Here is a 57671-nt window from a genome sequence, read left to right on the forward strand (position 1 = left end):
GCCTGCGCATGCGCTCCGCTCGCGGACTCGCTGCGCGGATTCTCCGGCGCCACCGTGCACGCCCACGCTAAACCTTCCCCCCGCGCCGCAGCATCCGCCGATCGAGTATTCGAGCGAAAGCCCAAGCGGAGGCGAGGCGGCCCCCCGCCCCCCAGCACCCCCCCCCCTTCCCCCCCCCCCACCACCCCCTGCGCCGCCGGGCCCCCCCCGCCCCCGGGCCCCCGCCCGCAAGCCAGCCACGCCCGCGCCTCACGACCACTTCAATTGGTCCAGCCGCAGCGCAGCCGCCGCGTCTTCGGGGCGGCTCCGCGCAGGCGTCGAACATCGGCGCACGGCCGAGACCAACGCGCCCGACCCACCGTGCCCCCCCACCGCGCAACGCCCCCGCCGGCGAGGCGTCAAGGAAACTCCCCGCCGGCGAGGCGACAAGATAAAACTTCAACACCCCGCGTCGAACGCGTTGCTGAACGCCAGGAAGTCGAACAGGGTCAGGCTGCCGTCGCCGTCGAAGTCGGCGCGGGCGTCGCCCGCATCGAAGGCGTTGGAGAAGGCCAGGAAGTCGAAGAGGGTCAGGCTGCCGTCGCCATCGAAGTCCGCCGGGCACGCCCCGCCGAGGATGGCGTCTATCGCGTCCAGGTCGTCCTGGTTGACCACCAGGTCGCCCGTGACGTCGGCCGAGAGGTCGAACAGCACCGCCTCGTTGATGTCGTCCCAGTTGGCCTCGCCGTCGTTGGCCGCGGCGATCTGCGCGACGATGTAGTCGCGGTCGAACGCGTCCACCAGGCCGTCGGCGCCGGCCGTGGGCGTCCAGCCCGGGGTGGTCAGGCCATCGGCGTTGGAGATGTCAAAGCGGCTCCAGCCGGACTGGTAGGCGATGCTGCCGTCGCCGATGATGGTGCCGAAGAAGTTGCCGCTGGTGCTGGCGTCGTCGACGGCCTCGAAGCCGGCCACGCGGTCGAGGTTGCCCGTGGCGGTGCTAAGGGCCAGGCCGTCGGCGAAGTAGCGGGCGTCCTCGACGTCGAAGTTGCCGTCGCCGTTGAAGTCGCCGATGATCTCGAGCACGACGCCCGAGCCGGGCTCGAAGCTGGCGCGGTCCTCGAGCGCGGCGATCATGGCGGGGATGTCGTTGACGTTGCGCAGGCCGTCGTTGTTGAAGTCGCCGGCCAGGCCGTTGCGGGCGCTCAGCGGGCTGCCGTAGAAGACCGGGTTGCCGGCCTGATCGACGTAGTTGCCCCCGCCGGCGACGCCGTCGGTGTAGGTGACGCCCGCGGTGCGGGTGGGCGCCAGGCCGGTGGTGCTGACGCTGCCGAAGGTGGCCAGGCGGGCGTCGCCCAGCACGATGCTGGTGGCGCGGATCTCGTCCTGCAGGCTCTGGTTGAAGTCGGGGTTGGGGATCAGGCCGATGGGGTCCTCGTTCTCCTGCACGAAGTCGGTGGCGGCCGAGAGCACGAAGTTCAGGGCCAGGAACTCGGCGGGGGTGAAGTCGGTCTCGGGCGTGCCCATGCCGGCCTGCTCGAACGCCGCGATGCTGGCGGTGATGTTGTTGAGGTAGGCCGCGGCCTGCTCGTTCTGCATGGGCGGCAGGCCGGTGCCGATGCGGCCGCCCAGCGAGGGCGCCACCGCACGGGGGCTGCCCAGGGTGGTGAAGGTCTCCGGCCCGCCGATGGTGTAGCCGTTCTGGTCGTTGTCGAGCACCTCGTCGATGGTCGGGCGGCTGAACTCGGTGCCGCCGATCAGGTCGTTCTGCACGGCCAGCACGTCGGCCCGGCCGGTGAACAGCCAGCGGCTGGCGCGCTCGGCGCCGGTGTGGCCGATGGCCAGGCGCGTGTTGATGACGGTGGCCTCCATCGAGCCCGAGCCGCCCTTGTTGCTGGGCAGGTAATCGGGGCCGATGAGGTTGAACTGGGCATCATTGTTCTTGGCGCCGATGTTCTCGCCGCGGCCCCACGAGGGATCCAGCCCGATGGAGTTCTGGAAGCCGTTGCGCGTGCCCGAGCCCGAGTCGCGCGTCACGAACACCAGGTTCTCGCCGGTGCTCAGGCGACCGGTGGCGTTGCCGTAGCGCAGGTCGCTCTGGCGGATCTCCTGCTTGCCCACGCCGTAGTTGACGATGGCCGCGATGGGCACGAAGGCGATCTGCGTGTCGAACACCACGTCGGTGTCGGTCGCCGCCGGCGGGTTGGCCGGGTCGAACGGGCGCAGGCCGCCCAGGCTCTTGAGGTTGTTGCTCTGACTTATGGGCGCGCCGGTCTTGTCGGTGGCGAAGATCTGGGCGTTGCCGTAGCCGGCCGAGCCGGGCTTGGCGTCCAGGGTGCCGTCGCCGGCCTGCGTGGCGAACCACGAGCTGGGCACGTCGAGCACGGCCAGGTCGATGCGGAAGCCGCCCATCGAGCTCGTGCTCGGGAAGGTAAACGGCGAGACCAGGTAGCTGCCGTCCATCATCGAGCGGAAGGGCGAGCCGCCGGGGTTGCCGGCGTTGTACACGCCCGGCACGGTGCCGGTGGCCAGGTCGACCCACTTCTCGCGGTTGGCGTAGGCGTTCTCGGCGTCGCCCGAGAACAGGCCCACGCGCGGATCATCGTCGTCGCGGGTGGTATCGAACAGCGTGGGGGCCAGCGGGCCGTCGAGGTCGTTGGTCAGCACGAACTCTGCCAGGCCGTTGCCCGAGCCGGTCGAGCGGTAGGTGACGATCCAGTGGGCGTCGTCGTCGTAGCCGCCCGAGCCGCGCTGGCCGCCGGGGGCGAGTTGGTCGATGCCCGGGCCGATGCGACGGGCAAAGCCGTCCAGGTCCGGGTCGAGGAAGTCGTTGGTCGACGAGGGCGCCTGGAAGAAGCTCTCGAACAGCGTCGCGCCCGAGATGTTCACGAGGTAGGGACCGCGCACGGCCAGATCGGCCGGGGTCGTGCCGGGGCTGCCCACGCTGCTGACCAGGGTGGTGCCGGCGGGCGCGCTGACGTAGCCACCATCGACGCCATCGGTGCTCAGCGCCCAGTTGGCGCCCACGTTGGCGTCGTAGAAGGGGTTGACCAGGTAGAACGAGGCGGCGCCGTCGTCCACGGGCCAGCCGTCGTTGCCGCTGCCGTCGTAGGTCACCTGGGCGACGGCGGCGCCGAAGTCGCGACCGGCGTGGCTGGTGATGCTGTCCCACAGGCCGAACTGCTCGGTGCCGCTGTTGTTCAGCGCCTGCCAGTTGTCGACGGCGATGAAGTTAATGCCCGCGCCCCACGCAGCCTCGACCTCGGCCACGCTCAGCGCGCTGTTGTACAGGACGGCGGTGCCGCCCGCGGGAACGCTGCCGCCGGCGATGTTGGCCGCCGTCACGGGCGAACCGCCGATGTCATCCAGCACCCAACCGGTCAGGTCGACGGAGGTGTCGCCGGTATTGACGATCTCGACGTACTCCCACGAGTTGTCGGGATCAAACGCCGGGTTGAACATGATCTCGGTGATGGCGATGCTCTGGGCGCCGGCGGTTGCCGCGGCGCCGGCCAGGCCGCACGCGGCCAGCAGCGTCGAAATGGTCTTGGTCGTCTTCATGGAACTTCTCTCCGCAAGGTGAACAGGAAGCCTCGTGCTCATGGTCCTTCCGAGGCGGCATCGACCGCCCGGCTCCTCCCTCGTCGAGGGCCGGACCGCGCCCCCGATGCCCGCGTTGCAGCGGGCCATGCCTTGATGTGGGTCAGCAACGCAAACGGCCGCGGTTTCCCGCGGCCGTAGCGACGAATCAGTCTTCCAGGCGAACGCGGATATTGCGGCCCGTCAGGCTGTAGAACTGCTCGCCCCACAACCGCTGGCGGATCGTGTCTCGAACGTCGTACAAGGCCACGTGTCCGTCGGCGAACACGAAGTTGGCCTTGCCGCCGTGCTTGCGGCTGACGGCGTTCAGGTTCGTCCGCGGATCCTCGATCAGGCCCGTCGCCTTCTCGGCCTCGCCGGCATCAAGGATGTCGCGATCGGGATCGGGATAGGTAAAGCGTGCCTCGGCGCCCGAGCTGCCCGGGGCCTCGCGATACACGTCCTGGCCCGCGCTCAGGCCAAGGAAGGGCGTGATCGGCCGATGGCTCTTGATGACGCGGCCACCCGACGAGGGATAGAGCGTCTGCCAGTCCGGGCCTTCCTGGAATTCGGTCGCCAGGATGGTCGTGCTGTGGCTGTTGATCCAATCGGGATTCACCAGCCGGTTGCGACGGGGCGTGCTCGTCGCGAACTTGTTGCGCGGGAAGATCGCCGCGTTCCCGGCGAAGGCCATCCGCTTGAGCTGACGATCCTCGGGCTCGGGCGAACCGATGGAGCCGCCAAGGTCGTTGACCTGGCCGTTCTCCCAATCATCGAACTTCGGCCCGGGGTTGGTTGCCGGAGCGCCACCGTTGAGCGCCGCGGGCGATGCAAAAGCATCCTGCGGCAAGTTGCCACCCTCGAACAGCGCCCACGACCAGTGGATGTAGCCATTGGCGGGAACGGGATTGCTGTCGAGCTGGTCCTTGACCTCCCAGTCTTCACCATCCCGGTCCTTGCCGTAGACGTACGCGGGTGGGAAGGTCTTGTTATCAACGGTGTAGGTCGTCACGCCTTGGCCGACCGCCCGAAGCTGAGCGGCTGCCTTGATCTGCTGGGCGGCGGCCCGAGCCTTGCCCAGGCTGGGCAGCAGGATGCCGATGAGCAGCGCAATGATCGCGATGACCACCAGCAACTCGATGAGTGTGAAGGCACGGCTCTTTGCCGTAGCCGAAAGGGCGCCTGGGGCCATTCGTGTCGTCCGATCCATGGGCGTCGTCCCCCGAGCTCGTTCGTGGCTTGAAGTCGTGATCCGTCCGACCCGCGCCGGACCAGAAGAGATCTGCGCCGAATTGGTGTCCGGCATGGCCTGGATAGCAAGGGGGCGCGATATGCGCAGAAAGTGCCGGCCTCATGCACGCATGTTGCTTCTTGCGCGCACCTAACCGAATACCGGCCTCAAAGAGGCTGGTATCAACGATTGTTTAGAACTTCTTAATGAATCGGGTCGAGCCCGGCTTGCGCACACTTAGCGCAATCACCACACATTCGAGGGAACCAAAGACGCGGAACCAACGATGCAAAGCCGACCGTGGCCGCCCTACTCGCAGCCGGCGTCGAACTCGTTCTGGAACACGAGGAAGTCGAAGATCGTCAACTCGCCGTCGCCGTCGAAGTCGGCCGCGAGATCACCCGCGTCAAAGAGGTTTTGGAAGCCCAGGAAGTCGAAGATGGTCAGGGAGCCGTCGCCGTCGATGTCGACGCGGCAGCCGCCGCCGCACGTCCAAAGGGCAATGTTGCGTGCATCTTCGAAGCCGGCGAACGAGAACCCGCCGGTGACGACCAGCGACGTGCCCATACCGAATTCGTCGTATGCCGCCATCGCCGCGATTCCTGGCACCGCGCCGCCCGAGACCCCGTCGCCCACGGTCCGCCACCCGGCACCGTCCCAAGAGGCAAAGCCGAAGACCGCCTCGCTGCCCGAGAGTACGAAGCTGCCGCCGGCGTAGAGCTTCTGGCCATTGCCAACGTCTTCGACGAGTAGCGCCGTCACGGTATTGTCGAATCCGTCGCCCACGGGTGCGAACGCAGAACCATCCCATCGGGCGATTGATGCAGCACCGACGCCGCCGGCTTGCGCAAAGTTGCCTCCGACGACGAGTTCATCGCCATCGCCGAAGTCATGCACCGCCATGGCATTGCCGCGCGGATTGTCACCGCCGCTCAGCCCGCCGCCGACCGCTTCGAACGCCGAGCCGTTCCATCGAGCCAGGTTCGCTCCACCGCCAGTCGGCAGGGTGAAGCGGCCGGCGATGTAGAGCGAAGGGCCGGAGCCATCGTCGTAGATCATGAAATCGTTGACCGAGCCGAGGACCCCGTCGCCGAAGCCTCGCCACTCGTTACCGTCCCACGCCGCCACGCCCGGGCTGAACACCGCACCTCCGCCGGCGGCCGAGAACGTACCGCCCACGAACAACAGTTCCTCGCCCTCGAACTCGAGCGTGCGCAAGCCCAGCACCTGACCGTTCACGCCGCCATTGAGTGAATCCCAGAAGCCGCCCTCTGGCGAGACCTCGAAGCGGGCGATGCCGCTCACCGGCTCGCCATCGGCAAATGCGAATCCGCCGCCGGCGACGAAGTCGCCTCGGAAGTTGGTCGCTACGTTGGCGCCCAGGACGCTGCCGCTGGCGCTCGTCAGCCCGCTGGTTCCAAAGGTGCGCCATCCGTCGCCGGGGTTCCATCGCGCATTGCCGTTCGCCGAGATGCCGCCCACCGAGGCGAATCGACCGCTGATCACGATCTCGGGCCCATCGCCCAGGTCGGCGATCGCCAGACCCTTACGCAGGCTCGCGACGTCGACGCCCGGCTGGCCGATGGATCGGTCCCAGTCTGGCGTGCATTGACCACGCACCGGACCTGAGAGCACGGCAACACCGACCGCAGTCCACGCCGAAATCAGCTTCACCATCGCACGAGCCTCCATGAGCATCCGGCCAGGACGTGCCCATCGGGGGATACAGTCGGGATAGCACGCCTGTTTCGGGGCTTGCCCGGGAGGCCCGCGATGGATCAGCCCAAGCCCACGCCCCAGCACGCATGGCTCTCGAAACTCGTCGGCACGTGGACATACACCGGCCGCGGCGACATGGGCCCCGACCAGCCACCGCACGAGTTCTCGGGCACGGAAGTTGTTCGCTCGATGGGCGGCCTGTGGATCGTGTGCGAGGGCGCCATCTCTATGCCGGACGGCAGCGAGGGCCAGACGCTCATGACCCTGGGCTATGACCCGCTGGCCAGCCGCTTCGTCGGTTCGTGGCTTGGCTCGATGATGACCTTCATGTTTCGATATGACGGAGCCCTGGACGAAGGTGGCACCGTGTTGACTCTCGACACGATGGGACCGTCGATGGACCCCGATGCCGCCCTGGGCACCATGGCCCGCTTCCAGGACATCATCGAGCAGGTGAGCGATACGCACCGCATCCTGCGATCACGCACGGTGCACGACGATGGGTCCCGCACCCAGTTCATGGAAGCGCACTACCACCGCGGGTAGGCCGTCACGTGCGCGCGGCGACGGGCGTGTGCGATGGCTTTGCCTCAATCTGAGAAGATGTGTCGGCCTGTTCCTCGCCCGAGGGCGTGGCGCTCTGCGGAGACCGCGCCGGCTTACGACCGATTGCGATGACGCTCAGCCCGGGCAAGCTGTCGATATTCTCGACGAGCTTGGCCACCGGCAGCATTCGATGGAAGAGCTTCACTTGACCCGGCGAAAGCTGCTTGCGGCCCATCTTGGCGCTTGCCCACCAGCCCAGCACGCCCAGGCGATTGAACTGCTGCGTCTGCACGACTTCGAAGCCAGCCTCCTTCAGCCGCTCGCTCAGGGAGGCCCGCGTGTAGCGGCGCAGGTGGCCCAGCCGACGGTCGTACTCGGAGAACAGCCAGTCGTGCGCTGGCGCGAGCACGATCGCGTGCCCGCCGGGCGACAGCACGTCGTAGTAACGCTTCAGCATCGCCAGGTCATCGCCCACGTGCTCTACCACGTTGATCGCAAGCACCGTATCGGGCTGCTCCTGCGCAATGACGTCCCGTGCCTCGGGCTCGGCCAGATCGATGCGTGATGCGCGGACGTTCTCGAGGTGCGCGTAGCGGCGGCCGGCGATCTCGGCGTAGTACGGATCCAGATCCGTGCAGATCAGGCGCTGCCGATCGAGCAACTGCTCGGTGAAGTTTCCGATTCCGCAACCGGCCTCCAGCACACGGGAGCCGACATATGACTCGAACCGGGACATGAGCCAGCGGTTGTAGCTGCGGGCCCGGCGGACGCTCTCGAGCATGTAGTAGCCGTCGTGGGTGGTGAATCGCTTGTCGAAGAAGCGGAACTTGAAGAGCAGCCACAGCGCCTGCACGCCGTCCTTCCAGGTGATGTTCTTGCCCTCGGCATAGCTGCGGCCGTGGTAGCTGATCGGCACCTCGTAAATGCGCGCATTCCACTGGGCGAGTCGCGTGGTCAGTTCGGGCTCGATGCCGAACCGATCGCTCTTGAGAGGAATCTGCTTCAGGATGTCGGTTCGAACCGCCTTGTAGCAGGTCTCCATGTCGGTCAAGTTGATATCGTTGAGCGCATTGGTCACCGTCGTCAGAAAGCGATTGGCCACGCTGTGCCAGAAGAGGAGCACCCGCCGCTGCTCGCTGGCGGCAAAGCGTGATCCAAAGACCGCGTCGGCGTTGCCTTCCAGGATCGGACGCAACATCCGCGGATAATCCGCGGGGTCGTACTCCAGGTCGCTGTCCTGCACGATAGCGATGTCGCCGGTGCATTCCTCGATCGCGCGGCGGATGGCGGCGCCCTTGCCATAGTTGCGATGCTGGTGGAATACGCGGATGCGCGCATCCTGCTCGGCCAGTTCGGCCAGGATCTCACGGGAACGATCCTGGCTGCCGTCATCCACGGCGACGAGTTCGATCTTCAGGCCAAGATCATCGATCGGCGCCGAAAGCACGCGCGCCACGATCGTCCGGAGCGTTCGCGCCTCGTTGTAGACGGGCATCAAGACGCTCAACGTCCGGTAGCGAGGGGGAGATTCCGACGCATGCGTGCTGCCTGTCATGGGCGCCTCCGATTCGACGTACGACCCGCCAGCCCATCGGCCCGCGGCCGCTCCCGTCGCCACAATCCCCCTCAGCCCCGCCCTGCGACCTTGGCCCAGGTGTCCTTCAGCGTGACCGTACGATTGAACACGGGCCGGTCGGCGGTCGACGTGCGATCGAGGCAGAAATACCCCAGCCGCTCGAACTGGAACCGCTCGACGCCGTCCTCGAACGAGCCCGTACCCGAGGCCCGCTCCCCGTCGGTCGTCGGCCAGTGCGGCTCGAGCATCGCCGCTTCCACGATCCGCAGCGAATCGGGGTTGACGTGCTGGAGGAAGTTCCAGTCCTCGCCCGCGTCCTTGGGCCGGCGGTCGGGTTGCTCCACGGTAAAGAGACGGTCAAACAGATGAACTCGGGCGGACACCGCATGCTCGGCGCTCACCCAATGCAGCGTGCCCTTCACCTTCCTCACGTTGCCCTCGGCGTCGGGCGGCGGCGAATCACCCCCACGCGTCTGCGGGTCGTAGGTGCACACCAATTCGGTCACGCGGCCATCGGTCTTGACGACGTCCACGCACGTGATCCAATAGCCGTACCGCAGCCGCACCTCTCGCCCCGGCGCAAGCCGGAAGAACTTCTTCGGAGCGTCTTCCATGAAGTCGTCCCGCTCGATGTACAGCGTTCCGGTGAACGGCACGCGCCGAACGCCCGCATCGGCGTCCTCGGGGTTGTTCGTGGCGTCCATCCATTCCGTTCGATCCGGGTCGCCGTGCTCGGCCCAATTGCTGATGGTGACCTTGATGGGATCCAGCACGCACATGCGCCGCGGCGCCCGTTCATTGAGGTCGTCCCGGACCGCGTTCTCCAGCCGGCCGATGTCGATCAGGGCGTTGAACTTGGTGACGCCGCCCTCTTCGCAGAACCGCCGGATCGACCGTGGCGTCACGCCGCGACGGCGCATGCCGCTGATGGTGGGCATGCGCGGATCGTCCCAGCCCGCCACGTGGCCCTGCTCGACCAGCTCGCGCAGGCGTCGCTTGCTGGTCACGGTGTAGCTGGGGCTCCACCGGGCGAATTCGATCTGCCGCGGGTGGGCGATGGGATGCTCATTGTCCTTATTGATGGCAACGATGAACCAGTCGTAGAGCGGCCGATGGTCCTCGAACTCCAGCGTGCAGATCGAGTGGGTGATGCCCTCGAAGGCGTCCTCGAGCCCGTGGGCCCAGTCGTACATGGGGTAGATGTGCCACGTGCTGCCCGTGCGATGGTGCGGCTTGTTCACCACGCGATACATTACCGGATCGCGCAGGTTAATGTTCGGCGAGGCCATGTCGATCTTGGCACGCAATACCCGCGTGCCATCGGCGAACTCGCCCCGCTTCATCTTCTCGAACAGGTCCAAATTCTCTTCGACCGATCGATCGCGGAACGGGCTGACCTTGCCTGGCTCGGTCAGGGTCCCTCTCGTCTCTCGGATCTGCTCGGCTGACTGCTCGTCGACGTAGGCCAACCCCTTCTCGATGAGGTTGCGGGCCATCTCGTACATGCGATCGAAGTAGTCGCTCGCAAAGACCACGCCGGCGATGCGATCCCCGTCGCTCGCGCCGGGCCAGCGAAAGCCCAGCCAGCGAACATCGTCGACGATGGCGTCGACGTATTCCTGTTCCTCCTTGGCCGGGTTGGTATCGTCGAACCGGAGGTTGCAGGCCCCGCCGTACTTGGCCGCCAGCGAGAAGTTCAGGCAGATGCTCTTGGCGTGCCCGATGTGCAGGTAGCCGTTGGGCTCGGGCGGAAACCGAGTCCGCACCACGCTCGCATCACCGGGCCGGCCGAAGCGCCCCGCCTGCACGTCGGCCTCGATGGCTTCCTCGATGAAGTGCCTGGGCCGAGCGGGCGAATCGGGATGGGACGGCGCGGATTCTGAAGTCATGCCCAAGCCTATGTCCGCCGGGCCGCGCGCTCCGCACCATTGCCCCGGCCGACAGGTGGCGGCCGGAGGGTCAGCCCCGCGTCTCGAAGGCCCGCTTGAGCAGCCCCATATCGATCGCCATCGAGTTCTCCGGGTGGTTCAGCACGACGCCCTTGATCCGCCCCTCGCTCTCGGCCACGGCCTTCTCGACACGCTCGGCCAGCTCGGCCGGCGTGGCCTCGATCATCTTCAGCCCCTCGTGCTGCTGGCAGGCCCGCACGGCCATGGCGGCATCGCTGAACGCCCAGAGCCAGAGATGCTCGCCCTCCTTCACGAAGGCAAAGCCCTGGTCCTTCACGCCCACGTAGATCTTCTCCAGCCCGGCGATGATCTCGTGGACCATGAAGAACGCCGCGGGGTGCTTGGAGTTACGGGCATGGTCGATCGCACAGTGGATCGCTCCGGCCGGGAGCACGCCCCGCTCCTGGCGATAGAACGCGCACAGGTCGGGCAGGCGATGCCCGAACCCGCCCGACTTGCCCGGCACGGGATTTACGATGAAGCCGTCGATCCGGCCGCGAAGTCCGCACATATACGCCAAAGCCGCGGGGGGCGGCATGCTGACGCACGCCAGATCGTGCTCGGCGACCACGTCTTTCGCCCGCTCCACCGAAGAGAACACGGGAAGCAGGGCGCGATCACCATCCTGGAACATCTGGACCTGGATGTCCGGCCGATCGTCCTGCGTGGCCTTGCGGGCATCCTCCTCGGTCGTCAGCAAGACCCAGCCCGGCAGATTGCAGAACAGGTGCCAGAATTCCCGCTCGGCCGCCTCGTCCTTCGGGTTCTCGACCAGGGAATCGATCAATGCCTGCAGCCGCTGGTCGTCAACCGCCGGGGATCCTGCCTTCGCCTCTTCGCCACGCATGGGGTGACCTCCTTGCTGCGGGCAACCTAGGCGCGCCCAGACCATTGACACCAAGCTATCCCTCGGCCACCACCGACGCCATGGCCATCTGGCCCGTATGCGTCAGCGAGAGGTGCCACCACTTGACACCCATCGCCGATGACATTTCCTTCGCCCGACCGTGCAGTACGATCGACGGCCGACCGCTGGCGGCTCGCACCACTTCGATGTCTTTCCAGCCGGCGCCCTCCGCCCAGCCCGTGCCCAGGGCCTTGAACACGGCTTCCTTGGCCGCAAACCGAGCAGCCAGCCGCTCGTACCGCCGCGGGCCATCGCTGGCGTACGCACGCTCTGCCTCGGTAAACACCCGTTCGAGGAATCGATCGCCGAATCGCTCCACCGACCGACGCACACGCTGCACCTCGGTCAGGTCGACGCCGTGGCCCAGGATCATGCCGTCGAGGCCTTGGGCTTCTTGTCGGCCTTCTTCGTGTCGGATTTCTTCTCTGTCTTCTTGTCGGGTTTGGTGTCGCTCTTGGCGTCAGGCTTCGAATCCGCCTTGCTCTCGGGCTTGTCGGCGCTCTGCGCCTTCTTGTAGCTCTCGCTGCGGTAATCGGTCTGATAGAACCCCGAACCCTTGAAGAGCAGCGCGGCGCCGGTGCCGATCAGCCGCTCGAGCTTGCGCTTGCCACACTTGGGGCAGGTTCGCTTGGGGCTCTCGCTCATGCTCTGAAAGAGCTCGAACTCGTGCTCGCAAGCGTTGCAGCGATAGTCATACGTTGGCATGGTCTGGCTCTCGAAGGATTACTCTTCGCCCGGCGTCACGGCCACCTTGGCCGGCCGGAGCACGCGGTCGCCCATCGCGTAGCCGGCCTGGAACACCTGGGACACGCAGCCCGGGCCCACGCCCTCGGCCGCCTGCTGCATCACGGCCTCGTGATGCCCGGGGTTGAACTCGTCGCCCACCGCCGGCTGGATAGGCAGCACCCCGTGGCGGGCCATCGCCTTCATCGCCTCGGCCCGGATGGTCTCGATGGCCTTGAAGAGCTGCTCGACCGTCATGCTGGACGGATCCTGCGACAGCGCGAGATCGAAGCTGTCCAGCGCACCGAGCATCGATTCGCACACATCGCGCACGCCGCGAGACCGAGCCTCGATCTCGTTGCCCGACGCACGGCGCTGGAAATTCTGGAAGTCCGCCAGCGAGTGCTTCCAACGGCTCTCCATCTCGGCCAGATCGCTGGACAACTTCTCGAAGAACGCGTGCGCATCGTCGGCATCCAGGTTCCCCGATTCATCGCGGATGATGTCGTCGAAGCTGGCCGGCGGGCCATCATTGTCCTGATCGCGATCAACTGTCTCGTGTTCGGCCATCGCTTACTTCCCTCGCACTCAGAACAGGTCCCGGATCTTCTTGAGGAAGCCGTGGCTCTCGGGCATCACGCTCTGGTCTTCGGTCTCGGCAAACTCGCGAAGAAGCTTCTCCTGCTTCTCGCTGAGCTTCTTGGGAATCTCGACGCGCGTCACCAGCACCAGGTCTCCCCGCCGCCCGCTGCGCAGGTTTGGCAGTCCCTCGCCGTGCAGGCGGAACAGCGTGCCGTGCTGGGTCGCCTTGGGCACGGTCTGCTTCACCTTGCCGGTAAGCGTTGGCACGTCCATCTCGGTGCCCAGCGCCGCTTGCGTGAAGCCAATGGGCAACTCCATCAACAGGTGATCGCCGTCACGCTTGAACATGTCGTGCTCGTCGACGCGCACCACGACGTGCAGATCACCCCGCACGCCCGCGCCGCTGGGCGAAGCCTCGGGCGGTGGCGGCTCGCCCTCGCCCTGCACGCGCACGGCCTGGCCCTCATGGATGCCCGCGGGAATGCGAACGCTCAGCACGCGCTTGCGCGGCACCCGACCCTTGCCCTTGCAAGTCGGGCAGTGCTCCTTGATGATCGTGCCCCGACCCCGGCAACTCGGGCAGGCCGTCACCATGCGGAACATGCCGCCCATGCCCGCCTGCTGCACCTTACCCTGCCCCTCGCACGTCGGGCATGTCTGCGGATCGCTGCCGAGCTTGGCGCCGCTGCCGGTGCACGTGTCGCACACGTCGAGCCGCGTGAACTCGACGTCGCGCTCGGTGCCGGTCAGCACGTCCTTCAGTTCGATCTCGACCTCGGTCTCGAGGTCGTACCCTCGCGCCACGCGCTGGCGACCACCCCGACCGCCGCCCATGCCGCCGAACCCGCCGCCGCCGAAGATGTCGCTGAACATCGAGAAGATGTCCTCGACGTTCATGTGGCTGAAGTCGTGCGACGCCCCACCCTGCCCGCGCAGGCCCTCGTGCCCGTACTGGTCGTAGCGGGCCTTCTTGCTGGCGTCGCCGAGCACTTCGTACGCCTCGGCCGCTTCCTTGAACTTCGTCTCCGCCTCGGCATCGTCCGGGTTGCGATCCGGATGATACTTCAGCGCCAGCCGGCGATAGGCCCGCTTGATGTCGTCCTCCGACGCATCACGCTCGAGGCCGAGAATCTCGTAGTAGTCGCGGGTGGTGGGCATGCGTTCTTTCGAGGCGAAGGTTGAAGCGAAAGGCGCGGAGCCCGTGCTGCCGCGCCTCGAAGAGCATCGTCTCTCTTACGAAACCGCCCCCACCACCGGCTCGGCCTCATCCTTCAACTCGGTCACCAGCACATCAGTGGTCAGCATCAACCCCGCCACCGACGCCGCGTTCACCAGCGCCGTGCGGGGCACGAGCGCCGCGTCGATGATGCCGGCCTTCACCAGGTCAAGGTACTCGCCGGTCGCCGCGTCGAAGCCCTCGTTGGCCTTGCTCTCGCGCACGTTCTCGACGACGAGGTCGCCGTCGTAGCCGGCGTTCTCGGCGATCTGCCGCACGCAGCTTTCCACCGCGTCGTAGACGATGTCGTAGCCGATCTGCTCGTCGCCCTTAGCCTTCTTGCGGGCCGCCTCGATGGCGTCCTGCGTCCGCAGCAGCGCGACGCCGCCGCCAGCGACATAGCCCTCCTTGGCCGCCGCGCGCGTCGCCGCCAGCGCGTCCTCGACGAGGTCCTTGCGCTGCTTCATCTCCGCCTCGCTCGAGCCGCCGACGTGGATGATGCACACGCCGCCGGTCAGCTTGGCATGCCGCTCCATCAGCTTCTCGCGGTCGTACTCGCTGGTCGAGGCCTCGTGCTGAGCCTTGATCTGCTCGGCCCGGGCGGTGATGTCCTTCTTCTTGCCCGCGCCCTCGATGATGGTCGTCTCGTCCTTGGTGATGACGACCTTCTTGGCCTTGCCAAGCTCGGTCAGCTCGATCGACTCGAGGCTGCGGCCCAGGTCCTCGGCGAAGAACGTGCCGCCGGTGAGGATGCCGATGTCCTGCAGCATCGCCTTGCGACGGTCGCCGAATCCGGGCGCCTTGACAGCCGCGATCTTCAGCGAACCGCGCAGGCGGTTGATCACCAGCGTCGCCAGCGCCTCGTTCTCCATGTCCTCGGCGATGATCAGCAGCGGCTTGCCGGCCGACACGGCCTTGTTCAGGAGCGGCAGCAGATCGGTCAGGTTGGCGATCTTCTTCTCATGGATGAGGATCAGGCAGTCCTCGAGCACGCACTCGCCGCTCTTGGGATCGGTCATGAAGTAGGGCGACATGTAGCCCTTGTCGAACTGCATGCCCTCGACGAACTCCAGCTCGGTCTCGTTGCCGCGGCCTTCCTCGACCTCGACCACGCCCTCGGCCCCGACCTTGTTGATGGCCTCGGCGATGAGCTCGCCCACCGACGCGTCGTGGTTGGCCGACACGGTGGCCACCTTGCGGTAATCGTCCTTGCCCTTGCACTTAACGGCGAAGCCCTCGATGGCCGTGCTGGCCGCCTGGGCGGCGCCGTTCACGCCACGCTGCACCTGCACGGCGTTGGCGCCCGCCGCAATGTGCTTGAGGCCAGCGGTGAAGATGGCCTGGGCCAGCACCGTCGCGGTGGTCGTGCCGTCGCCGGCCTTGTCGTTGGTCTTCTTGGCCACCTGGTGCACCATCTTGGCGCCCATCGACGCAAACGGCTCGTGGAGCTCGATCTCACGAGCCACGCTCACGCCGTCCTTGGTCACCTGCGGGTTGCCAAAACTCTTCTGGATCACGACGTTCCGGCCAGCCGGCCCCATCGTGCACTTGACGGCGTCGGCCAGACGATCGACGCCCTGCTTCATCTCGAGCAGAGCATCGTTCTCGAACATGACTTGCTTGTGGGACACGTGTGCGCTCCTCCGGCCGGGCCGGTCAGTTTCGTTTCGAAGTCAGAAGGGGCCGCGGTTCGGACTCAGCCGTCCAGGATGCCGAGCAACTCGCTCTCGCGCAGGATCAGGTGCTCATCGCCCTTCACCTCCACCTCGGTGCCGGCGTACTTGCCGAACACCACGGTGTCGCCCTTCTTCACGGTGGGCTTGGCCCGCTCGCCGTTGTCCAGGCGGCGGCCGGGCCCAACAGCGATGACCTTGCCGGTCATGGGCCGCTCCTTGCTCGTTTCGGGCAAAAAGATACCCGACTGGGTCTTGGTCTCCTGGGCCGAGGGGCGAACGACGATTCTGTCATCGAGGGGTTTGACGTTCATTGTGTGTTCTCCGAGGCGGTCGTGGCCGCAATAGTGTCTTACCAGCGTCTTTCGAGTCTGCTGGCGAGGTTCAATCCCAAGCCATACTGCCTGCTTGCAGTACCCAAAAGCTTCCTTATCTCGTACGCCAGGACCTGAGCTGCATCGAAAGGACCATCTCCACTTGCTCTCAATGTCCGGCCTTCAACATCAACGATCATCCACCAATCGGCCTGACTTCCCATGTAGCTGTCATGCTGGTCCTTTTGCCGACGCTCGTATCGCAACTCAAACCGACGATCGCCAACCTCGATCCACAGGGGCCATGTCGACTTGGGTGAAGCGATCTCCATGACCGCTTAGAACCCCATCCCACCCATTCCAGGCATGCCACCCATGCCCATGCCGCCCATACCACCCATGCCGCCCATCGCGTCCATGTCCGGGGCCCCGCCGGCGCTGTCGTCGCCGCCGGGCTTCTCGGTGATCAGGCAGTCGGCCGCCAGCAGCACGCTCGCGACGCTCGCGGCGTTCTGGAGCGCCGAGCGGTCGACCTTCGCGGGGGTCATCACGCCGGCCTTCACCAGGTCCTCGTAGGTGTCGGTCAGGGCGTTGTAGCCGAAATTGGTCTTGGGATCGCTCTCGATCTTCTCCTGGATCTTGGCGACCACGACCGAGCCCTTCACGCCCGCGTTGTCGGCGATGGTCTTGGTCGGCACGGTCAGCGCGTCGCGCACCATGTGCATGCCCGAAGCCACGTCGTACTTCGCGTGCCCCACCTCGTCGGCCGATACGTCGCGGGTCTTGCCGAAGACGGCCTTCCACTCCTTGAGCTTCTCGATGGCCGCGACGGCGTGGATGAAGCTGGTGCCGCCGCCGGGCACGATGCCCTCGGCCACGGCCGCACGAGTGGCATGCAATGCGTCTTCGACGCGGGCCTTGCGCTCCTTCATTTCGGCCTCGCTCGCGGCGCCGACCTTGATCTGCGCGACGCCGCCGGCCAGCTTGGCCAGCCGCTCCTGCAGCTTCTCGCGGTCGTAGTCGCTGCTGGCCTCTTCGATCTCCTTGCGGATCTGGCCGATGCGGGCTTGGATGTCGCTGGTCTTGCCGGCGCCCTCGATGATCGTGGTATTGTCCGCGTCGATCTCGACCTTCTTGGCCATGCCCAGGTCGCCCAGGGTGACCTTCTCCAGGTCCATGCCCAGGTCCTTCATGACGGCCGTCGCGCCGGTCAGCACGGCAATGTCGTTCAGCATGGCCTTGCGGCGGTCGCCGTAGCCCGGCGCCTTCACAGCGGCGACCTGCAAGGTGCCGCGCAGCTTGTTGATGACCAGCGTCGAGAGCGCCTCGCCGGTGATGTCCTCGGCGATGATCAGCAGCGGCTTCTTGGCGCTCATCACCTTCTCAAGCACCGGCACCAGCTTCTGCACGTTGTCGATCTTGTCCTCGTGGATCAGCACGAGGGCCTTGTCGAACTCGACGCGCATCGCGTCGGCATCGGTCACGAAGTTGGCCGAGAGGTACCCGCGATCGAACTGCATCCCCTCGACCACGGTGACCTCGGTCTCCAGGCCGCGGCCCTCTTCCACGGTGATCACGCCGTCCTTGCCGACCTTCTCGAAGGCGTCGGCCATGATCTTGCCGATCTCGGAGTCGTTATTGGCGCTGATGGTGGCGACGTTCTGGATGTCGGCCTTGCCCTTGATCGGGGTCGCCAGGTCGTCGATCGCGCCGGTGGCCGCCTCCACGGCCATCCGCATGCCGCGAACCAGGGCATTGGCGTCCACGCCCGCAGCCACGTACTTCAGGCCTTGGCGGAACAGGGCCTCGGCCAGCACGGTGGCGGTCGTCGTGCCGTCGCCCGCGTCGTCGCTGGTCTTGCTGGCCGCCTCCTTGACCAGGCGGGCGCCCATGTCCTCGGCTGGGTCGCGAAGCTCGATCTCTTCGGCCACGGACACGCCGTCCTTGGTGACGGTGGGCCCGCCCCAGGACTTGTCCAGCACGGCGTTGCGGCCCTTGGGGCCCAGGGTGCTCTTGACCGCGCGGGCCAGCTTCTCCACGCCGGCGAGCAGGGCCTGGCGTGCGTCGGTATCGAAGGTCAGCTCTTTGACGGCCATGGGTCGCAGTCTCCGTAGGTCGAGTTCGTCGGTGCGTGCACAGCCCGCCGCCATCGCGGTCGGGACCATCTCTCGCCAGTGCTCTTACAAGCCGCGCGCCAACCGCCACCGCATCCCAAACCCGGTTGGGGCCACCGACCACCCTGCCCACCACCCGCCATGGGCGCTGCCGACCGCCAAAGTGGCACCCAACCGGCCCCGAGCCGGGCCGGCTGGCCCTTCGATCGATCGGATGAGAGAGACGCTCGCCCCGTCTCAACTTGCCTATCCTCGGCCCATGCTGCTCGGCGTTACCGATCCCGTGGCTTACCTGCCCCTGGCGGTCATCCTCATGGCCGTCGTGGGCTTCTCGGTCATGAACCTGGTGCTCACACGCATCCTGGGCCCCAACCGGGCCGGCGAGACCAAGGCCCTCTCCTATGAGAGCGGCATGGAGCCGGTGGGTACGGCCCGCAAGCGGTTCAACGTTCGCTTCTACTTGATCGCCATGGTCTTCCTGGTATTCGACGTCGAGGTGGTCTTCCTCTACCCCTGGGCCACCACCTTCGCGAACCTCGAGATGGATTCCACCGAGCGCCTGCTCTGGCTGGGTCGCATCCTCTTCTTCCTCTTCACGACGATCGTCGCCTTCCTGTACGGTCTTCGCAAGGGCGTTTTCCGCTTCGACTGACCGCCCAAGGCTCACGCTCCGCAATTCCCTCCCATCTTGCCTTCAGTGCCGCCGCTCAGGGGTCGATAGATCCCGATGAGGGCCACCGCCTTGGCTTCCAGGCCACATAAGTCGGTGCTTGGCAGGGGTTTGCACGATGGGCATCCGCTTTCTGCGTGAACGCGAACGAACGATCATCGGGTTGATCGCCGGTGTCATGGGTGTCGTCGTGATCGTTATCGGAGCGTTTGCCTGGCTCTACGTCGATGCAGCCGGACTGCCCCGAACCACCCAGGCCTGGGTCGAACTGGCCGCAATCGGCGCCGGAGCCCTCCTCGCCGTGGCGCTGCTCGGTCGCTGGGTCCGCAAGCGGATGCTGAGCATGTCTGCCCTGAGGGAAGCCGTGCTTGCGTCCGAGAACGCGAAGGCTGCCGCTACTGAACTGGAGTTGAGCGACCGCTTCGGCCGCGAGGCGATTGCCTGGAATGCCCTTCTGGGCCGCCTCGATGCCGGAGCCCGCCGAGACCCGGCCGGCGTTCCTTCGGGAAAGGCGGCCGCGGCAGGCGATGGACGGATGGCCGCGACGGTGTGTTCGGCGCTCTGGCAGGGGGTTCTGGTCGTGGGCCCGGCGCTGGACATTCGCTATGCCAACTCGGCCGCGGCAATGCTGCTAGGCGTGGACCTGGACACCCTGGACGCCAAGCCCCTGAACGAGATCCTCGACGTATCACCCTTGGCAAACGAGTCGGGCGACAGCGGGCTGCGGCGCGGCACCATGGAACTGGACCGCACGGTGGGCGAGGCCTCGACGCACCTGCGCGTATCCGTACGCGACGGTCAGGGCAGCGATGCACAGATCGTGGTGATCGAAGACATCACCCAATTGCACGCGGCCGAAGAAGCGCGAGCCAACTTCATCGCGCACGCGACCCACGAGCTTCGCACGCCGTTGACGAACATGCGTCTGTATGCCGAAACGGCGCTGGGCGATGACTGCGACGAGGCGATGCTCGGCACGTGCCTGAACGTGATCAACCAGGAAGTCCGCCGACTGGAGCGCGTGGTTTCGGATATGCTCAGCGTCAGCGAGATGGAAGCCGGCGCACTTTCCATCCAGGAAGGCGAGGCAAGACTCGACCAACTCTTTGAAGAACTGCGGCTCGAATTCGAGCAACAAGCCAGGGACAAGGGCGTCAATTTGTCGTTCACGCTGCCCGCAAAGCTCCCAGTCGTGCGCGGCGACCGCGACAAGCTACTCCAGGCGTACCACAACGTTCTTGGCAACGCCATCAAGTACACCCCAAACGGGGGCACGGTCACGCTCTCGGCCGACTGGGACGAGAACGGCATGAACGTGTCGGTTCGAGACACGGGCGTCGGTATCGCCGAGGCCGATCGGCAGAAGATCTTCGCGCGCTTCTACCGCACCGACGACGTCCGCGCCTCGGGTGCGCAGGGCACGGGCCTTGGCCTCACGTTGGCCAAGGAAATCATGCTCGGCCACGAGGGCGGCATCGACGTGGACTCCGAGCCCGGCAAGGGCAGCGTCTTCACGATGTACATCCCCGGCGGGCGCCTGGTTGCATGATGGAGGAGGGGCGCGATGCGCATCGATGAACAGGTTCGCGGCGCAGTCACGTTCCTCAGGCCGGACGGCGCCATTACGCAGCAGGACTCGAGCGTCTTTCGGACCAAGCTCGTCGATGCGGCCCGTCGTTCGATGGGTCGCTGCGTAGTTGACGCCTCGGCCGTCCCCTTCATGGATAGCGCTGCACTGGAAGCCTTGCTTGACGCCACCGACCAGCTCGGGTCGGCCGGCCGCGTGCTCAAGCTGTGCGGGCTGAACGAGACCGTCCGCGAGTGCCTTGAACTGACGGGCATCGCGGGCCGGTTCGACATCTACGCCGATGGTGTCTCGGCAGCGAGGAGCTTCCTGTGAGCGACGAGCAGCCGCAAGACAAGGAGCAGACGCCACCGCCGGTCACCCGGATCGGCGATGTGCTCGTGGGCAGCGGCGTCATCACCGAGGAACAGCTCGGCGCAGCCTTGGAGCGTCAACAGGCCGAAGGCACGCTGCTGGGCGAGATCCTCGTCGAAGAGGGCATTATCTCGCCGGCCACGCTGGTGCACACGCTCGGCCAGCACCTGGATTTGCCCTCGTGCGTGTTGCGCCACGGCCTGGTGGATCCCGAGCTGCTCCAGGTCGTCACCGCCGACGTAGCGCACGAACTGGGCGTGATGCCCATGTTCCGCATCCGAGATGAGATGACCGTGGCGATGGCCGAGCCGCAGTCGCTACCGACCATCGATCGCCTGACGCAGATCACCGGCTGCCGCATACGACCGGTGCTGGCACTGCGCGGCAACATCGAAGAATTCATCGAGAAGTACGCCCAGAACCAGGCCAACCTGACGGCCTTCCTCTCCCAGCTCCGCGAATCGGACGTGGAGGTCTTCGATAAGGAGAACGTCGACGAGGAAGAGCCCGAAGGCGACCTGGCCAAGATCATCGCCGGCAGCCCGATCGTGAACCTCGTCAACATGGCGGTGCTAACGGCCATCCGCGATCGAGCCAGCGACATCCACATCGAGCCCAGCCACAAGGGCACGCGCATCCGATACCGGATCGACGGCACGCTTCGCGACCTCATGCGTCCGCCCCAGGGCATGCACTCGGCCATCGCCTCGCGCGTCAAGATCCTGGCCAAGCTCGACATCGCGGAGAAGCGCATGCCGCAGGAGGGCCGCATCCGCATCATGGCCGAGGGCCGCGAGGTCTCGCTCCGCGTGTCCAGCATCCCCACGCTGCTGGGCGAGAAGCTGGTGATCCGCATCCTCGATCGCGACAATCTGAATTCGAGCCTGGCCGACCTGGGCATCCGTCCCGAACTGATGATGACCATCACGCGGATGCTGCGCAAGCCCTACGGCCTCATGCTCGTGACCGGGCCGACGGGCAGCGGCAAGTCGACGACGCTTTATTCGGCGCTGGAACTGCTCAGCAGTCCCGAGCGCAACATCGTGACGGTCGAAGACCCGGTGGAGTACCAGCTCGACCTGATCAATCAGATCCAGGTTCAGGAGGCCATTGGGCTGAGCTTCGCCAAGGCTCTACGCAGCATCCTGCGGCAGGACCCCGACGTGATCATGGTGGGCGAGATCCGAGACCAGGATACCGCGCGCGTCGCCACACAGGCCGCCATCACGGGCCACGTCGTGCTCGCAACCCTGCATACCAACGATGCGCCCGGCGCCGTCGAGCGACTGCTGGACATGGGCATCGAGCCCTATCTGCTCAGCGGCGCGCTCAATGGCGTCATCGCCCAGCGCCTGGCTCGCACGATCTGCCAGCACTGCGCCACGCGTTACTACCCCGACGACAACCTGCTGGCCGAAGCGGGCATCGCCGACGAAGCGCGCACCCCCTTCCGCCGCGGCCTGGGCTGTCAGCACTGCCACGACACCGGCTTCCAGGGTCGCCTGGGCATCTACGAGGTGATGGAGGTCACCCCGCCCATCCGCCGGCTGGTGCACGCGGGCGCTTCATCAATGGAACTCCGCGAGGCATTCTTCAAGGGCGGCGGTAAGTCGCTGCGCGAGGAGGCAGTGCTCGTGGCCAAGCGCGGCTCGACCAGCCTCGAAGAAGCCCTGCGCGTAACCCGGAGCGACGACGATCTCGATTCCGGCAAGCCCGTGGAGGCGGCAGCATGAAGTGGCGTTATGTTGGCTACGAGACCAGCGGCGCGCCCAAGCGCGGCGTCATCGAAGCCGCCGACAAGGCGGACGCGCGAGACAAGCTCCGGGAGCGCGACATCATCGTGCTCGAGATCGCTCAGGATGCAGGCCGCGGCACCACGGGGCGTCGCATCAAGGGCTCCCGGGGCAAGCTGGCGGACATCTCGCAGTTCATGCGCCACATGTCGGTGTTGATTGCCTCCGGCACGCCGCTCTCTGAGGGCGTCGAAGCCATGGCGGGCCAGACGCGCGACGAGAAGTTTAAGGCCGTGCTCAAGCGCCTGCAGGCGGACATCGAGTCGGGCACGCCACTGTCCGAGGCCATGGGCGTTCATCCGGGCTACTTCGACGAAGTATGCCGTGCGATGGTTGCCGCGGGCGAATCGAGCGGCCGGCTGGGCGACATGCTCGAGCGTGTGTCTTCGCTCATGCGTCAGAAGCTGGCGATGCGACGCGCCATCGTCGGCGCGATGATCTACCCATGCATCCTCATCGGCATCGGCTTCATCGTCGTGCTCGTGATGCTGGTGATGGTGTTCCCGCGGTTCGAGGCCATGTTCGAGTCGCTGGACACGCCAGTCCCACCGAGTACGCAGCTGTTCCTCTGGCTCAGCACGATGCTACGCACCTATTGGTGGGCATGGCTGGCCGGGCTCGTGCCCGCCGCGCTGCTGGCCCGCTTCGCATTGATGCAGCCAGCGACGTCGCGTCTGATCGAGAAGGCCCTGCTGCGGACGCCCAAGCTGGGCGATATCGCACGCTCGATCGCCAGCGCCCGGCTGTCGCGGATGGTCTCGCTCCTGCTGGACAGCCATCTTCCGCTCCTGGACGTGCTTTCGCTGTGCGCCGGTTCGATGCGCAGCCCCGAGTATGCCGCCCTGCTCAGAGAGGCGCACGACGCCGCCGAGGTCGGCCAGCCCATCAGCACGGTCCTGGAAGATACCGACCTGCTCCACGGCCTGGTGCGTGAGGGCGTGCGCACGGGCGAACGCACGGGGCGCATGGGCATGATGCTCGGCAACGTTGCGGACTTTCTGGAAGAGGAGAACGAAGCCACGTTGAAGGCGTTGAGCGCCATCATCGAACCGCTCTTGCTCGTGACGCTGGGCCTGGTCGTCGGGGGCATCGCCACGAGCATGTTCCTTCCGCTGTTCGATCTCACCGCCTCGGCCGGGGCCCCGTAACCAAGGAACGCAGTCATGGGCTCGATCCGTACAGGCCTGGACATCACCCCCACCACGATCACCGCGGCTCAAGTCAGCCTGACCCGGCGCGGGTGGTCGTTGCGTTGCAGCGCGAGCATGGCTCGTCGCTCAGACGACGGGGACGTGACCTCGGAAGAGGCGATCGAGCTCGAGTCACTGCTGTTTCGACATGGGTTTGCGCCTGCCCCATGCGTGATCAATGCGCCCGAGGCGGCGCTGAAGACGACGACCCTGGAGCTCCCGCCGGTTACGTCGGGCGCGCCCGTCGACCAACTCGCGCGGGCCGAGTTCGCGCGTCGGAGCAAGATGGAGGCAGGATCATTCGAGCTGTCGTATTGGGCCCTACCCACGCCGGGGCGGGCCGTTCAGGCAATGGCCGTTGGATGCGATATTGCCACGACCGACCAGGTTATCGAATCGCTTGAATCCGCCGGCTTGGGCGTGGCGGGCGTCGATGATCCCTCGCGGGCACTCGGACGCGTGCTGGCCGGCGCGCCGGCGGCCGCCACCGTGCGGGTTGGCGCACGGCTTGAAGACTGGGGCACCCGCATCGTCGTCCTCCACAACAGCACCCTCCTGTATGCCCGAACGCCCACTGGCTTGCGGCTGGACGGCGAGTACGGCGAGATGGAAGTCGCTCGACGGCTGGCGACCGAGATCGAGGCCTGCATCGCCTTTGCGCGACATCGATCGCGTTCGCACGCTCCGGCGGCAATCAGCGTGCTGGGCGCAGCAAGCACACGCGCCACGATCATGGAGGCCATGTCGCGACGCTTCAGCCAGGCCTTGGCTCAGCCGCTGGATGGGCGGGGGCAGGAGATCGACGGAACCCTTGCCGGCGCGATCGGCCTTGCGCTCATGGAGGATCTGGCATGATGGGCACGAACCTTCTGCCACAACACCGCGTCAATGCGCGCCGCCTCCGACGTTGCATCTCGGCATGGACGGGTACGCTCGGCTGCCTCGGCCTGCTGGTCGGCGCCGGATTGGTTGCTGCCCTGGCGACGCGTGCGCAGCCGCCCGCGATGCCCGCGGGGCTGACCCAGCAAGCCGAATCGCTCGAAGCCGAATTGCAGGCCACACGGGAGGAGATCGCCATCCTCAAGGCCACGCGGATGGCCCGGAACCGGGCGGCGGCGTCGCTTCGGTGGGATCCGCTCCTGGACATCATCGCCGCGCACACCGGAACAGACGTCCGCCTGCAATCGATCAACGTGCAACCCCGTCGTGGCCTCACGGGCACGTGGTCGCTGTCGATGGCAGGGAGCGCCGCCACCAAGCAACACGCCGCCGACCTGGCGGCACGCTTGGATGCAACCGGGCTGTTCGAGAGCGTTCGGCACGCCGTCACGTCGCCAAGAACGCCCAGCGATCGACCCGGCTTCTCGATCGAGTGCGTCATTGCGCCCAAGGCAACGACAGGAGGCGCCCCATGAGCCAGGCGCCGAACCACAAGCCAGTCCATACGCGCATCATGCCAGGCCATATCCATGGTCTGGGTGCAGTGGGCCTCCTCACACTCGGGGGCATTGCGTACGCGTTTGGCATCTCGCCGTCGTTACGCGCAGAGGCCCAGGCCGCCGCTCAGCGAGAGGCCATCGTGCGGGCCGGTGAACGCGTGCGAGCGCTGCGGCAGGATCTCGGCGACGCGCAGGTCGAGCTCGACTCGCTGGAGTCCGTGGTCGGCGACGGACCGCTGGAAAGCGAACGACTGGTGGGCCGGCTGACGGAGGTTGCCGCGGATTTCGGCCTGACGCCCATGGGTGTGGATCGCTCAAGCACCGAGTCAGCGGGCGATCTCGTCCAGACGCGGCTGACGCTCAATGCTGTGGGATCGTTCTCGGACATCGATGCGTTCGTTTCGGGCTTGCGTGCGCAGGTCCCCACGGCGTCGATCGATGGCTTTGCGATCGTACCGGCCCCGATGGAGTCCCAGGGCCTGGCATTGGTGGCGACCGTGCTGGTATATGCGCCCCAGCCGTCAGCCTCGGACGCATCGACCGCGCGAGCCAACGAATCCGCTCGATCGGAAGTCCAGCCGGATCGATAGCTTTGGCGACATGGCACTGAACAAGGAACGCAAGGTACTGCTGGGACTGCTCGGCTCGGCTGGCTTGATCCTGGCCATCGATCAACTCCTGCTGTCGCCGCCCAGTGGCGCGCAAGCGAGCAATGCAAACCCGACTGTGCCGACGCCAGCCGACTCCGTGCCTGCTTCGTCGTCCGATACGTCAACGCCCGTCTCGACGGGCACGGGCCTCTCCGAACAGGCCGCCCGGCAATGGAACGAGAAGCTGCACGCCGCACTGGATGAGCATGAGGTCACGCCCGACCTCGACCCCTTCACCGAGGTCGTCCATTCCGCGGATGACGCAGGCGAAGCGGGCCCGATGTCCGTTGAGGCCTTCCTGAGCCAGCATCAACTCTCTTTGGTACTCCTGAGCGGGGACACCAGCGTTGCGATGGTGAACGGCAAGCCCGTCCGTCTGGGCGAAGAGATCGAGGGTTATCGGCTGATTCGCGTGGATTCGCGCTCGGCCGTCTTCCAGTCGGGGACCCAGACGGCGGAACTGTCGCTGCCGAAGCAGACCAGCGGGGGCACGCCATAAGCAGAGCGTGCGGCTTGTAGTGATTATGCGGGCCGGATTCGTCGATCAGTTGCTCGTGCGGAGTGGATTCGTGTTCGATTCGTGTCGATGACACAACAGGAAAGCACACCAGGGCCCATCGAGGCTCGTTTCGGAGGTTAGCACCATGGTTGTTGGGATGATGCGCACACGTCGGGCTGGCTTCAGCTTGATCGAGTTGGTGATCGTGATTGCGATCCTGGGAATTCTGGCGGCCGTGGCCGTGCCTCGCATGAGCCGCGGTGCCGCCGGCGCCACGTCTTCGCGACTGCGCGCCGATCTGTCGACGATGCGTAGTGCGCTCGAGCTGTACTACGCCGAGCACAACAACACGTACCCGGCGGTCGCCGACTTCGAGAACGCACTGATCAATCAGTACACCGACGTCGACGGCAACCTGAACGCGACCAAGACGGGCGTGTTCATCTATGGGCCGTACCTGAAGGAAGTGCCCACCATCCAGGTGGGTCCGCAGAAGGGCAATAACGGCGTGGCGGCTGCCGACGCGGCCGGCATCGCCTGGCTGTACAACGAGACGACCGGCGAGATCACGCCCAACACCGGTACCGCGACGGATGACACCGGCACGCTGTACTCGACCTATTGATCCGATCATGACCCGGCGTCGTGGCTTCACGCTTGTGGAGCTCGTCGTCGTCCTGGTGATCATTGGTGCGCTCGCGGGCCTCGCGCTGCCGGCTTACGGCAGCGCGGTGGCCCGGTATCGCTTGCAGTCGGCCGCCCACCAGCTACGGGGTGACCTGGACCGTGCCCTGACGTATGCCAGGGCGACCGGGACGGAGGTAACCGTGCAGTTCGACGCGGCGAACCATCTCGTCACGTTCACGGGCATGCCGGCTGGTAGGGTGGGCGGGCCCGACCTGGTGCTCGACCTGCGATCGGGGCCGATGGACGCCCGGATCAGCGCCGTCGACTTTTCGGGCAACGACTTCTACACCATCTCGGGCTTCGGTGTGCCGTCCTCGGGCGGCAGCGTCACGCTGCGCAACGGCGAGGGCGGCGTGGTGCTCGTCGTCGACGCCGTGACGGGCCTTGCGAGTGCGTCCCCATGATGCACGCCGCCAGACGTGGACTCTCGCTGGCCGAGCTGCTGGTCGCCATGGCCATCAGCACGATCGTGCTTGGCGGCGCAGTCGCGGCAATCGGCATGGCCGGCCGGACCTTCCAGTCGGCAACGAGCGGCTTGCAGGCCACGCCCGCGCTGGATGGCCTGGCGCGGATGTCGGCGGACCTGGAACTGGCGCTTCGGTTCGAGGAACGAACCGCCACGGGCGTGGCCTTCTACGTGCCCGATCGCACCGGTGATGGCGCCCCGGACCTGCTGCGATATGCCTGGGGAGGCAACGACGGCGATCCGATCACCCTCTCGCTCAATGGTTCGCCGGCGTCGACGGTCGTCCCCTCAGTATCAGGCATGTCGCTGGCGTACCTGGTTGCCAGCGTGCCGGCCGATCCGATGTGGGCGGTGCCCACGCCCTCGGTCTCGGACACGAAGGTCTTCGACCGCGGCTACACCGGCAGCGGAACGGTGCACACACTCTCGCTCATGTCGTCGGTGGCGGCCATCATCCAGCCGGTGCCTGGCGGCTCGGACAACCGCTTCCGTGTGACGCGAGCCAAGGTGCGGATGCAGGGCAAGGCGTTGGGAAGCGACGTCTCCATCGCCTTGCACCGGGTCAACATGATGACCGCCAGGCCCGATCCCGCGGCCATTGTGGCGACGACGGTGCGTCAGGCCGACCTGCCCGACACGATGCAGGACGTCGAAGTTGAGTTGCCCAACACGGTGGAGTTCAGCGAGGGCGACTTCATCGCCATCGTGGTCTCCCAGAATCTTGTTACCTCGGCGGGCGAGGTCGCGCTGGAGCCGTCGCCCCAGTACCTCACTGACGGATGGATCGCAACGACCGACCTGCTGGGTCAATGGAAGATCAACGCCACGAAGGACCTGGCGATCCAGGTCTACGCCGAGACGTGGGAGACGCCATGAGCAAGAGACGGGCGACATCGCGTTCGGGCTTCTCGATCATCGAGGCAACACTGGCCACCCTGCTCATCGGCACGACGCTGGTGGCCGCGATGAACGTCTCAGCGGCCGCCCATCGCGCCAGCGCCGACGCGAATCATCGACGCGATGCGTTGCGGTTGGCCCATGTGCTCATGGCCGAGATCATGGCCCATCCCGCCTCGGGCACCGACGCGACCAACGCCGGCGCCGGACCCCGGCTTGCGAACTTCGATCATGTACTGGACTACGTCGGCCTGCGACAGAGCCCGCCGCTGGACATGCAGGACAACCCACTTGCTTCGAATCGCTGGGCGTGGGGCGTGGACATCACCACTCGTGGCAACGAGACGGTCGACACGCTCACGCTCGACCTGCGGATGTATCAGATCGTGGTCTTCGTGGAGTTGCCCGATGGTTCGCGCGTGCAGTTGACCGGGCTGCGATCGTCGTCCGACGCGCTCCAGCGCCCGCCGCTGGTGAATCAGGAGCGCACGGTGCAGGTCCCCATCTCGATCACGCTGCCCGACGGCACAACGCTGACGTCGTCGCCCATGGTGTGGAGCGAGCGAGCGCCGGCCGGGTCCAAGCCCACGCTGGGGGTGCGATGATGCACGCGATCAGACATGTCCGGCGCCGGGGCGCCGCCTATCTCGTCGCTTTGCTTGCCGGCTCGATCGTGACCGTCACGGGCCTTGCCGCACTCTCGCTGGCTAACACCCGCGCGAAGGAGTCGATCCTGACCGATCACGAGGCCGAAGCCCGGCTGCTGAGCCAGTCGGCCCTCGAACACGCCATGGGCGCCATCACTGCTCGATTCGCCAGCGGAGATGACCGCCACGACCTGACGAGCACCTTCCGCAAGGCCGTTCCCTTGAACGACGGTCGCTTTGCATGGCGGATCGGCGAAGTCGATGGCGCGGCGATCAACAACGTCGACGGACCACTCCTACTCCAGGCCGATGGCGAGCGCGGCTCGGCCGATCGACGCCTCGAGGCTTTGTTGGCGCCTTCCGGCCTGCCCATGACCATCCTCGATACGGCCATGTACGCCGGCCGGCACGTCTCGATCAGCTCGGCGGCGTTCCTCAATGCCGACCATGTCGTCGGCGCGAAAGACAACTTCAGTGCCGCGGCCGGCTCCATCAATGCCGACGTTGAAGCGGGCGGCAGCGTCTCGGGCACGGTGTATCTGGGGACCACCACCAGCGGGGCCGACCGGCATGATCTACCCAATAAGCCCGACGTGCTCAACTACTACCAGGGTCTCGGCAGCACCATCAACTTCGACGCCATCGGCTACGACGGCGGTGCGCGCACGCTCCAGAACGTGCTGCTCAGCCCCACCAGCAATCCATTCGGCACACCCAATCCATTAGGCGTCTACGTCATCGACCTCCGCGGCGAGCGGTTCGTCGTCCGCAACATCCGCATCGAGGGCACGCTTGTCCTGCTCAACGCGAATGCCGAGACCATGATCGGCGCGAACGTATTCATGCGTCCGGCGTACTCGTGGCTTCCTTCGCTGGTCGTCGATGGCAACGTGATCTTCGCTTCCAACGGGTCTGGCCCCAGCGAGGCCACGATCGGCGTAAACCTGAATCCGCCCGGTACGCCTTACAACTTCCAGCACGACGACGAGTTGGACGACGCCTACCCCGGTCGGATCGAGGGCGTCGTGTACGCAACCAACGACATTCAGTTTGCCCTTCTCTCGCAGTCGTTCCGCGGCACCGTGATCGCCGATCACGATATCATCATTCGCACGGGCGTGACCGTGAACATCATGTACGATCCGGGCGTCGCGCAGCTTCCGCCGTTTGGCTTCTTTGATGACCAGGGCGGGCTGGCGCTCGACCCATCGACAGTAAACTGGATGCCGATTCCGTAGCGATGCTGCTCCATCGCATCTTGATATCGAACGTCCCGCTCAGGCCGCTGGCCGCTGGGCCGCCGTGCCATCGCCGGCGTTGCCGCCCAGCTTGAGCAGGCGATCGAAGCCCGTGAAGTCGAGCTCGAGGAACGCGCGAGCCATCCGCGGATCGAAGTGCGTGCCCGTGCTGCGGCGGATCTCTGCCAGGACTTCGTCGCGCGACAGCGCCTTGCGATACGCACGGTCGCTGCTGAGCGCGTCGAACACGTCGGCCACGGCCAGGATGCGGCCGAACAGGCTGATCTCTTCGCCCGCGGCTCCGGTCGGGTAGCCCTTGCCATCCCACCGCTCGTGGTGGTGCAGCACGCCGGGCAGAACGTCCTCGAGGCTGGGAATGCCGCGGAGGATGTCGAACCCGATGCGCGGGTGGCGCTTGATCATGTCGAACTCGTCTTCGGTCAGGCGACCCTTCTTGGTCAGCACGCTCTCGGGCACGCCGATCTTTCCGATGTCGTGCAACAGGCCCGCCAGGTGGGCGCGCTCGGCGGTCTCTTCATCGAGCCCGATGGCCAGCGCCAGCTCTCTCGCGCCCCAGGCCACACGCTCAGAATGACCGCGGGTATAGGCGTCCTTGGCGTCGATGGCCGCAGTGAGCGAGCCGACGGTTCCCAGGAACATCGCAACCTGGTCCTCATGGCGACGCAGGTTATCGTGGAACACGCCCAACAGGTCTGCCACGGCGTCGAGGATCTGGATGTCCACGCTGTCGATGGCTTCCTTGCGCCCCTGCTTGTCGCCGCAGATCACCATGCCCACCGTGCGCCCGCGATGCGTAATGGGCTCGACAAGCATCTCGGTGGGAATAAGCGAGCCCATGATGGCGTCGCTCGAATCGATGACGCGCGTCCACGCATCAGCCGGATGCACGCGGGCGTATTCGTTGCAGGCTCGTTCCAGCGTTGCCCTGGAGATCGGAAGGTCCCCCACGATGGTCGTCGAGCCGGCGATGCTCTGGGCGGCGCCGCGGTCCTGGAGCATGATCATCGCCAGCCAGCCATACTTCATGGTTCGGCGGACTTCCTGCACCACGGTCTGCACGACCGTGAGCGGATTGGCGACGTGGTTCATGAATCGCCCGACGAACAGCAGCAGGCTGATATGCTCGTAGCTCTCGGAAAGCTGCTCGCTGAAGGTGCTGATGAGTTCGTCGCGGCTGCGGATGACCTCGTGCTCGCGATCCCAGGCCCATTGGCCCAGGCTCAACAGGTGCAGCGCCGACGCAAGATCACCCGAACCGGTGTCGATTCCGCGCTCCAGCGGGCTGCACTCGGGCACGCCGGCGCGGGCAAATGCTTCGGCCGACACCGCGAGTACGACGTCCGCCTCGCCGCGCGACGTGGCGTCGCTGCCTTGGCTGAAGCCCACCACCCGGATTCCGGGGATCAGGTCTTCGGGCAGGCCATACCCGGGGCCGGCCTGCGCGATCCGCTCCATGCGCAACCGCGTCTCGTCGTCCAGCAGCAGGTCCGCGAGGCCGTCGGGGCAATGCTCGCCCATCGAGAAACCATGCAGCGATGACCACTTCACGTTGACCAGACCGCCGATGTCACCAGCCTGCTCGTTCATGCCGCTTCGCCCATCCGCTCTCGATACGCGCGCAGGTAGTCCGCGGCCAGTTCCAGGAGTTCGGAGGGCCGGAAGGGCTTGCGCAGGATGTGCTCGACGCAGGTGTCGGCCAGTTCGGCCCGGCTGATGCGATGCTCGAGCGCAGTCAGCAGTATGACCGGGATATCCGAGGTCGCAGGATCCTTGGCCAGGCTCTTGACCAGTCCGATGCCATCCATGTAGGGCATCTGATAGTCGCTGATGATCAGGGCCGGCTTGTGCTTCTGGGCGAGCGACAAGGCCGTCCGGCCGTCGGCGGCCGTCAGGATGCGCACGTCGTCGGACTTGAGCTTCCACTCCAACATGAAGCGGATGTGGTGCTCGTCGTCGGCGATCAGCACGGAGGGCAGGTTCTTGGCGCTGGCGTCTTCCACGGAGTCGCCCCTTTCTGCCAGTGGTATCGGCTGTTGTCCGCGGCGGATGGAGCCCGAGTGCCACGCGCCACCGAAACCCGTACGCGTCGACGCGGTTCTCGGGCCTGGGTGCCGCACCTACGCTTCACCGCAGGACATTCCAGGTGCGGTGGCCGAGCGGTTGAAGGCGTTGGTCTTGAAAACCAATGAGCCCGTCAGGGTTCCGTGGGTTCGAATCCCACCCGCACCGTTTCGTTCTCGGACGTTGTTCCATCGGCCCGTCAACTTCCGAGAAGTTCGGGACCACGGGCATCCCCCCGACCAACTCGTGCGGATCGATGAGAGGCAGCGGGCACGCGGTGCGCGCCCGCACGACGCCGGAATCTCGCGGGTGGCCCAAGACCCGATAACCAACAGGAGAGAACCAATGCGCCACGCGTTCGCACAGGCTGCCGCTGTCGCCGCCCTTGTCGCCGTGTCCGGCCTGGCCCAGGCCAACCCCGATTCGACCTGCCGGGCCGACTTGGACGGCGACGGCGAGTTGACCGTCTTCGACTTCCTGGAGTTCCAGAACCTCTTCGATGCCGGCGATCTGGCCGCCGACTTCGACGGCGACGGCGAGTTGACCATCTTCGACTTCCTGGAGTTCCAGAACGACTTCACGCAGGGCTGCCCCGGCGAGCCGATCTCGCTGCAGATGGCCGGCGAGCCGCTGGACGGATATCCGTACTTCGAAGCGACCCGCGCGTTCAACCAAGGCCGCACCGTGCACATGGCCATCGACCCCGATCGCTTTCCGTCGATCGTTGGCGTCACCGGCGACATCTACGTCGTGCAGAGCAAGACCGAACTCGAGTGGGCGACGGACCCCAGCCTGACCGACGTGCGCGGCATGCCGCAGGGTCACACGTTCAGCGCCTTGTCGATCGAAGACGCCGCCGTCGCGTTAACCGGGACCGAGACCCTCGCCGCAGCCAACGGCCTGAACATCTCGACCGGCTACGACCTGGTGGTGGACGTCGATCGCGACGGCCAGCTCGGCGACGGCGACTACATCGACGGGCTGGGCATTCGGCCCGCCGACGCCAACGGGTTCAGCGTCTTCACCGACATGACGCAGATGGGGCCGCTGACGCCCACGATGCTCGACACCAGCACTTCGCGCGGCCCGGTCCGCCTGAACTACCCGGCCGAGTTGGCAAGCGAAGGCCCCTTGCCCATCGCCATCATCGTGCACGGCGGCGGACACGACTACCGGTGGTACGACTACCTGCAGGACCACCTCAGCAGTTGGGGCTGGGTGAGCATCAGCATCCAGAACGACTTCGGCGGCACCGGCAACCGCCCGCTGCTGCAGACCCAGGCGCTCATTGCCGAGCAGCAGACGCTCGCGGGCGGCGTGTTGAACGGGCTGCTGGACAGCTCGCGCATCGTGTGGATCGGCCACAGCCTGGGCGGGCGAGAGGTGGTCATCGGGGCCGAGCGGCTGTACCGCGGCCTGTTCACCCCCAGCAACTACTCGATCGACGACATGACGTTGGTCAGCTCGATCGGCGCCAACAGCGTGGGCGATTTCGGCTCGCTCGTGGCCGATCCCGGGCCGATCAACTTCCACATGATCTGGGGCTCGGCCGACGGTGACCGCAGCGGGGCGCCGGGCCAGCAGACCGTGGCCTTCCGGCACTATGACCGGGCGTTTGGCTACAAGCACTCGACGTACATCCACGGCGCCGACCACAACGTGTTCAACTGCTGCGGCTTCCGCAACTTCACCGGCCCGCCGGAGACCGAGATCGGCCGGCCCGAGGCCCAGCGCATCGCCAAGAGCATCTGGCTTGCGCTGATCAAGCACCACGGCGAAGACAACGGCGACGCCATCGACTACCTCACCCGCGCATGGGATGGCTTCAAGCCCCTGAGCGTGAGCCAGACGACGACGCTCGTGCACATGTACCGTCCCGACCCAGTGGAGATGGACAGCCGCGTCATCGAAGACTTCCAGACCAATCCGAGCGTGAGCCAGAGCAGCTCGGGTGGCCTCGTGACGCTGAATACCTCCAACACCATCGAAGTGCGCCAACGCGACAGCGCCAGCGGCTTCACCTGGACGCCCACCGATCCGGCCAACGGCATGACGTACGCATGGGAGCCCTCGGACACCTCGCGCGGACTGGTCTTTGACTATGACGGTCCGGCGTTCATCGAGTTCGAGGTGCTGCCAAGCCTGGGCAACCTGCTCGGCTACGACCATCTGAGCTTCCGCGTGTGCCAGGGCACCCGTCACCCCAACACGATCGCCGAGCTTGCCCCGGTGACGTTCAACGTCTCGCTCGTCGACGGCAGCGGCGCGACCAGCACCATCCACATCGGCGAATACAGCGCCGGTGCGTCCGAGCCCTACCAGCGCACCGGCCAGGGCACCGGCGTGGGTTGGCAGAACGAGTACAACACCATCCGCATCAGGCTGACCGACTTCCTGGCACAGAACACCGGGCTCGACCTGACCGACGTTTCGGCAATCCGCTTCGACTTCGGTGAGGGCGAGGGCTCGAGCATCGGCCGGCTTGGTCTGGACGAGATCGAGTTCACCGTCGACCCGTAAGATTGAGCACACGAGCAGAGAGGAAACGAGATGCAACCGAAGAAGATTCTCTTGACGCTGGCCGCCTCAGCGCTGCTGACGGCCGCCGGTTCGGCCATGGCCCAGGGCACGTGCCGGGCCGACTTGGACGGTGACGGCGAGCTGACCGTCTTTGACTTCCTGGAGTTCCAGAACCTGTTCGACGCGGGCGACCTAGCTGCTGACTTCGATGGCGACGGCGCACTGACCGTCTTCGATTTCCTGGAGTTCCAGAACGACTTTGTACGCGGCTGCCCGGCCGCTCCGGTCTCGCTGCAGATGGCCGGCGTGCCGCTGGACGCCTACCCGCACTTCGAGGCCACCCGTGCGTTCAACGAAGGCGACACCGTGTACCTGGCGATCGACCCCGATCGCTTTCCCTCGATCCGAGGGGTCACCGGCGATATCTACATCGTCGCCAGCAAGACGAACCTGCAATGGAGCAGTGATCCGTCGCTGAACGACGTGCGCGGCATGCCGCAAGCCCACACCTTCAGCGCCTTGTCGATCGACGGCGCCGAGGTGGCCCTGACCGGCAGCGAGACCCTCGCCGCCGCCGACGGGCTGAACGTCTCGACCGGCTACGACCTCGTCGTCGACGCTGATCGCGACGGGACGCTGAGCGACGGCGACTACATCGACGGCCTGGCCATCGCGCCCGCCGATGCCAACGGCTTCAGCGTGTTTACCAACATCTCCGAGATGGGCCCGCTCACGCCCGTGATGGTCGACAGCAGCAGTTCGCAAGGCGTGCTGCGGCTCAACTACCCGGCCGAGCTTGCCAGCGTGGGCCCGCTGCCCATCGTCGTGATCGTGCACGGTGGCGGCCACGACTATCGGTGGTACGACTATCTACAGGACCAGCTCAGCAGCTGGGGCTGGGTGAGCATCAGCGTGCAGAACGACTTCAGCGGCACCGGCAACCGACCGCTGCGGCACACCGATGCGCTCATCGGCGAGCAGGCGACCATCGCCGGTGGCGTGCTCAACGGGTTGCTGGACAGCTCGCGCATCGTGTGGATCGGCCACAGCCTGGGCGGTCGCGAGTGCAACATCGGATCGGAGCGGCTGAGTGAGGGCAGCTTCACCCCCGCCAATTACAGCGCCGAGGACATGGTGCTGGTCAGCTCGATCGCAGCCAACAGCAGCGGCGGCGGATCGTTCGAGGCCGATCCGGGCGACATTAACTTCCACATGATCTGGGGTTCGGCCGATGGCGACATCAGCGGCAGCCCCAGCAGCTTCGGTGGGCAGACCATCCCCTTCCGTAACTATGACCGGGCCGACGGCTTCAAGCACTCGACCTACATCCACGGCGCCGACCACAACGTCTTCAACTGCTGCGGATTCCGCAACTTCCAGGGTCCGGCATCCACCGAGATCGGCCGGGCCGAGGCCCAGCAGATCGCCAAGGCGACGTGGACCGCGCTCATCAAGCACTATGGTGAGGGCAACGGCGACGCGATCGACTACGTCACCCGCGCGTGGGACAGCTTCAAGCCCCTGGGCGTCATCGATACCACGACGCTCGTGCACATGTACCGGCCGAGCACCATCGACGGCGACAGCCGCGTCATCGACGACTTCCAGAGCAACCCGAGCCTCAGCCAGAGCAGTTCGGGCGGCAGCGTCACCATCGGCGTCGCGAACGCCGCCGAGGTGCGTCAGGAAGACACCAACGGCACCCTGACCTGGACGGGCAGTGAGCCCAGCAACGGCATGAACTATGCGTTCCTGTCGTCAGACGACTCGGCCGGACTGGTGTTCGACTTCAACAGCCCCGCGTTCATCGAGTTCCAGGTGTTGCCCGCGCTGGGCGACGTCTCGGGCTATGACCACCTCAGCTTCCGTGTCTGCCAGGGCACGCGGCATCCCAACACCATCGCCGAACTCGAGCCGCTGACGTTCCACGTCACGCTCGTCGATGGCGCTGGCGCACGGAGCACCGTACACACCGGCGCGTACCAGGCCGGTGCGAGCGAGCCCTACCAGCGCACCGGCGCCGGCACCGGCACGGGCTGGCAGAACGAGTACGGCACCATCCGCATCCGCTTGAGCGACTTCCTCGCGCAGGCCAGCGGCGTCGACCTGACCAACGTCTCGGCCATTCGCTTCGAGTTCGCCCAGGATGGCGGCTCGGCCATCGGTCGGCTGGGGCTCGATGAGATCGAGTTCACGCTCGATCGCTAAGCACCGTCACTGAGCCACTGGTTCATTTCAGCGGCCGCTCGCGAGGCATCGCGGGCGGCCGCTACGCTTTTCCGTGCCAGCGTGGATCTCCGACAACGAAGCGATGCTCTGGGGCCTGGGCCTGGTGTCCGTGGTGGTGTTCGTGGGCAGCCTGCTGATCATGCCCGCCCTGATCGTCCGCATCCCCCGGGACTACTTCGTACACGATGTCCGGCCGCCCTCGCGGTGGGCCTCTCACGCGCCCTGGCTTCGGCTGAGCCTGCGCATTGGCAAGAACGTGCTCGGCATCGTCCTTGTCCTCGGTGGCATCGCCATGCTCGTGCTCCCCGGCCAGGGCTTGCTGACCATCTTCGCCGGCTTCATCTTGCTCGATTTTCCACGCAAGTACGCTTTCGAGAAGTGGCTCGTTCGCCACCGTTGGGTACGAGGCCCGCTGAACTGGGTGCGACGACGGAATGGGCGTGAGCCGCTGGCCTTCCGAAGGCCGACCAGCGAAGGTCTCTGATTTTCTCTGGCACCTCCTGGATCGCACAAGTTGATTGGCAACAAGAACTTGTCAACGGCGCGGCGCAGCGTGTTCGTAAACTGCACGCATGTGGGAGCAAATTTCCTGCGCCGGTGCTGAATCGCGACAGGGGTGGGTTCCCAAAGACTCTTGATACAGAGAGCCGGCACGAGGTGGCGCCGGGCGGAGAAAACAGTGTGCGGCTCGGCCGGGAGGTGTGCCCATGCGCGCCCTGCTCACGATCTCGGTAGTGGTCCTGTGCTCGCACGCCTTGATCGCACAGGACGGCGATCGGGCCCTCCGCACGGCAAATGGCCTGTTGCAGCGAGGGTTGCATGCCGAGGCGGCCAGTGAGTACGCGGCCGCCTTGCAAACGCTCGACAACGCCGACGCGCGCGACGAAGCCCGCTACGGCCTGGCCGTCGCTCGATACAACATGGGCGAGGATGCAGCGGCGATTCGAGCGCTCGAACAGATCGAGGGCGGCCCGCGTTTCGCGTTTCGGGCGGATGCCGACGTCCTGCTCATGCATCTCCATTTCCGTCAAGAGGACTACGCACGTGCCGCTAGTTCGGGCCGGGCCGCGGCAGGCCATCGCGACCATGCCGCCTGGGCTTCGACCGCGGCGCTCTTGATCGAGAGCCTCCACCGCGCGGGCGAGAACGCCGACGCCGTGCGAGCGTATACCCGATTCGAGTCGGACCTCCGTCGTGACGACCAGGCCCACCGGCGAGCGTCGCTGTTCGCGGGCATATCCCAGGCCACGATCGCCAGGAAGCCAACCGAGCACGCGACTGCTGCGGAGTGGCTCGGGCGAGTCATCATGCCGCGCGGGCGCGACGGACTGACCGACGCAGCCCTGTTCCACCAGGCGAACGCCCTCTATGCGGCCGGCGATGCCGCGGGCGCGATCGCGAGCCTCGAGCGAGCATCGGTCGATGCCTCGACGGTCCGGCCGCAGGCGATGCTCAGGCTCGCCGTCATCCTGCGTCTGGAAGCAAGACCAGGTGAAGCCGCCAACGTCCTGCGCGTACTTGCCGAACAAGCGCCTCGCTTCAGCACCGCTCAGGTGCACTACGAGCTTGGTCGCGCATTGCTGGACATCGACCAGCCCGAAGAAGCGATCCGGGCATTCGAACGGTCAGAACGACGAGCCGACCCAGATCTCGCTGATGACGTCGCGTTCTGGCATGCAAAAGCTGCGCTGCGCCGCGGTCGCCATGAAGAAGCCGCCGAAAGGCTTCGCCTCGCGATCAAGCAACACCCGACGAGTCCTTTGATCGCCGAGATGAAGTACGACCGGGCCATCGCGCTGCAACGCGATGGTCAGCCCGAAGCCGCGGCACGGGCCTTCGGCTTGTTCGTTGCCGACCACGGCGACCATCCACTGGCGCCCGACGCTTTGTTCTCGCAGGCCTCGCTCCTGCTTGAGGTCGATCAGGTCGATGAATCAGCCGGTGTTGCTCGCAGTCTTAGCCGGCAGTTTACGGATCACCCGCTCGCGTCCAGCGCGGCATTCCTGCAAGCCGAAGCGGCCTATAGAAGCAAAAACTACGAGGCCGCCGCGCGCGGATTCGCACCGCTCGTCGAGGCGGACGATGATTCGCTGGCAGACCAGGCACGCTTCCGCCTGGGCATGTCCTTCCTCGCAATGGGTCGAGCAGACCAGGCAGAGCCCCACCTGGAAGCCGTCGTCGACGGCGTGCGCACGCAGCCGGCGTTCGTGCCCGCGCTGTTCGCCCTTGGGGATATTGCCTTCGACGCCGAGCAATGGGAACAGGCCGAGTCGCGTTTTGCCGAGTACATCGCCGTGGCCGGCACTCAGGCTGCGAGCGTTGACGCCGCAATGCTGAAGCTGGCACTGGCCCGCGGTCGGCAGGGTGACACCACGGGGGCCATCGAGTCTCTTACGCAGATGCTGTCCGAGTGGCCTCACAGCGAGCACGCCCCGCATGCATTGTTCGAGTTGGGCCAGATGCACGTCGCGCAGGGCAACGATCAGGCGGCACGACGATTCTTCACGACGCTGCCGGACCGCCACGAAGATTCACGCTTCGCCCCGCATGCCCTTCGCCACCTCGCCGGCATCGCCGCACGATCCGGCGAGCACGAGCGTGCGGCGGGCCTCTATGCACAGGCCGCCGACCGCGGCGGGCGACCAATGGCACGCATCGTGGCGCTGGACCACGCCAAGGCCCTGATCAACGCGGGCGAGCCCGCGCAAGCGGCGCGGCTGCTTCACGATGCCGAGGGACCCGCACGCGCCTGGTACGTCATTGCGCTAAGCCGATCGGCAGACCATCAAGCCGCCGTCGACGCGTCCGAGGACTACACGCCGCGCGATCTGGGCGAACAGGACACGGCGCTCTACCAGTACGCACTGGCAGCCAGCCTCCGCAACACCGGCCAGCGCGAGCGAGCCACACGCATGCTGGAACAGGTCGTTGCGGGTGGGTCATCCGTCGCACCGCATGCCGCCCTCGATCTGGCGGACGCCTACCTGGCCGATGCGGACTACGCCCGCGCAGCCGATCTCCTCGAGCCCGTGTCGCAGCGCACCGACGTACCAACCACACTCGCCAGCGCCGCGACGTACAAGGCCGCATGGGCCCGCTACCAGTTGAACGACCATCGAAGCGTCGTACGGCTGCTGCAGGACTTCAACGATGACGCGCTCGCCGGACCCTCGGCCCTGCTGCTGGGCGAATCGCTCCTGGCCCTCAAGCGGGGCCGCGAAGCGGCCGAACAGCTTGCACGCGCGATCTCGGCCGGCGGGCAAGGCGTCGACGCCGACGCGGCACTCCTTCGGCTGGGCGAAGCCCACGCCGCCGCCCAAGACTGGAACGCGAGCCTCGAGGCATATGCACGGCACCGCCGCGAGCACGCCCGATCTCCCCGATGGTTCATGGCCGAGTTCGGCCTGGGTTGGGCGCTCGAGAACGCCGGCAAGCATCGGCAGGCGATAAACCACTATCAGGCCGTCGTCGACAAGCACGAGGGCGAGACGGCTGCCCGCGCCCAGTTTCAGCTGGGTGAGTGCCTCTTCGCCCTGGGCCAACACGAGGACGCCGTGCGCGAGTTGCTCCGCGTCGACATCCTGCATGCTTCGCCCACCTGGAGCCCCGCCGCCCTCTTTGAAGCCGGCCGATGCTTCGAAGCCATGGGCAAGGTGGGCGAGGCCCGAGCACAATACCGCGCCGTGCAGGATCGCTTCGCCGAGAGCTCATGGGCGACGGCCGCCGGCGAACGACTCCGCGCCATCGCAGGTCCGGGCGGCACAGCCAGCGGACGAGGAGGCTGAACGATGTCCAATACCTTCCACTTCCTACTCGCTCAGAATGCCCCGCCCTCGGTCTTCGAGCTTGCGACCAAGGGCGGCGTGATGATGATTCCCATCACGCTCTGCTCACTCGTCGTCGTCGCCGTCGTGCTCGAGCGATTGGCCGTGCTGCGCAAGCCTCGCGTCGTGCCGCCGGGGTTCGAGAAGAAGCTCCACGCGGCAATGGAAACAGGCGGACCCGCCGACGCGAGACAGGCATGCACCAAGTACGACAGCCCGGCCGCCCGCGTCATCGCAGCTGGGCTTGACAAGCTGGGTCACGGCCCGGAGATCGTCGAGAAGCACCTGACCGCCCAGGGAGAATACGAGCTGCACCTGCTGCGCAAGCGGCTGCGCATGCTCACCGTCATCGCCGCCATCGCACCGCTGCTGGGTCTCACGGGCACCATCTTCGGCATGATCCGCGCCTTTCAGACAGTTGCCATGTCGGGCGAGAGCTTGGGCAAGGCCGAACTGCTCGCCGGCGGCATCTACGAGGCCATGATCACCACCGCCGCAGGCTTGCTCGTGGCGATTCCGACCATCATCTTCTACCACTGGCTGGTGTCGCGCGTCGACGGACTTGCCCGCGAACTCGATCGAATCGCCGTCGACTTCGTCGAGCGATACGTGCTGGAACGTCAGGGTCGCTCGCATCATCACACGGCACAAGACAACGGCGCACCCGCGCCCGAGCCGGCCCTCGCCGTGGGTGCGGAGGCCTGAGCCATGCTCATCGGGAAGAAACAGGACGAGGCAGGCCCGACCATCGAGATGACGCCGATCATTGACATGGTGTTCCTCCTGTTGATCTTCTTCCTGGTTGCCACCACGTATCAGCAGAGCGAGCGGGAACTGGCAATCGCCCTGCCCGAAGCCGAGGCGGCCGGCCCGATCACGACGATGCTTCGCGAAATCATCATCAACGTCGATGCCACGGGCCAGATCATCGTCGGCGGACAGAAGCTCGAACTCGAAGAACTCCGCTCGCTCGTAGGCGACGCCGTCCGCGTGAATCCCGACCAGAAGGTTTCCGTGCGCGGCGACAAGGACATCAGCTATGGCGCCATCGCGCGCGTCCTGGACGTCTGCAAGGCCGCGGGCGTGCAGCAGCCCTTCCTCGATACGGTGCCGCTGGGGTAGCCCATGCCGTCGCGTTCAAGATTCATCCTGACCGTGCTGGCTCTTGGAGCGCTGGTGTGCAGCGTCATCGCGGCATGGTGGTGGTTCGACGCCGACCACCGATCGTTCTACACCGATGACGCCTCCATCCGGCAGTATGCAGCCGCGGCTCCCGTGCGAGACATCCTGTGGCGCGAGCCAGAATCACTGCAGAGCTCGGCAGGCGAAGTCATTGTGGGGCGAGATCCCTTCGTATCGGCCGAAGGCGATGTCCTTCTGCTCACGCGGCAAAGCGATGCGGGCGACACGGACCTGTTCATCGCCAGCCGCGTGGGAGACGCGTGGACCCAGCCACGTCCAATGGGCGAATTGAACACCATCGACAACGAGTTGTCGCCCGCGCTCTCTGCCGATGGTCAGAGGCTGTACTTCGCCTCGGATCGTCCCGGCGGCGCGGGGGGGCTCGATATCTGGATGTCGGTCCGCCAGGGCGATCTCTGGGGTGAGCCCACGCCGCTGGCTCTCAACTCCAGATTCGACGAGACCGATCCCCACCCCTTGATACAGCGCGATGGGGTCGAAGGCGTGCTGTTTGCATCAAACCGTCCGCGTGCCAGCGAGGTCGTCGGCGAGGAGCGAACTGACTTTGATCTCTACCTCGCCCAACTCGACCAGAGCAGCGTTCGCCACCTGGCCGAGTTGTCCAGCCCGGGCGCAGATGCAGGGCCCGCCGTAGCCCCGGCCGGCGACTTCGTCTACTTCACCTCCGATCGCGAGGGCGGAACGGGCGGCCACGATCTCTATCGCGCGCGACTCCACGACGACGGAGTACTCGGCCCCGTCCGAACGCTGGGACCATCGATCAACACGGCCAACGATGAATTCGCGCCCTCGCTCTCGCTCGAAGGCTTTGCAATCCAGTTCGCCACGACCCTGCACGGCGACTCGATCATTCGCCGCGCGGTCTCGCGAGAGGTATACCTCGCGCGGAGCACGACCCGCGGCGATCTGCTCTCGCTGCTGCCATGGATCCTCATCGCATTGGCCTTCGTCCTGGTGCTCGCGATGCTCCGTCGGGTGGTCCGCAATGCGCAGTGGCAGGCGCGCATCGCCACGCTCGGGCTCATGGCCAAGTGCGCGCTGGTCAGCCTTTTAGTCCACGGCGGCCTGCTGGCATTGCTGGCCGCGATGCAGGTGCCGCCAAGCGCCGGCCCGCCGGAGGGCGACAGCCAGGGCCTTCGCGTCGCCCTCTCGTCGTCCGCCGTGCGTTCATCGATCAGCGAACAGATGCACGGCTCGTCAGCCCCCGCCACGCTCGAACAGGCATCGCAGCCTTCTACCCCAGCGCCCGCCGCGTCGATGTCGTCTCCCAGCGTGACCCAAAACTTCCAGCCCAATCGAACCCAGACGCCGATTGATCGTCCAATGCGCCCCTCGACACGAACGAGCGAGAGCGCACCCGTCGATTCGCATGCCGAAGCTACGCAGGTCGATGTATCGATGACGATCGAGGCGCAGCCACCCGGTCCGAGCCTCGCTCTTCCAGAGGCAGTCCCGGCACAGCCACTCGCACACGCCGAGGAAGGCATCCGGGCCCCCGCGCAGGCAGCAACCGCGTCGGCAACGAATGGCACAGACATCGAGGCTGCCATCGAGCCCAGCCTCGTGCGACTCGACGCAGCCCGATCGTTTGCCGGCGATGACACACGCCTTGCTTCCTTCACAGCGCCGAGCGACACATCGCCACGGGACGACGCGTCTGCCGGTTCGATGGAACTGCCCGGCATCGACCTTCCACGGCTGGAAGCCGCCACGCTCTCACTTGCGACACCAACGACCGGCGAGAGCGCAACGCTCGTCCACGAGCCCGGCATCGAATTGCCACGGCCCGCTTCCGATTCGCCAGACGCGCCCCCCGACATCGCCGCCGGCGACGTTCCGCTTCCGTTGACCGAGATTGATCCCAAGGCCGACCGACCAGAGATCGCACCGGCCGCACTCACGTCCACGATCTCCGAATCCGCGCCCGGCGAACAGTTGCCCGAGGCCGTGCCCACGCTCGACCTTCCCGTATTGGCGTTCGATCCGCCCCAGGTGCGCCTGCCCGAGGAGGTCGCCCATCGGTTCGAGCTGCTCGGCATCGTGATCGATGCCCAGTCCGAAGCGCCGCTTCCGGGCGCACGCGTCCGGCTCGACCTGGAGGGCACGGCCGACCTCTCGGCAACCGCACGGGACGACGGCACGTTCGCGCTCGGCTTCGATCAGATCCCCGACAACGCCGCGCTCACTGCCACGCACGAGGGCTATACCCCCGGCGCGGTCAACATCGCCCAGAGAGACCTGCATGCAGGCCGACGCGTCGTCGTTCGGCTGCGCAAGATCGATCCGTTTGTCATCGTCATGGAAGACGAGCCCGAGGTCCATCACCTTGGCAACGACGAGTTCAGCGGCCGCATCAACAGCCAGTTCCAGCGGCGTAGCGAGGGCCTGGTGCTGCAACTGCCATTCGAGATGACCGAAGCCCACGCAAACCTCCCGCTCCGCGGCGCCGAACTCCGATTGTTGGTCAAGGGCACGCAGGCCCCGAACCCCGTGCGCATCAACGGCAGGCAGATCGCAACGCTCGCGCAGTCGCCGAGCAACGGCGGCTTCGGCGAGCAGATCATCTCGATTCCCTCCGGCGTGCTCCGGCTTGGGGAGAACGTGCTCGAGCTCGAATCCGTCGCTCGCCCCGGCAGCGACAAGGACGACTACGAGTTCGTGAATCCCCGTGTCGTTCTTCTGGTCAACGAGGACGCGCCCATCTGAAAACGCGTTCATGGCTTGAACGTTGGTGGCCACGCGGGCAACGACCGTGCTACCGTCGCGCTCGCGATGCATGACATGGTTCCCACTTTCGTTGCCGCCATTGCACTGGCGCTCTGCTGGACGCTCGAAGCCATCCTGCCCGCCGTGCCCGCCAAGGGCCGCGTCGGCATGGCGCGGCTGAACAACCTGCTCCTTGCAGGCCTCAACGCCATTCCCGCCGTGGCCCTCGCGGCCATCCTGGCGGTGGCTGACTCCATTACAAGCGCCTCGGGCTTTGGCGTGCTTCGAGCCTTCGATCTACCGTGGTGGGCCCACCTCATCCTGGCCTTCCTGCTGCTCGACCTCTTGCAGTATCTCTGCCACGTCGTCATGCACAAGGTGCCCGCGTTCTGGCGTTTGCACGCGGTCCACCATCACGCCGAGCACATGGAAGCGACGACCGCGCTGCGATTCCACACCATCGAGGTCGCCATCCACGGCGTATTCACGCTCTTGGCCGTCGTGCTGCTGGGCATCCACGTCACTGACGTTGTCATCTACAACGCCGTGCTCTTGCCCGCCGCCCTGTTTCACCACTCGAACATCCGCCTGCACCCGAGCGTCGAGCCCATCTTGCGGTGGCTCGTGGTCACGCCGCGCATGCACCGCGTCCACCATTCGCGCTGGCAGCCCGAGACCGACAGCAACTACGCCGCCGTCCTTACGATCTGGGATCGCCTCTTCGGCACCCTCGCTCCGGACCGTCGGCCCGAGGCAATCAACGTCGGCCTCGACGGCTTCGGCCCCGAGCACACCCGCACCCTGAAGGGCCTGCTCGTCACGCCCTTCAGCGATGCACGGGCCGAGCTCGGACAGCCGGCCGATCCTGACGCGGCCCCGCCGTGCACCAAAGCGGCCAAGCCTGCATCCGACCAGCAGAGGGCCCCCGCACGGACCCGTGCCCGCACCGCGACGGCCTGATAACCACCCGACGCCTCCCGCACGGGCTCCGTACCATGGCTCCTCGCAGGAGGATTCAACCATGATGAACGTTCCCGTCCCGGTTCGGCTGCTGTGCGTCTTGCTGATGCTCTGTTCGGCCGTGTGCCTTGCCGCGACCACCACGCTCGACGTCGACCGGGCCAACAGCCTGCTCGCCCGAGCCGAAACCAACCTTGAGTCCGTCGCCGCCAGCGTCCAGGGGCGCACCTCGCCCCCTAAGGGCTCGGCCGGCAAGCTGCTGATGCGTCGCCTCGAGATGTCGCTGGACGACATCAATGCCGCAAAGGCCGAACTCGAAAAGACGCCTGCGGGCGCCGAGGGTCGAGCCGAGGCCGTCGAGCGCTACACCGCCGCGGCAAGCGAATTCAATCGCCTGCGGGCCTTTCTCACCGGTTCAGATGCACCCGCCGAGCCCGAGACCGGCACGAAGCTTGACTACAAGCAGGAAGAACTGCTCAGCAACGCCAACTTCCACATCCGCGAGGTCGAGGGCAACGCCCGGGTACTGACCGAGCAGACCAAGAAGATGCGCGCCGTCGACGACCAACTCTCGATCAACTTTCGCGACGTCAACGCCCTGCTCGAGGTCGTCGCCAACGCGCGCCGCAAGACCGGCTTTGCCAAGGAAGCACTCGCCCAACTCCCCGACGACGGCAAGGGCGTTGTCCAGGCCCGCCAGAAGCTCACCAACGCCGACGCCAAGGTCTCGATCGCCAATGACTACCTCGCCCCCCTGAACGCTCGGCTCGATCAGCTCATCGATCCGGCCAACTACCCCGAGTTCGACGGCGACTACAAGCGGCTTCGCGAACTCTCGATCATGTTCGCCCGACCCGAGATCTTCGAGACCCAGCCAACCCTCGCCGGCGATACCTACCTGCAGGCCTCAGCCGCCAAGGACGAGTGCCTCCGCCTGGCTCGCAAGTACGCCCGCCTCATCCAGCAGCGTACCGGCCAGGGCGAGCAGATCGAGGGCGCGGGCAACGGCTTCCTCAAGAACCACGCCGAGTATCGCCGGGCAGCCGAGCAGAAGAAGGCCGTCCTGCCCGGCGAGATCCGCGAACACATGGCAACCGCCGCCCGCTACGCCGAGGAAGCGGTGGCCGAGCAGAAGCCCCTGTGGTTCACCGGCGGCATCCCGCAGGTCATGGGCTTTGCCGACGAGAAGATCACCTTGATCACCGCCCTCGACGAGCGAGCCGGCAACGCCCTTCGCGAGAAGTTCAACGCCACGCGGGCAAGCCTGAAGCAGCAGGCCGACTCGCTCCGCGAACTCATCATCCGCGAGAACACGATGCCTGCCGACAACTTCCAAGGCGAGGACCGCGATGAGGCGATCAAGATCGCCATCAGCGGCTGGAAGGTGCAGCAGGAAGACTTCGAACTGCTCAAGGTCCGCATCCCTGCCCAGGCCTGGGCCCGCGAGACCAAGTGGACCTACAGCAATGGCACGTGGTACTTCTCCGATCGCTCCAAGCTCCAAGTCCGCCTGCTCGTAGCCGACAAGAGTAACCCCGAACTTGCCATCGACCGCCCCATCAACGTCTGGAAGGACCACCAGAAGGGCGACACCATGATCGGCGTGCCCCTCTTCGGCATCGACGACGAACTCCAGCCCAGCGATTACATGTTGCGCTCAAAGATCAATTAAGCTCCCGGGAGCCAGCCATGCCCGACATCCGCACGTTCCTGACGTTCAACGACCAGGCCGAACAAGCCGCCCGCTTTTACACCTCGGTGTTCCCCAACTCCGAGATCACACGCATCGCCCGCTACCCCGACTTGGGCCCCCAGGCGCCCTTCACCGCCGGCAGCGTCATGACCGTCGAGTTTACCCTCGATGGGCGCCCCTTCACCGCCTTGAACCGCGGACCGCAATTCAGCTTCAACCAAGGCATCTCGATCGCCGTGTTGTGCGATACCCAGGACCACGTCGACGATTACTGGGGCAAGTTCGAGGCCGCCGGCGGGACGCCCGTCGCCTGCGGCTGGATCACCGACCACTTCGGCGTGTCCTGGCAGATCAATCCCAAGCGGCTGATCGACCTCATCACCGATGACGACGGCGCAAGGGCCGCCAGGGCCATGCAGGCGATGATGGGGATGGTGAAGATCGAGACCAGAGCCCTGGAAGAAGCCGTGGCCGACTGAGGCCTTCCGGCGCTGCCCAAGAAAGCAACAAGCCCCGCACGCTTAAGGCATGCGGGGCTTGCCCATAAATCGGGGTGACAGGATTCGAACCTGCGACCTTTTGACCCCCAGTCAAACGCGCTAACCAAGCTGCGCCACACCCCGGGTGCTACCCCATGCCGGCCGCCCCTGACGAGACCGCCCGCACGGGCCTCGATGCTATGCCCCCTGCCGGCCCGAGGCCGCTCGAAGCCGCTCGAAGCCACCGGCCCGCCCGCCACGGCCGAAGAAAAGAGCCCTCCCGGCGTCCGGGAGGGCCCGATCAAGGCTCACGCATCAGTCCGCGGGCTCAGCAGCCGGCGGCAAACTCGTTCTGGAAGGCCAGGAAGTCGAAGATGTCCAGCGTGCCGTTGCCGTCGAAGTCGGCCGAGGGGTCGCCGGCTCCAAAGGCATTCTGGAAGGCCAGGAAATCGAAGATGTCCAGCGTGCCGTTGCCGTCGAAGTCGGCCCGGCAAGCCGAGCCGCCATCGACGATGATCCGGAACGCATCGACGCCGGCCTCGGTCACCGAGTCATTGGGGGTGTCGTTGGCCACGAAACGGACGCGGAACTCGCTGGTCACGTCGACCACGTCCGACACGCGCACCGAGACCTGCACCCAGCCCGAAGGATCGTGCGAGGTGAAGTCGGCGCCCGACCAGGTCAGGCCGCCGTTGTCCGAGAACTGCACCAGGAAATCATCGGTCACGCCGTTGACGCTCTGGAACCAGCGGGCGTAGGAGACGATCGCGTCGCCATAGGCCGAAAGATCGAACTCGGGACTCACCAGGATGGTCGGCCCACCGTCGACGTCACTGTTGCCATCGACGTTATCGGTCACCCAGGCCTGACCCGAGCCATCGAAGTCGGCGGGCGGATCCTGGCGATCGCCGCCACCTGCGGGCACACCGCGATCCCATGCGCCATCGGACAGCGACGTGGACTCGACAGTCCACCCCGCGGCGGTCTCGAAGTCGAACGACACGAATTCCTCGCCCACCAGCACCGGGAAGCCGCCCTCGGAGGGAACCCGAACGGTGTCGCCCGTGTCGGCATCGGCCGTCACGAAGTAAGCAAGATCGGTCAGCCCGGGCTGACCGGGAATCGTCGCGACGTACTCGTCGCCATCGGGCGTAAGCGACACCATCTGCGTGTCGCCGTCGATGATCAGGCCCAGCATCTCCGTTCCCGCCACGAGGCCGGCAGTCGATTCCTCGATGCGCACCCGCACCTCGGCGCTCTGACCGGGCAGCAACTGTTCGGGAGCGTCGGCGATGCTGATGCTCAGCAGGTCCAGTTCCGGGCAGTCGATGCCGTGGCGATCGAAGGCCATGCAGATCGGCGCGTAGTTGGGCGTGCCGTTGCCGATGATGCCATCGTCATCGTCGACCGTCAGCACTTCGATGGCCGTCCGCGGCGTCGCCGAATCGCTTCCGTCGCCGCCCAGCGTGATCATCGACCACGCCACGAACAGGTCCTGGGCACGCTCGAGCGCGGGACCCGAGCCAAGCGTGTCGCTCATGTTCAGACGGATCCAACGCCACGAGCCGCCAAGCACCTGCCCGCACGTGTGGATCGCCGAGCCGCAGGGGTACTGCTGACGCGCTGCCTCGGGGTTTCGCACCGCTCCGCCGCCGACGAAGAAGCCCTGCCCCATCACGCCCGTGTCGTACAGGTTGATGGCCACCGAGTCGCCGTAGCCCTCGCCGAATGCACCCTGGGTGAGGCCGAGACGGTTCACGATGAAGTGCCCGTACTCGTGGGCCACCACCGATGAGAACGCGGTGTTCACGCAGCTGCCCGCCTGACGGAAGAAGTTAATCGACAGATCACGCGAATCAAAGAACGCGTTGCAGCTGTCGTTGATGTTCACGTAGGCGTCGGTCTGGCGATCGAGCCCCGTGAAGCCAGGCGCCCGGCTCTTCATGAAGTCGTACGTCAGGTTGGTGTGCAGGAACGCGTTCACCTGCGCGGTCGTGAACTGTGCGGGGCTCGGGTTGAACAGCAGTTCGGCCGGGCCGGGAGGCGTCACCATGTCGCTGGCGGTAATCTCCGAACCAGCGGTGTCCGTCACGGCCACCCACGGACCAACCAAAGCACCCTGCACCGTCACCGACGATGCGCCGGCGTGCGGAATCACGAAATCGCCGTTCAAGTCGCTCGTCGCGCTCGCGCCACCCGAGATCATGACCTGCAGCAACGGCAACCGCTGCGACACCGGCGGATTGCTCGTGGTGTCGGGCAGGATGCCCGGCGTCGCCATACCACTGACCGTGCCCTCGACGTCCACGTGCGACACCGTCGACTGCACGAGCAACTGCTCGCCCGTCTCGGCGTCAACAAACACCTCGTAAGCCTGATCCACGATCGGGAAGCTCGCGTGCTCGGCCGTCACGCGCCATGCCGGACGGGTCTGGCCCGACTCCACGCCATCGCCGCCGTGGAAGAACGCCACGAGCTCCGGCTGGCTGAAGTTCACGAAGTTCATGAAGCGAACATCGTCCCGCACCGATGCCACGGCTTGGTCGGCCGTAAGGAACACCGAATCACGCAGATCGCCGTCGGTGTTCTGCGCCAGCTTGCCCGAGGCATAGACCACGGCGTGATCAACGCCGCGATCGAGCACCAGCACGCGACCCACGCCCAGGTGCACCGGAAGGCCATCGATCGTCTGGTTGAACAGGAACGCCGTGAACTTGCCGTCGCGAACCTCGGTCTGGTGCGCCAGCTCCAGCGTCAGCTCACCAACGCCGAACTCCGAGCCGTGCTGCGCGAGGAAGTCCATGGCCGCCTGCTCGGCCGTCAGCCCCGTGGTCATGGGCACGCCATAGAACGCCTCGATTCGCCCCGCCTCGTGCTCGAGCGTGCGAACGCCCGGATACGCCTCGGCCAGGCTGTCGCCGATCACGATGACGTCGTCGGCCGATGCCGACGCCACGGCCATCAATCCAACGCCAAGACCGGCCACCAGTCGAATAGCAACGGCGTTCTTCTTACTTCCTCGCATGGAAATCCTCCCCTGTTCTCGGGATGTGGGTTGCATCGCCGGTGGCGCCCGACTCGGGCCAGCGCCGCACGCGGTCGATTCGTCCGGCAACACGGATTCACCGGCAACCAGACGAGAACTGTTACAAGTTTGCCAGAACGCCCGTTACGAGCCATTGTGACGCGCGAACGCACCACGGGCCACGCCAAAGCACGCCCAGGCGCCAGATTCCCCGCCGACGCCCGCATAGACGTCAATATCCGAGACCCGTCCGCATAACCCCCACCCATCCGCGGATGGTCTACGTTGCAAAAGCTCGGGAATCCCAACATGTCGAGCACCGCCGGATAAAAAAGCAAGGAGCCGCCCTCCTCAGGCGGCCCCTTCGCGACATCGGATGCGGGCCCGAACGAGCCCGGGCTCCGACAGGGATCAGAAACTCAGCAACCCGCGGCGAACTCGTTCTGGAACGCCAGGAAGTCGAAGATGTTCAACTCACCGTCGCCATCGAAGTCCGCGGCCAGATCACCCGACGCAAAGGCGTTCTGGAACGCCAGGAAGTCGAAGATGTCCAGCTCGCCATTGCCATCGAAATCGGCCCGGCAACCGGTGCCGTCGTCGCAGCGGAAGCCACGCACGCTGACCGCATCCACCGACGCCTCGGTCGCCGAGTCGTTGGGGCTGTCGGCCACGCTGAAGCGCAGCTGCACCGCGTTGGTCAGGTCAACGTAGTCGGTGACGGCGATCTCCATCTCGGTCCAGTCCTCGCCACCGGCGGCGTGGTCGACCGACTCGATGGTCGTCCAACCCGTGCCGTCGGTGATCTCGACCAGCAGGCGATCGTTGTCGGTCAGGCCCGCACGCTGATCGTCGTTCCAGAACCAGCGGGCGTACCGCAGGGTCACGTCAGCCGGAGCACCGGCCAGCAGGAATACCGGCGACGTCAGGATCGTCGGACCACCGTCCACGTCCTCGCCGCGCTCGTTGCCGGTCACGAAGGCCTGGCCCGAGCCATCGAAGTCGTTGTCCGGAGCGCCGCGGAAGCCATCGGGCGTGCCCAGCTCCCAGTCGCCGCTGATGGTCGTGCCCGACATGTTCCAGCCGGAAACGGTCTCGAAGTCGAACATGCCGTAGTCCAGGTCCTCACCGATGCGATCCACCGTGTAGGGACCATCGGCGCCCAGGGCCGGCAGCGTCACCACGGTGCCGCCGTCGCCGGTGACCTCCATGTAGAACGCCGGGCTCGTGCCGCACGTGGTCTCGGGCAGGTCGAAGACCCAGGTGTCGCCCGAGAGGGTCATGTCGGCGCGGGTGAAGCCCGAGCCGGTCATGTCGTAGTAGATCGACGGCGAGCCGACGAGCATCTCGTCGCCTTCGATGACCTCGACTTCGACGTTCAGGGCCGTGCCCGGAAGCGCGATGTCCGGAACATCCGAAACCAGCGACATGCCGATCGCCGGGGTCACGCCAGCAACCACCAGCGAGTACACCGAGTCGAGCTCGGCCGTCGCGGGATGGCCGTCCTGGTTGATCTCGTCGCCAAGGACCTCCACGGTCCATACGCCGCCCTCGGGCGAATCGACGAACACGTTCTCGACGTTGTCAAGATCGTTGGGCGAGCCGCCGGGCGTGGAGAAGTTGCCGTTGGTCAGGCCGTTGTTGCCGTAGTACACCGCGCCGCTGGGCGAGGTCACCTTCAGGGTCAGGTCGTTGATGCGGTGCTTGCTCGACGACGTCGTGCCGCTCGGATCGCGGTACACCATCGTCACGCGCAGATCCGGCTCGTCGCTGGCGACCTTCAGCGGGTAGCTGTTGGCGCTCAGCGGGGTCACCGGCTGGTTGGCGTCGACGATGAAGAACCGCTCGCGCTCGTCGTAGAGCTTGCCCACGTCGGCAAGGCCCCAGCCCTGACGCATACGGTTCAGGTCGTCGCTCGAGCTGGCAAAGTCATACTGCAGGCCCGTGTTGATCATCATGGCCTTGGCCGTGCTCGACACCGGACGGTTCTCGAAGACCGTGCCACCGGGCACCGCCACCGGACCGAACACGCCCTCGTTCCACATCTGGTAGAACAGGCCGATGTGGCCGGCGGTAATGGGCGTAGCGCCCGACGTGCCACCGAATTGCGTGTACGACGTGGGCGAACCGGTGGTCGCCGCGATGGTCGAGTCGTAGAAGTGGCTCAGATCGGGCTTGATGCGCCCGTCCGAAGCCGGACCCGTGCTGCCCGCGCTGCCGCCGTGGCGGTCGTCGGTCCGCGTCAGCGTGCCGAAGTGGTTGATGCCACCGACGGCCACGATGTTCTTCGCCCAGGCCTGGGGACGGCTGGGCGTGCTGCCCGAGTTCGACTGGCTCTGGGTAATCGTGATGTTGTGGTCGAACAGGATGTCGTCCATCTCGGCCGACACGGTCGTGTAATCAGTCGTGCGAGGGTCGCCCCAGCTGTTGGTCTGGAACACCGCGCGGTACGGGCCCGACGGATCGACCAGACGCGCCGTGTGCGCGTAGCGGTCGCCCAGGGCGCCGTACGCCGCGATGATCGTCTGCTCGGCATCGGGCAGGAAGCCGCGAGCCTGCGGGTTGGTGCCCGGCGCGAACACGATGCTGAACACGCTCGTGCCGTGCGACTGGCTGCCCACGGCGCCGTGCAGCAACGGAGCCGGGCTCATGCCGCTGAACTCCTGGTGGCTCAGGTACAGGCCGCTGTCCATGACCTCGGCGCGAACGCCCTCGCCGCTGTAGCCGGTCTCGTTCTCGACGTAATCGGCGCCGCCGATCATGCGGGCGATGTCCACGTCCGGCTCGGGCTCGCCGCGCACGTCCATGAAGAGCACGTCGCTGCGCTGGGCGACCGCCAGCAGCTGTGCGTCGGTCAGCCAGGCCTGCAGGCGGCCGACCGGCTCGGACTCCAGGTCGATCGCCGCGCCCATCGCGCGGATGTGCTGTGCCAAGCCCTTCAGCGAACCCTCGCCGCGACGCAGCGTCTGGATCGAATAACGCTGGAACGTCGTCGAGTCACCCGAACCGCTCAGCGCCAGGCGCTGCAGGTCCGGCTCGTCGAGCTTGTAGGCCGGGTGATACTCGCCCACCCACCGCACGAAGGGCAATGCACGAACGGCATCGACCATGCTCTCGTCGATCGTCACGATCTGTGCCTGGTCGGGCAGGAAGCGCTCGACCGTGCCGCCCAGGCGAGCGATCGCCTGGCCGTACGCCTCGAGCGGCTGGCTGATGTACTGCACGATGAATGCCTGGTTGCCGTCCACGGCCTTGAGCTGATCGGGCACCGCCGGAATGAAGCCGGCAGGATCGAACTCGGCATAACGCAGCATGATCGTGCCGCGCTGTTCCACCACACGCTGCTCGGCCCGGCCGTCGAGGCTGATTGCCACCATCGGCTGGCCCGCGTCGGTCCACGTCCGGACGTAGCCGTCGCCAACACGAACGGTCTGCGCTTGCGTCGGCTTGGCAAGCTGCTGCGACGCCAAGGCCAGACCACTGCTGGCCAGCAGCACCGCCGCCGAAGCCGCCATCACCGTCAATCGATTAGTTCCACGCTGCATGTGTCGTCCTCTTCCTGATGAGCTGTGGGGTGCCCGAAACACGCCCCCCGGGCATGCACGGCAACGCCGGGCATTCCAGCGTCTACGCCTTGCAATACAACACGCCGGGCCGGTGCGTAACCGGCTTCGGGGGTTCCTATACAATGGCGGAAAAGCCGCAGAACCACAAGCCCTTTTGCACGGCTTTCGACACCAACCGCCGCACAAACCGGGCCTTCAGTCCGGATAACCCCGCTCTTCGGTTTTCGATTGGTCCGCATCGAGCCCGGGGCTCAAGATCAACGGAATGGGCGAGGAGGGATTCGAACCCCCGAAGGCATTGCCAGCAGATTTACAGTCTGCCCCCTTTGGCCACTTGGGTACTCGCCCGCTGGGCCACCATCGTAGCCAGCGAATCGATCGAAGGCCTCAAGACTCGGCCTGATCAGCCCCGGAAACATCCGCCGCGATCTCCAACGGCGGCGGCTCCACGGGCTTGCCCCGGCGCTGCGGCAACGCCACCGGCTGCGTGCGTCCGCCCTGCACCACCGGCACCAGCAAGGGCTGGCCCGCCTGCGGATCACCCGACATCCAGACCACCAGGTCGCGCACCGGGCCGCCGCGAGCAAAGTCGAACTGCCGATAAGCCTGGCGCGGCGGCCCCTTGCGAACCGAGCCTCCACCAACCCCATTGGCCTCGAGAAAACCCGCCACCGCGCCGATCACCTCGGGCTCGGGCAGACCTCCGCCCCGCTCGTGCAGAAAAGCACAGGGACAACCCGCCGAGAGGACCTGACCCGGTGCCGCGAGATAAAGGTCTCCGCCGAACTCCATGGCCTCCAGAAGACCCGCCAGCTCCGCCGGGTGCTCCAGGCTCAACGCGTCCGAATCCACGCACCACTCGATGCCCGACGCCTGGGCGTCCAGAACGGCCCGCCGCGCATCATCGAGCAGCTCGTGCAGTTCCTCGGGCCACGGCTCGTCGGCCCAGATCTTCGCCAGGTCGGCCGCGTGCCGATCGATGCCCACCGAGGCGGTATCGATCGCCAAACCCCGGCTCTCGTCCAGATCGTGCTCGTCCAGATCGCCCAGGGCCAGCGCAATGGCCTGCAGCCCGATGATCGCCGGCACGCTCTGGCGCCATCGACCACCAGCGCCCTCGGTGGGCAACGCCACCGCCGAGCGCGCAAACTCGGTCCAACGCGCAAGCAGCACCGCCCAGGTCATCGCTTCAGGCATGCCGCAAGCCTACGCCGATCGCTACAGATCGCCTTCCATCTCCCGCTGGCCGAACAAGCGATCGTGGATGGGCGCCAAGGCCTCGAGGGTGTGCTGGAGCACCTGCACCGGCGTCCCGATGGCGTCGACCTCGTGGATCAGCTTGTTGGGATAGAAATCCAGCACGGGACGCGTCTCGTGCTCATAAACCTCCCACCGCCGACGGATCACGTCTTCCCTGGCATCATCGGCCCGATTCTCGCGCAACGCCCGCTTGCGGAGCCGCATCAGCATGGCGCTCATGTCCCGGCAGACCAGGTGCACGATCGCCTTGACCTCGATGTGCTCTTCGAGCAGCTTGGCCTGCTTCACGTTCCGGGGAATCCCGTCCAGCACCAGCAGCTCGGCGTGCGGCTTGTAGTAGCTCAGGGTCATCTGCGCGTGCAGATTCTCCTTCCACATGTCCACCGTCACGTCGTCGGGCACCAGTTCGCCCTTGGACGAATACTCGTAGAACGTCCGCCCCAGCGGCGTGTGGATGTCCAGCGTGCGGAACACCTCGCCGCACGACAGGTGATAGAACCCCGGGATCTGCCCGAGGATCTTGCCCTGCGTGCCCTTGCCCGCTCCGGGAGCGCCGAACAGCAACGCGGTTGGAACACGATCGGCCATCGTGGCCTCCCCTTCACTGGACTGTGGCGAGCCGAACAAGCCCCGCCGGAAACGTGCCCCCAAGCATAACGCCCACGCGGGTGGAAGGCCCGTTTCGGGGCCCCGCCATGCGTGGGCGTGTGCGTTTTCTGACGGTTTTTTTGATCGCCGCCGCCCCGACCGGGCCGGCAAGTCCGATCAGTCGGCCGCGATCACTTCCTGCATGAGGTTGGCCGGCATCGGGCGGTACTCCTGGAACTCCATGGAGGCCGCCGCCCGGCCCTGGCTCATGCCGCGAAGGGTCGTGGTATAGCCGAACATCTCGCTCAGCGGGCACTCGCAGGTGATCTGGCGGATGCCCGAGCCGCGGTCCTCGGTGTCGATGATCATGCCCCGACGGCTCGAGATGTCGCCCGTGACGTTGCCGAAGAATTCCTCGGGGGTCACGATGACGACCTTCATGATCGGCTCGAGCAGCACGCTGCGGGCCTTGGAGACCGCCTCGCGGAGCGCCAGGCGGGCCGCCTGCTCGAAGGCCACCTGCGAACTGTCCACCTGGTGGTACGAGCCGTCGACCAGCTCGGCCTTGATGTTGATCAGCGGGTAGCCCGCCGTCACGCCGCTGGCGGCCGTCTGGCGGATGCCCGCCTCGACCGAGGGAATGAATTCCTTGGGGATCGAGCCGCCGACGATCTTGTTCTCGAAGGCCACGCCATCGACGAACTTGATGCCGTCCTCGTCGGCCTCTTCCTTGGTGTAGGGCCGCAGGTTGATGATCACGTCGCCGAACTGGCCGCGACCACCGGTCTGCTTGACGAACTTCCCGCGGACTTCCTTGGCCTCGCCCTGGATGGCCTCGCGGTAGCTCACGCGGGGCTTGCCCACCTGCACGCCGATCTTCATGTCGCGGGTGAGCTTGTTCTTGATGATCTCAAGGTGCAACTCGCCCATGCCGGCGATGATGGTCTGCCCGGTCTCTTCGTCGTAGTGGCTCTGGAAGCTGGGGTCCTCGCGGCGAATGGTCACCAGCGCCTCGGACAGCTTGCGCTTGTCGTCGCTGGTGTTGGGCTCGATGGACATCGAGATCACCGGATCGGGGAAGTCCATCCGCTCCAGCAGGATCGGGTTGGCCGGATCGCACAGCGTGTCGCCCGTGATCGAGTCCTTGATGCCGATGACCGCCACGATCGAGCCCGCGTGGGCACGGTCGAGCGCCTCGCGCGTCTTGGCCTGCATCTGGTAGATGCGGCTGACGATCTCCTTCTTCCCGTTACCGGGGTTCAGCACGCGGCTGCCCTTCTCGAGCGTGCCCGAGTAGATTCGCGTGTAGGTCAGGTCGC

At 66.1% G+C, this 57671-nt stretch carries 45 protein-coding genes and 3 tRNA genes (1 of these 48 running past the window's edge); 26 read left to right on the forward strand and 22 right to left on the reverse strand.

Annotation, left to right across the window (positions count from 1 at the left end):
* Positions 1 to 438 precede the first annotated feature (438 nt).
* From RIE32_07610 to RIE32_07620, 3 genes are all read right to left on the reverse strand, one after another.
* The gene (locus RIE32_07610) at positions 439 to 3537 is read right to left on the reverse strand and encodes a lamin tail domain-containing protein (GenBank protein MEQ9096113.1); all 3099 of its coding nucleotides are present in this window, start codon (positions 3535 to 3537) and stop codon (positions 439 to 441) included.
* 187 nt (positions 3538 to 3724) lie between these two features.
* Positions 3725 to 4747, reverse strand: a complete 1023-nt coding sequence (locus RIE32_07615; protein MEQ9096114.1) for a prepilin-type N-terminal cleavage/methylation domain-containing protein — start codon at positions 4745 to 4747, stop codon at positions 3725 to 3727.
* Between the two features lie 348 nt (positions 4748 to 5095).
* A complete protein-coding gene (locus tag RIE32_07620; GenBank protein ID MEQ9096115.1) occupies positions 5096 to 6463 on the reverse strand; it encodes a GC-type dockerin domain-anchored protein in 1368 nt (455 codons plus the stop codon).
* A 96-nt stretch (positions 6464 to 6559) separates the two neighbouring features.
* On the opposite strand from RIE32_07620, the gene RIE32_07625 reads away from it, so the two are divergent.
* A complete protein-coding gene (locus RIE32_07625; protein ID MEQ9096116.1) occupies positions 6560 to 7051 on the forward strand; it encodes a DUF1579 domain-containing protein in 492 nt (163 codons plus the stop codon).
* A 4-nt stretch (positions 7052 to 7055) separates the two neighbouring features.
* On the opposite strand, the gene RIE32_07630 is transcribed toward RIE32_07625, so the two are convergent.
* From RIE32_07630 to groL (RIE32_07675), 10 genes are all read right to left on the reverse strand, one after another.
* Positions 7056 to 8606 (reverse strand): glycosyltransferase, encoded by a 1551-nt coding sequence (locus tag RIE32_07630; protein ID MEQ9096117.1) that lies wholly within the window; start codon positions 8604 to 8606, stop codon positions 7056 to 7058.
* Positions 8607 to 8677: 71 nt separating this feature from the next.
* Complete coding sequence (locus RIE32_07635) at positions 8678 to 10516, reverse strand: glutamine--tRNA ligase/YqeY domain fusion protein (GenBank protein ID MEQ9096118.1); 1839 nt, start codon at positions 10514 to 10516, stop codon at positions 8678 to 8680.
* Positions 10517 to 10586: 70 nt separating this feature from the next.
* Positions 10587 to 11423 (reverse strand): SseB family protein, encoded by an 837-nt coding sequence (locus RIE32_07640; GenBank protein MEQ9096119.1) that lies wholly within the window; start codon positions 11421 to 11423, stop codon positions 10587 to 10589.
* Between the two features lie 55 nt (positions 11424 to 11478).
* Positions 11479 to 11856 (reverse strand): holo-ACP synthase, encoded by a 378-nt coding sequence (locus tag RIE32_07645; GenBank protein ID MEQ9096120.1) that lies wholly within the window; start codon positions 11854 to 11856, stop codon positions 11479 to 11481.
* Positions 11853 to 12188: a zinc ribbon domain-containing protein gene (locus RIE32_07650; protein MEQ9096121.1), complete on the reverse strand. Its 336-nt coding sequence runs from the start codon at positions 12186 to 12188 to the stop codon at positions 11853 to 11855. The genes RIE32_07645 and RIE32_07650 overlap by 4 nt, the downstream gene beginning before the upstream one ends.
* A gap of 18 nt (positions 12189 to 12206) precedes the next feature.
* Positions 12207 to 12776, reverse strand: a complete 570-nt coding sequence (locus RIE32_07655; protein MEQ9096122.1) for a nucleotide exchange factor GrpE — start codon at positions 12774 to 12776, stop codon at positions 12207 to 12209.
* Between the two features lie 18 nt (positions 12777 to 12794).
* Positions 12795 to 13946: a molecular chaperone DnaJ gene (gene dnaJ, locus RIE32_07660; GenBank protein MEQ9096123.1), complete on the reverse strand. Its 1152-nt coding sequence runs from the start codon at positions 13944 to 13946 to the stop codon at positions 12795 to 12797.
* 75 nt (positions 13947 to 14021) lie between these two features.
* Positions 14022 to 15635: a chaperonin GroEL gene (groL, locus tag RIE32_07665; protein ID MEQ9096124.1), complete on the reverse strand. Its 1614-nt coding sequence runs from the start codon at positions 15633 to 15635 to the stop codon at positions 14022 to 14024.
* A gap of 65 nt (positions 15636 to 15700) precedes the next feature.
* Positions 15701 to 15991, reverse strand: coding sequence for a co-chaperone GroES (locus tag RIE32_07670; GenBank protein MEQ9096125.1), 291 nt, complete (start codon positions 15989 to 15991; stop codon positions 15701 to 15703).
* 338 nt (positions 15992 to 16329) lie between these two features.
* On the reverse strand, positions 16330 to 18087 hold the full coding sequence (gene groL, locus RIE32_07675) for a chaperonin GroEL (protein MEQ9096126.1): 1758 nt from the start codon (positions 18085 to 18087) through the stop codon (positions 16330 to 16332).
* Positions 18088 to 18364: 277 nt separating this feature from the next.
* On the opposite strand from groL (RIE32_07675), the gene RIE32_07680 reads away from it, so the two are divergent.
* The 14 genes from RIE32_07680 to RIE32_07745 all read left to right on the forward strand — a co-directional run bounded on the left by RIE32_07680 (position 18365) and on the right by RIE32_07745 (position 30220).
* The gene (locus RIE32_07680; GenBank protein ID MEQ9096127.1) at positions 18365 to 18757 is read left to right on the forward strand and encodes an NADH-quinone oxidoreductase subunit A; all 393 of its coding nucleotides are present in this window, start codon (positions 18365 to 18367) and stop codon (positions 18755 to 18757) included.
* 136 nt (positions 18758 to 18893) lie between these two features.
* Positions 18894 to 20324, forward strand: coding sequence for an ATP-binding protein (locus RIE32_07685; GenBank protein MEQ9096128.1), 1431 nt, complete (start codon positions 18894 to 18896; stop codon positions 20322 to 20324).
* 15 nt (positions 20325 to 20339) lie between these two features.
* A complete protein-coding gene (locus RIE32_07690) occupies positions 20340 to 20675 on the forward strand; it encodes an STAS domain-containing protein (protein MEQ9096129.1) in 336 nt (111 codons plus the stop codon).
* The gene (locus tag RIE32_07695) at positions 20672 to 22447 is read left to right on the forward strand and encodes an ATPase, T2SS/T4P/T4SS family (protein MEQ9096130.1); all 1776 of its coding nucleotides are present in this window, start codon (positions 20672 to 20674) and stop codon (positions 22445 to 22447) included. The genes RIE32_07690 and RIE32_07695 overlap by 4 nt, the downstream gene beginning before the upstream one ends.
* Positions 22444 to 23655, forward strand: a complete 1212-nt coding sequence (locus RIE32_07700) for a type II secretion system F family protein (protein MEQ9096131.1) — start codon at positions 22444 to 22446, stop codon at positions 23653 to 23655. The genes RIE32_07695 and RIE32_07700 overlap by 4 nt, the downstream gene beginning before the upstream one ends.
* 15 nt (positions 23656 to 23670) lie before the next feature.
* On the forward strand, positions 23671 to 24552 hold the full coding sequence (locus tag RIE32_07705; GenBank protein MEQ9096132.1) for a hypothetical protein: 882 nt from the start codon (positions 23671 to 23673) through the stop codon (positions 24550 to 24552).
* The gene (locus RIE32_07710) at positions 24549 to 25112 is read left to right on the forward strand and encodes a hypothetical protein (protein ID MEQ9096133.1); all 564 of its coding nucleotides are present in this window, start codon (positions 24549 to 24551) and stop codon (positions 25110 to 25112) included. The genes RIE32_07705 and RIE32_07710 overlap by 4 nt, the downstream gene beginning before the upstream one ends.
* Complete coding sequence (locus RIE32_07715) at positions 25109 to 25726, forward strand: hypothetical protein (GenBank protein MEQ9096134.1); 618 nt, start codon at positions 25109 to 25111, stop codon at positions 25724 to 25726. Before RIE32_07710 ends, RIE32_07715 begins: the two co-directional genes overlap by 4 nt.
* Before the next feature lie 10 nt (positions 25727 to 25736).
* Positions 25737 to 26285, forward strand: a complete 549-nt coding sequence (locus RIE32_07720) for a hypothetical protein (protein MEQ9096135.1) — start codon at positions 25737 to 25739, stop codon at positions 26283 to 26285.
* 145 nt (positions 26286 to 26430) lie between these two features.
* Complete coding sequence (locus RIE32_07725) at positions 26431 to 26910, forward strand: type II secretion system protein (protein MEQ9096136.1); 480 nt, start codon at positions 26431 to 26433, stop codon at positions 26908 to 26910.
* Between the two features lie 7 nt (positions 26911 to 26917).
* A complete protein-coding gene (locus RIE32_07730) occupies positions 26918 to 27376 on the forward strand; it encodes a prepilin-type N-terminal cleavage/methylation domain-containing protein (protein MEQ9096137.1) in 459 nt (152 codons plus the stop codon).
* A complete protein-coding gene (locus tag RIE32_07735) occupies positions 27373 to 28314 on the forward strand; it encodes a prepilin-type N-terminal cleavage/methylation domain-containing protein (GenBank protein MEQ9096138.1) in 942 nt (313 codons plus the stop codon). Before RIE32_07730 ends, RIE32_07735 begins: the two co-directional genes overlap by 4 nt.
* Positions 28311 to 28940: a hypothetical protein gene (locus RIE32_07740; protein MEQ9096139.1), complete on the forward strand. Its 630-nt coding sequence runs from the start codon at positions 28311 to 28313 to the stop codon at positions 28938 to 28940. The genes RIE32_07735 and RIE32_07740 overlap by 4 nt, the downstream gene beginning before the upstream one ends.
* Positions 28937 to 30220: a hypothetical protein gene (locus RIE32_07745; GenBank protein MEQ9096140.1), complete on the forward strand. Its 1284-nt coding sequence runs from the start codon at positions 28937 to 28939 to the stop codon at positions 30218 to 30220. The genes RIE32_07740 and RIE32_07745 overlap by 4 nt, the downstream gene beginning before the upstream one ends.
* 39 nt (positions 30221 to 30259) lie before the next feature.
* Here RIE32_07745 and RIE32_07750 read toward each other — a convergent pair whose 3' ends face one another.
* Positions 30260 to 31828 (reverse strand): HD-GYP domain-containing protein, encoded by a 1569-nt coding sequence (locus RIE32_07750; GenBank protein MEQ9096141.1) that lies wholly within the window; start codon positions 31826 to 31828, stop codon positions 30260 to 30262.
* Entirely contained in the window at positions 31825 to 32241 is a 417-nt protein-coding gene (locus tag RIE32_07755) for a response regulator (GenBank protein MEQ9096142.1), read from the reverse strand. The genes RIE32_07750 and RIE32_07755 overlap by 4 nt, the downstream gene beginning before the upstream one ends.
* Before the next feature lie 142 nt (positions 32242 to 32383).
* Between RIE32_07755 and RIE32_07760 the strand changes: the two genes are divergently transcribed.
* The 11 genes from RIE32_07760 to RIE32_07810 all read left to right on the forward strand — a co-directional run bounded on the left by RIE32_07760 (position 32384) and on the right by RIE32_07810 (position 47916).
* Positions 32384 to 32470, forward strand: a tRNA-Ser gene (locus RIE32_07760).
* A gap of 177 nt (positions 32471 to 32647) precedes the next feature.
* Positions 32648 to 34822 (forward strand): GC-type dockerin domain-anchored protein, encoded by a 2175-nt coding sequence (locus tag RIE32_07765; GenBank protein MEQ9096143.1) that lies wholly within the window; start codon positions 32648 to 32650, stop codon positions 34820 to 34822.
* A 30-nt stretch (positions 34823 to 34852) separates the two neighbouring features.
* On the forward strand, positions 34853 to 37030 hold the full coding sequence (locus RIE32_07770) for a GC-type dockerin domain-anchored protein (protein ID MEQ9096144.1): 2178 nt from the start codon (positions 34853 to 34855) through the stop codon (positions 37028 to 37030).
* 73 nt (positions 37031 to 37103) lie between these two features.
* Positions 37104 to 37535 carry a PGPGW domain-containing protein gene (locus RIE32_07775; protein MEQ9096145.1) on the forward strand — a complete coding sequence of 144 codons (432 nt, stop codon included), beginning with the start codon at positions 37104 to 37106 and terminating at the stop codon, positions 37533 to 37535.
* Positions 37536 to 37758: 223 nt separating this feature from the next.
* Positions 37759 to 40836, forward strand: coding sequence for a tetratricopeptide repeat protein (locus tag RIE32_07780; GenBank protein MEQ9096146.1), 3078 nt, complete (start codon positions 37759 to 37761; stop codon positions 40834 to 40836).
* A 3-nt stretch (positions 40837 to 40839) separates the two neighbouring features.
* A complete protein-coding gene (locus tag RIE32_07785; protein ID MEQ9096147.1) occupies positions 40840 to 41580 on the forward strand; it encodes a MotA/TolQ/ExbB proton channel family protein in 741 nt (246 codons plus the stop codon).
* A gap of 3 nt (positions 41581 to 41583) precedes the next feature.
* A complete protein-coding gene (locus RIE32_07790) occupies positions 41584 to 41997 on the forward strand; it encodes a biopolymer transporter ExbD (protein MEQ9096148.1) in 414 nt (137 codons plus the stop codon).
* Between the two features lie 3 nt (positions 41998 to 42000).
* Positions 42001 to 44784 carry a hypothetical protein gene (locus tag RIE32_07795; GenBank protein MEQ9096149.1) on the forward strand — a complete coding sequence of 928 codons (2784 nt, stop codon included), beginning with the start codon at positions 42001 to 42003 and terminating at the stop codon, positions 44782 to 44784.
* A 66-nt stretch (positions 44785 to 44850) separates the two neighbouring features.
* Complete coding sequence (locus RIE32_07800; protein MEQ9096150.1) at positions 44851 to 45744, forward strand: sterol desaturase family protein; 894 nt, start codon at positions 44851 to 44853, stop codon at positions 45742 to 45744.
* Positions 45745 to 45805: 61 nt separating this feature from the next.
* A complete protein-coding gene (locus RIE32_07805) occupies positions 45806 to 47416 on the forward strand; it encodes a hypothetical protein (GenBank protein ID MEQ9096151.1) in 1611 nt (536 codons plus the stop codon).
* A 17-nt stretch (positions 47417 to 47433) separates the two neighbouring features.
* Entirely contained in the window at positions 47434 to 47916 is a 483-nt protein-coding gene (locus RIE32_07810; protein ID MEQ9096152.1) for a VOC family protein, read from the forward strand.
* 69 nt (positions 47917 to 47985) lie between these two features.
* Here the strand turns inward: RIE32_07810 and RIE32_07815 are convergent.
* The 7 genes from RIE32_07815 to fusA form a co-directional block, all read right to left on the reverse strand.
* Positions 47986 to 48060, reverse strand: a tRNA-Pro gene (locus tag RIE32_07815).
* A 184-nt stretch (positions 48061 to 48244) separates the two neighbouring features.
* On the reverse strand, positions 48245 to 50941 hold the full coding sequence (locus RIE32_07820; GenBank protein ID MEQ9096153.1) for a GC-type dockerin domain-anchored protein: 2697 nt from the start codon (positions 50939 to 50941) through the stop codon (positions 48245 to 48247).
* Between the two features lie 419 nt (positions 50942 to 51360).
* Positions 51361 to 54483 (reverse strand): GC-type dockerin domain-anchored protein, encoded by a 3123-nt coding sequence (locus RIE32_07825; GenBank protein MEQ9096154.1) that lies wholly within the window; start codon positions 54481 to 54483, stop codon positions 51361 to 51363.
* A gap of 287 nt (positions 54484 to 54770) precedes the next feature.
* Positions 54771 to 54852: transfer RNA gene (locus RIE32_07830), tRNA-Tyr, on the reverse strand.
* Positions 54853 to 54891: 39 nt separating this feature from the next.
* On the reverse strand, positions 54892 to 55701 hold the full coding sequence (locus tag RIE32_07835) for a hypothetical protein (protein MEQ9096155.1): 810 nt from the start codon (positions 55699 to 55701) through the stop codon (positions 54892 to 54894).
* 21 nt (positions 55702 to 55722) lie between these two features.
* On the reverse strand, positions 55723 to 56352 hold the full coding sequence (locus tag RIE32_07840; GenBank protein ID MEQ9096156.1) for a nucleoside monophosphate kinase: 630 nt from the start codon (positions 56350 to 56352) through the stop codon (positions 55723 to 55725).
* Positions 56353 to 56529: 177 nt separating this feature from the next.
* On the reverse strand, positions 56530 to 57671 hold the 3' portion of the coding sequence (gene fusA / locus RIE32_07845) for an elongation factor G (protein ID MEQ9096157.1). It continues 979 nt past the right edge of the window; only the last 1142 of its 2121 coding nucleotides appear in the window; the start codon falls outside the window, past its right edge — the gene reads right to left on this strand; it ends in the stop codon at positions 56530 to 56532.

It is taken from the genome of Phycisphaerales bacterium (genome assembly GCA_040221175.1).
Lineage (GTDB): Bacteria > Planctomycetota > Phycisphaerae > Phycisphaerales > UBA1924 > JAHCJI01.

Bases quoted from the DNA above. Each gene is read 5' to 3' on its own strand.
- RIE32_07610 (MEQ9096113.1), bottom strand. From the start codon at position 3,537: ATGAAGACGACCAAGACCATTTCGACGCTGCTGGCCGCGTGCGGCCTG.
- RIE32_07615 (MEQ9096114.1), bottom strand. From the start codon at position 4,747: ATGGCCCCAGGCGCCCTTTCGGCTACGGCAAAGAGCCGTGCCTTCACA.
- RIE32_07620 (MEQ9096115.1), bottom strand. From the start codon at position 6,463: ATGGTGAAGCTGATTTCGGCGTGGACTGCGGTCGGTGTTGCCGTGCTC.
- RIE32_07625 (MEQ9096116.1), top strand. From the start codon at position 6,560: ATGGATCAGCCCAAGCCCACGCCCCAGCACGCATGGCTCTCGAAACTC.
- RIE32_07630 (MEQ9096117.1), bottom strand. From the start codon at position 8,606: ATGACAGGCAGCACGCATGCGTCGGAATCTCCCCCTCGCTACCGGACG.
- RIE32_07635 (MEQ9096118.1), bottom strand. From the start codon at position 10,516: ATGACTTCAGAATCCGCGCCGTCCCATCCCGATTCGCCCGCTCGGCCC.
- RIE32_07640 (MEQ9096119.1), bottom strand. From the start codon at position 11,423: ATGCGTGGCGAAGAGGCGAAGGCAGGATCCCCGGCGGTTGACGACCAG.
- RIE32_07645 (MEQ9096120.1), bottom strand. From the start codon at position 11,856: ATGATCCTGGGCCACGGCGTCGACCTGACCGAGGTGCAGCGTGTGCGT.
- RIE32_07650 (MEQ9096121.1), bottom strand. From the start codon at position 12,188: ATGCCAACGTATGACTATCGCTGCAACGCTTGCGAGCACGAGTTCGAG.
- RIE32_07655 (MEQ9096122.1), bottom strand. From the start codon at position 12,776: ATGGCCGAACACGAGACAGTTGATCGCGATCAGGACAATGATGGCCCG.
- dnaJ (MEQ9096123.1), bottom strand. From the start codon at position 13,946: ATGCCCACCACCCGCGACTACTACGAGATTCTCGGCCTCGAGCGTGAT.
- RIE32_07670 (MEQ9096125.1), bottom strand. From the start codon at position 15,991: ATGAACGTCAAACCCCTCGATGACAGAATCGTCGTTCGCCCCTCGGCC.
- groL (MEQ9096126.1), bottom strand. From the start codon at position 18,087: ATGGCCGTCAAAGAGCTGACCTTCGATACCGACGCACGCCAGGCCCTG.
- RIE32_07680 (MEQ9096127.1), top strand. From the start codon at position 18,365: ATGCTGCTCGGCGTTACCGATCCCGTGGCTTACCTGCCCCTGGCGGTC.
- RIE32_07685 (MEQ9096128.1), top strand. From the start codon at position 18,894: ATGGGCATCCGCTTTCTGCGTGAACGCGAACGAACGATCATCGGGTTG.
- RIE32_07690 (MEQ9096129.1), top strand. From the start codon at position 20,340: ATGCGCATCGATGAACAGGTTCGCGGCGCAGTCACGTTCCTCAGGCCG.
- RIE32_07700 (MEQ9096131.1), top strand. From the start codon at position 22,444: ATGAAGTGGCGTTATGTTGGCTACGAGACCAGCGGCGCGCCCAAGCGC.
- RIE32_07705 (MEQ9096132.1), top strand. From the start codon at position 23,671: ATGGGCTCGATCCGTACAGGCCTGGACATCACCCCCACCACGATCACC.
- RIE32_07710 (MEQ9096133.1), top strand. From the start codon at position 24,549: ATGATGGGCACGAACCTTCTGCCACAACACCGCGTCAATGCGCGCCGC.
- RIE32_07715 (MEQ9096134.1), top strand. From the start codon at position 25,109: ATGAGCCAGGCGCCGAACCACAAGCCAGTCCATACGCGCATCATGCCA.
- RIE32_07720 (MEQ9096135.1), top strand. From the start codon at position 25,737: ATGGCACTGAACAAGGAACGCAAGGTACTGCTGGGACTGCTCGGCTCG.
- RIE32_07725 (MEQ9096136.1), top strand. From the start codon at position 26,431: ATGGTTGTTGGGATGATGCGCACACGTCGGGCTGGCTTCAGCTTGATC.
- RIE32_07730 (MEQ9096137.1), top strand. From the start codon at position 26,918: ATGACCCGGCGTCGTGGCTTCACGCTTGTGGAGCTCGTCGTCGTCCTG.
- RIE32_07735 (MEQ9096138.1), top strand. From the start codon at position 27,373: ATGATGCACGCCGCCAGACGTGGACTCTCGCTGGCCGAGCTGCTGGTC.
- RIE32_07740 (MEQ9096139.1), top strand. From the start codon at position 28,311: ATGAGCAAGAGACGGGCGACATCGCGTTCGGGCTTCTCGATCATCGAG.
- RIE32_07745 (MEQ9096140.1), top strand. From the start codon at position 28,937: ATGATGCACGCGATCAGACATGTCCGGCGCCGGGGCGCCGCCTATCTC.
- RIE32_07750 (MEQ9096141.1), bottom strand. From the start codon at position 31,828: ATGAACGAGCAGGCTGGTGACATCGGCGGTCTGGTCAACGTGAAGTGG.
- RIE32_07765 (MEQ9096143.1), top strand. From the start codon at position 32,648: ATGCGCCACGCGTTCGCACAGGCTGCCGCTGTCGCCGCCCTTGTCGCC.
- RIE32_07770 (MEQ9096144.1), top strand. From the start codon at position 34,853: ATGCAACCGAAGAAGATTCTCTTGACGCTGGCCGCCTCAGCGCTGCTG.
- RIE32_07780 (MEQ9096146.1), top strand. From the start codon at position 37,759: ATGCGCGCCCTGCTCACGATCTCGGTAGTGGTCCTGTGCTCGCACGCC.
- RIE32_07785 (MEQ9096147.1), top strand. From the start codon at position 40,840: ATGTCCAATACCTTCCACTTCCTACTCGCTCAGAATGCCCCGCCCTCG.
- RIE32_07790 (MEQ9096148.1), top strand. From the start codon at position 41,584: ATGCTCATCGGGAAGAAACAGGACGAGGCAGGCCCGACCATCGAGATG.
- RIE32_07795 (MEQ9096149.1), top strand. From the start codon at position 42,001: ATGCCGTCGCGTTCAAGATTCATCCTGACCGTGCTGGCTCTTGGAGCG.
- RIE32_07800 (MEQ9096150.1), top strand. From the start codon at position 44,851: ATGCATGACATGGTTCCCACTTTCGTTGCCGCCATTGCACTGGCGCTC.
- RIE32_07805 (MEQ9096151.1), top strand. From the start codon at position 45,806: ATGATGAACGTTCCCGTCCCGGTTCGGCTGCTGTGCGTCTTGCTGATG.
- RIE32_07810 (MEQ9096152.1), top strand. From the start codon at position 47,434: ATGCCCGACATCCGCACGTTCCTGACGTTCAACGACCAGGCCGAACAA.
- RIE32_07820 (MEQ9096153.1), bottom strand. From the start codon at position 50,941: ATGCGAGGAAGTAAGAAGAACGCCGTTGCTATTCGACTGGTGGCCGGT.
- RIE32_07825 (MEQ9096154.1), bottom strand. From the start codon at position 54,483: ATGCAGCGTGGAACTAATCGATTGACGGTGATGGCGGCTTCGGCGGCG.
- RIE32_07835 (MEQ9096155.1), bottom strand. From the start codon at position 55,701: ATGCCTGAAGCGATGACCTGGGCGGTGCTGCTTGCGCGTTGGACCGAG.
- RIE32_07840 (MEQ9096156.1), bottom strand. From the start codon at position 56,352: ATGGCCGATCGTGTTCCAACCGCGTTGCTGTTCGGCGCTCCCGGAGCG.